The organism is Streptomyces sp. NRRL F-5727 (genome assembly GCF_000719555.1).
Classification (GTDB): Bacteria; Actinomycetota; Actinomycetes; order Streptomycetales; family Streptomycetaceae; genus Streptomyces.
Genome location: NZ_JOGX01000055.1, coordinates 1 through 43,660 on the forward strand (window position 1 = coordinate 1; position 43,660 = coordinate 43,660).

The following is a 43,660-nucleotide window of genomic DNA, read 5'->3' on the forward strand; positions in this document are numbered from 1 at the left end:
TACTGCAGGGGGGACCCTGTGGGAGAGTAGGACGCCGCCGAACAATCATTGTGGGAAAGCCCCGCACCTTCTGGTGCGGGGCTTTTCTGCGTTCCGGAGGACCCGGTGGCCGGAGCCGGCGGAGGCGGGAGGTAAGGTCAGGGGTCAATGTCAGTACGGTTCCGAGCAGGAGGCCCCCGGGTGGAGGTCCAGGAGACCGAGGTCCAGACGGACCGGGTCCTCACCATCCCCAACATTCTCAGCATGGCGCGACTTCTCGGCGTGCCGCTGTTCCTGTGGCTCATCCTCCGGCCGGAGTTCGGCGGGCCCAACAGTGATGTGTGGGCCCTGGTCGTGCTGATGCTCAGCGGTGTCAGCGACTACCTCGACGGCAAGCTCGCCCGGAAGTGGAACCAGATCAGCAGCCTCGGCCGGCTGCTCGACCCGGCCGCCGACCGGCTGTACATCCTCTCCACCCTGGTGGGGCTCACCTGGCGCGAGATCCTGCCACTGTGGCTCACCGTCGTGCTTCTGGCCCGGGAACTCATGCTGCTGGTCATGGTGGGAATCCTGCGCCGGCACGGCTACCCCCCGCCGCAGGTGAACTTCCTCGGGAAAGCTGCGACTTTCAACCTGATGTACGCGTTCCCGTTGCTGCTTCTCAGTGACGGAACCGGCTGGCTGGCGTCACTCGCTGAAGTTTTCGGATGGGCTTTCGCCGGATGGGGTACAACTCTGTATTGGTGGGCAGGGATCCTCTACGTGGTCCAGGTCCGCCGACTCGTGAAGGCGGATACCGAGGCCGATTGAGCCCGTCCGTCCCGTGCCGAGCAGCGTCGCCGGCACGAACGAGGACGTCCGAGGGCGAGTGAACGGACAGGGCTGGTCGGCAGGACCGTCGTCTCTTCAAGGAGGACGCTTCCGACATGAAGGCCGTCGTGATGGCCGGTGGCGAAGGAACCCGACTTCGCCCCATGACCTCGAGCATGCCCAAGCCTCTGCTGCCGGTGGTGAACCGGCCGATCATGGAGCACGTCTTGCGACTGCTCAAGAGGCACGGTCTCAACGAGACCGTCGTCACCGTCCAGTTCCTCGCGTCGCTCGTCCGGAACTACTTCGGCGACGGCGAGGAGCTCGGAATGGAGCTCACGTACGCCAACGAGGAGAAGCCTCTCGGCACAGCGGGCAGTGTGAAGAACGCCGAGGAAGCGTTGAAGGACGACGCCTTTCTCGTGATCTCGGGGGACGCCCTCACCGATTTCGACCTCACCGATCTGATCCGTTTCCACAAGGAGAAGGGCGCCCTCGTCACGGTCTGTCTGACCCGGGTGCCGAATCCGCTGGAATTCGGCATCACGATCGTCGACGAGGAAGGAAAGGTCGAGCGCTTTCTGGAGAAGCCGACCTGGGGACAGGTCTTCTCGGACACCGTGAACACCGGCATCTACGTCATGGAACCCGAGGTCTTCGACTACGTCGAGGCCGATGTTCCGGTCGACTGGTCCGGTGATGTCTTCCCGCGGCTGATGAAGGAGGGCAAGCCGATCTACGGCTATGTCGCCGAAGGCTACTGGGAGGACGTCGGCACCCACGAGAGCTACGTCAAGGCGCAGGCCGACGTGCTGGAGGGCAAGGTCCAGGTCGACATCGACGGCTTCGAGATCTCGCCCGGCGTCTGGGTCGCCGAAGGCGCCGAAGTCCACCCCGACGCGGTGCTGCGCGGCCCCCTGTACATCGGGGACTACGCCAAGGTGGAGGCCCGCGCCGAGATCCGCGAGCACACCGTCATCGGCTCCAACGTGGTCGTGAAGACCGGCGCCTTCCTGCACAAGGCGGTCGTCCACGACAACGTGTACATCGGGCAGCACAGCAACCTCCGCGGCTGTGTCATCGGCAAGAACACCGACGTCATGCGGGCGGCCCGGATCGAGGACGGGGCCGTCATCGGCGACGAGTGCATGATCGGCGAGGAGTCGATCGTGCAGGGCAACGTCCGGGTCTACCCGTTCAAGACCATCGAGGCAGGCGCCTTCGTCAACACCTCCGTGATCTGGGAGTCCCGCGGACAGGCCCACCTCTTCGGGGCGCGCGGGGTGTCCGGGATCCTCAACGTGGAGATCACGCCCGAGCTGGCCGTCCGGCTTGCGGGGGCGTACGCGACGACGCTGAAGAAGGGCGCCACGGTCACCACCGCCCGTGACCACTCGCGCGGCGCGCGCGCCCTCAAGCGGGCGGTGATCTCCGCGCTCCAGGCCAGCGCCATCGACGTGCGGGACCTGGAGAACGTGCCGCTGCCCGTGGCCCGGCAGCAGACCGCGCGGGGCAGCGCCGGCGGGATCATGGTGCGTACCTCTCCCGGGGTGCCGGACTCGGTCGACATCATGTTCTTCGACGAGCGGGGCGCCGACCTGTCGCAGGCCCGGCAGCGGAAGCTGGACCGGGTGTACGCCAGGCAGGAGTACCGGCGGGCCTTCCCCGGCGAGATCGGCGACCTGTCCTTCCCGGCCAGCGTCTTCGACTCGTACACCGGCTCCCTGCTGCGGAACGTCGACACCAGCGGGATCGCGGAAGCCGGACTCAAGGTGGTCGTGGACGCGTCCAACGGGAGCGCGGGGCTCGTGCTGCCGAGCCTGCTGGGGCGGCTCCAGGTGGACTCGCTGACCATCAATCCGGGACTCGACGAGTCGCGGCCGACCGAGTCCGTCGAGCGGCGGCGGGCCGGGCTCGTCCGGCTCGGGGAGATCGTGGCGTCGGCGCGGGCCGCCTTCGGAGTGCGGTTCGACCCGGTGGGCGAACGGCTGTCGCTCGTCGACGAGCGGGGCCGGATCATCGAGGACGACCGGGCGCTGCTGGTGATGCTCGACCTGGTGGCGGCCGAGCGCCGGTCCGGGCGGGTCGCGCTGCCGGTCACCACGACCCGGATCGCCGAGCAGGTGGCCGCGTACCACGGCACCCAGGTCGAGTGGACGACCACCTCGCCCGACGACCTCACCAGGGTCGGCCGGCAGGAGTCGACCATCTTCGGCGGGGACGGACGCGGCGGGTTCATCGTGCCCGAGTTCAGCAGTGTCTTCGACGGGGCCGCGGCCTTCGTGCGGCTCATCGGGCTGGTGGCGCGGACCCAGCTCACGCTGAGCCAGATCGACGCCCGGATCCCGCGGGCGCACGTCATCAAGCGGGACCTCGCGACGCCGTGGGCGGTGAAGGGACTCGTGATGCGGCGGGTGGTCGAGGCGGCCGGCGGCCGGTCGGTGGACACCACCGACGGCGTGCGGGTCGTGGAGGCCGACGGGCGGTGGGTGATGGTGCTGCCGGACCCCGCCGAGGCCGTCACCCATCTGTGGGCCGAGGGGCCCGACGACACCTCCGCGCAGGCGCTGCTCGACGAGTGGGCGCAGGTGGTCGAGAGCGCGGGTCGCTAGCCCGGGAGCGGGCGGAGGCCGGGCGGCGGCGGTAGCGAGCCGCCCGGCCTTCCCGGGGCCATTCGGCGGTACGGCGTACGACGTGCGACGATGTGCGGCATGTCGCAGCAGCCCCCCGTTCGGAGCACCGGTTCTCCGCCCCCGCGCCCGGACGCGTCGATGTCGCTGCTGAACAACGTCATCGACCACGCGCTGGACGACGGGTACGCGGAGGCGACCGCCCGGCGCCGGGCCGAGGGCGGCGCGCTGCCCAAGCCGCTGCGGGCCAAGCTCGGCCTCGCGGCCGGACTGGTGCTCGCCGCCGCCGTGGTGACCGTCGGCGCCGCCGAGGCCCGGGTCTCGGCCCCCGTCGTCGCCAAGGAGCGGCAGGAGCTCATCGACCGGATCGAGGGCGACACCCGGGCGGCCGACGACCTGGAGCGGGACGTCGAGCGGATCCGCGCGGAGGTCGGCGAACGGCAGCGGGCGGCGCTCGAACAGCACGGCGGCGACCAGGCGGAACTGGTCGCGCTGCTCTCCGGCGCCACCCCCGTGCGCGGGCCTGGCGTGAAGCTCGTTGTCGACGACGCCAAGGGCTCCGACAGCGGGGGCGGCGGGCCGCGGGAGAGCGCCGGCTTCTCCGACACCGGGCGGGTCCGCGACCGTGACATGCAGCGGGTGATCAACGGGCTGTGGGAGTCGGGCGCGGAGGCCGTGTCGATCAACGGCCAGCGGCTGACCTCGCTCTCGGCGATCCGGGCCGCCGGTGACGCCATACTCGTCGACAACCGGCCGCTGGTGCCGCCGTACACCGTCCTCGCCGTCGGGGACGGGCAGCGGCTGAGCACCGCCTTCCAGGACAGCGCGGACGGGCAGTACCTGCACGCGCTGGTGGAGAACTTCGGGATCCGCAGCAGCATCTCGACCGAGGGCGAGCTGAGCCTGCCGGCCGCGCCGAGCCTGATCGTACGTACAGCTGAGCCGAGGGGGGCCGGGGCGGCGAAGCCGTCCGGCGGCGCCACGGCCGACAAGGGGAAGGCAACATCGTGATCGCCGTACTGGGCCTGATCGTCGGAGTCGTGGCGGGACTGCTGGTCCGGCCCGAGATCCCGGCGGTCGTCGAGCCCTATCTCCCGATCGCCGTGGTCGCCGCCCTCGACGCGGTCTTCGGCGGCCTGCGGGCCATGCTCGACGGGATCTTCGTCGACAAGGTCTTCGTCGTCTCCTTCCTCTCCAACGTGGTCGTGGCCGCGCTGATCGTCTTCCTCGGCGACAAGCTCGGCGTCGGCGCGCAGCTCTCCACCGGTGTCGTCGTCGTGCTCGGCATCCGGATCTTCTCCAACGCGGCCGCGATCCGCCGCCATGTCTTCCGGGCGTGAGGCCGATGAGTGTGAACCCGAACGAGCAGCCGGAGCCGGGCGGCGAGGAGCCGAAGGCGGCGGAGACGCCGGAGACGCGGAAGGTGCCGGAGACGCGGAAGGTGCCGGAGGCGGGCGAGCCGCGTGCGGCGGCCGAGCCCGTGGCCGGTGCGGAGCCGGGGCCGGCGCGGCCCGCGGAGGGTGGTGAGAGCGCTCCCGAGGGGGTTCTGCCCTCCTCGGAGGCCGGGGCCGGAGCCGGAGGCGCCCAGGACGGGCGCCGACGCCTGGCGGACGCCCTGTGGCCGCCGCGCGTGACGCGGGCCCAGCTCGTGGTGGCCCTGCTGCTGGCCTGCCTGGGATTCGGTCTCGCGATCCAGGTCTCCTCGACCAGCGAGGGCAGTGCCCTGCGCGGCGCCCGGCAGGAGGACCTCGTACGGATCCTCGACGAGCTCGACGACCGGACCCAGCGGCTGGAGGACGAGAAGGCCCGGCTGGAGAAGCAGCGGTCGGAGCTGGTGACCAGCTCGGACCAGGCCGAGGAGGCCCGTCGGCAGACGCAGGAGAAGGAGCGGCAGCTCGGGATCCTGGCCGGGACGGTGGCCGCCGAGGGGCCGGGCATCACGCTGACGGTGACCGACCCGGTCGGCGCGGTCGAGTCGGACATGCTGCTCGACGCCATCCAGGAACTGCGGGCGGCCGGTGCCGAGGCGATCCAGGTCGACGGGGTGCGGGTCGTCGCGGACAGCTATTTCACCGGTGGCGGTGACGACATGCGGATCGATGGAACGCAGGTGACCGCTCCGTACGTCTTCAAGGTCATCGGCAAGCCCGAGGATCTCGAGCCCGCGCTCAACATCCCCGGTGGAGTCGTGCAGACCCTCGAGAAGGAGCAGGCCACAGCCACGGTGGAGCGGTCGGCGAAGATCGTCGTCGACGCCTTGCGACCCGCGAAGCGGCCTGACTACGCTCGGTCGTCCTCCCAGTGAGAGGGGGCGAGGGGTCCCGCGACATGGGCTGGAGCGTTGCGGGGGGTCGGCGCACCACAACGGTGGTGCGTGGTGGAAACTGTCCGGAGGATGCGGACGTTGTGAAGGTGTCCGGGTCGGCAGGTGTGATGGATCTCGGTTCGTCCTGCCCCACGGGCGGGTCTGTTTCGGTCAAGGGGAATCGCCCGTGAAGTTGTTTGCGAAGTTGTTCGGCAAGAGCGCACGCGAGGACGGCGGCAACGCCAGGCACCGCGCGCCGCGCCATGCCCAGAGCGAGGAGCAGGGCGGCGAGCGCCCGCTCTTCCGTGACGAGGTCGGTGGCGACATTCCGGGCGCGCCGGGCGCGTCGTCTGTTGACCCCGCCGGTGCCGCGCGCATAGGTTTCGGTGAACCATCAACCTCAAGTACGGGTGGAGGGTTTACCCCCGATCCGTACGCGACCCAGACCTCCGCGGGGCAGCCGCGGCAGGAGGACGCGTCCATGCCGGTGTGTACGAGGTGCGGTCACCGCAATACGGCGGACAGCCGGTTCTGCTCCCACTGCGGTACGCCGCTGCGGGGCGGGATCGCCGCCGAGCGTCCCTCCGAGACGACGTCGACGATCTCGATCTCGGGTCTTGAGGCGTACGACGCGGAGACCACCGGTCAGATCGCGATGCCGGCGCTGTCCCCCGAGGCCCTCGCGGCCGTCGAGGCGCTGCCGCCGGGCTCCGCGCTGCTGGTGGTGCGCCGCGGTCCGAACTCGGGCAGCCGCTTCCTCCTGGACGGCGAGCTGACGACGGCCGGCCGGCACCCGCAGAGCGACATCTTCCTGGACGACTTCACGGTCTCCCGGCGGCACGTGGAGTTCCGCCGGCGCCAGGACGGCAGCTTCACCGTCGCCGACGTGGGCAGCCTCAACGGCACCTACCTCAACCGCGAGCCGATCGACTCCGACGTGGTGCTCAACAACGGCGACGAGGTGCAGATCGGCAAGTACCGGCTGGTCTTCTACGCGAGCCAGCGAGGCGTCTGACACGCCTGGCGGAGATCCTTCAGGAAAGGTCCATGGTGCGAACACCGACGGGCGGTGCCGGCTCCGGCACCGCCACCGCGGGTGACCGGCTGGTGAGTATCGGCACCGTGCTGAACCAGCTGCGGGACGAGTTTCCCGAAGTGACGATCTCCAAGATCCGCTTCCTGGAGGCCGAGGGGCTCGTCGAGCCCCGGCGTACGGCCTCCGGATACCGGAAGTTCAGTCCGCAGGACGTGGAGCGGCTCGCCGCCGTCCTGCGGATGCAGCGGGACCACTACCTTCCGCTGAAGGTCATCCGGGAGCACCTCGACGCCCTCGCCCGCGGCGAGCAGGTGCGGCTCCCGGCGCCCGGACGGCGCCGTGACCTGCTGGACGGCCTGCTCGACGGCCCCTCGGTCGAGGAGGCCGGTGAGCGGCCGGCCGTGGTGCGGCTCGGCCGGGCCGAGCTGGTCGCGGCGGCCGGGGTCACCGAGGTCGAGCTGGCGGAGTGGGAGTCGTACGGCCTGATCGGCGAGAGCGACGGCGGCGGCTACGACGCGGAGAGCGTGAACGTGGCGCGGATCGTCGCCGATCTCGGGCGGTTCGGGCTCGAACCGCGGCATCTGCGGGCCGTGAAGGCGTCGGCGGACCGGGAGGCCGGGCTGATCGAGCAGGTCGTGGCGCCGCTGCGCCGCCACCGCAACCCGCAGACCAGGGCGCATGCCGAGGAGACCGCCGCCGAGCTGGCACAGCTGTCGGTGCGGCTGCACGCCGCGCTGGTGCAGACGGCGCTCGGCATCCGCCTCCAGTGACCTTCCCGGAGGGGTCCGTCGCCGGGGCGCGGGGGCGCTGAGCGGGGGCCCGACTATCCAAACCGGTCGGGCACGTCCTAGGGTTGCTGTGTGAACGAGCTCGACGTTGTGGGTGTCCGGGTGGAAATGCCCTCCAACCAGCCGATCGTGCTCCTGCGCGAAGTGGGAGGCGACCGGTACCTTCCCATCTGGATCGGACCCGGCGAGGCGACCGCGATCGCCTTCGCCCAGCAGGGCATGGCGCCGCCCAGGCCGCTGACGCACGACCTGTTCAAGGACGTGCTGGAGGCCGTGGGCCAGGAGCTCACCCAGGTCCGCATCACGGATCTGCGGGACGGGGTCTTCTACGCCGAGCTGGTCTTCGCCAGCGGTGTGGAGGTGAGCGCGCGGCCGTCCGACGCGATAGCCCTGGCCCTGCGGACCGGTTCGCCGATCTTCGGCAGCGACGGTGTCCTCGACGACGCCGGCATCGCGATCCCCGACGAGCAGGAGGACGAGGTGGAGAAGTTCCGCGAGTTCCTCGACCAGATCTCGCCCGAGGACTTCGGGAGTCAGTGACCCGGGGCCCCGAGGGCCGGTGGCGGGGAGGTTTCCCGGCGCCGGACCGGCCGGGGTGTGAAGGGGCGTTCGAGCGGCGCCGTCGGCGCATTCGAGTAGCCTTTCCCCGATGGGGGCGGGTGAAACCACTCTCCGGGTGATTATCACTCGGCGTGCCGAGTGTGGCGATCGTTGACGCACCCCTGGCGACTGCCTACCTTCGAGTGGGCAGGTCAAGGACGGAGGGTCGGCGTGATGAGCAGCGCGGACGGTACGGCAGGGAGCTCACTCGGACGTGTGTCCGAGGAGAGCGCTCCGTATCCGCTTCACGGCAGTGTGGGCGACTTCGGCACGGAGACCGGCGCCGGGGTGGCGGACGAGGCGATCGGCTACCGCGGTCCCACGGCCTGCGCGGCCGCCGGCATCACCTACCGCCAGCTGGACTACTGGGCGCGCACCGGGCTCGTCGAGCCGAGCGTGCGGCCCGCGTACGGTTCCGGCACGCAGCGGCTCTACAGCTTCCGGGACGTCGTCGTCCTGAAGATCGTCAAGCGGTTCCTCGACACGGGCGTCGCCCTCCAGAACATCCGGGCCGCCGTGCAGCACCTGCGCGCCCGCGGTTTCCGCGATCTGGAGCGGATGACACTGATGAGCGACGGCGCGACGGTCTACGAGTGCTCCTCGCCCGACGAGGTCGTCTCGCTGCTCCAGGGCGGTCAGGGCGTCTTCGGCATCGCCGTGGGGGTCGTCTGGCGGGACGTCGAGTCGGCGCTCTCGCAGCTGCACGGGGAGCGGGTCGACACCGGAGAGACGCTGGTCCGGCACAACCCCCAGGACGAGCTGGCGCGCCGCCGGCGCGACCGGGCCGTCTGAGGGTTCCTCCCGGCCGGGGCGGGCGGCCCGCCCGTTCCGGCGATTGTCAGTGGCGTGAGGCAGCATCGGAGACGTGAGAGCCGCCCCCACGATCCTGCATCTGGACATGGATGCCTTCTTCGCCGCCGCCGAGCAGGCGTCGAAGCCGAGCCTGCGCGGCAAGCCGGTCGTGGTGGGCGGGCTCGGGCCGCGGGGCGTGGTCGCCACCGCCTCGTACGAGGCGCGGCGCTTCGGGGTGCACTCGGCGATGCCGATGGGGCAGGCGCGGCGGCTGGCGCCCCACGCCGCGTACCTGGTGCCGCGGTTCGCCTTCTACCGGGCGATCAGCGGCCAGGTCATGGAGCTGCTGGGGCGGCTGTCGCCGCTGGTGGAGCCGCTCAGCCTGGACGAGGCGTTCGTGGACCTGGAGGCCGGCGGGCTCGCCGACGACAGCGCGAGCGCCCGGGCCGTGGGGGAGCGGCTGCGGGCCGAGATCCTGGCGACGACCGGGCTGACCGGTTCCGTGGGGCTCGCCGGGTCCAAGATGCTCGCCAAGATCGCCTCGGAGGAGGCGAAGCCGGACGGGCTGGTGCTCTTCGAGCCGGGCACGGAGCGGGCGCTCCTGGCGCCCCGGTCGGTGCGGATCATTCCCGGGGTGGGGCCGGCCACCGGGGACCATCTGCGGCGGGCGGGGATCACGACGGTCGCCGACGTGGTGGAGGCGGGCGAGGACGAGCTCGTACGGATCCTGGGGCGGTCGCACGGGGCCGGGCTGTACCGGATGGCGCTGGGGCACGACGACCGGCCGGTGGTGGCCGAGCGGGACGCCAAGTCGGTCTCCGTGGAGGACACCTTCGACGTCGACCTGCACGACCGGCTGCGGATCCGGCTGGAGGTGGAGCGGCTGGCGGAGCGGTGTGTGGCGCGGCTGCGGGGCTCGGGGCACTCGGGGCGGACGATCGTGCTCAAGGTGCGCCGGTACGACTTCTCGACACTGACCCGGTCCGAGACGCTGCGGGGGCCGACGGACGATCCGCTGGTGGTGCGGGAGGCCGCGGAGCGGCTGCTCGAGCTCGTGGACACGACGGGCGGGGTGCGGCTGCTCGGGGTCGGGGTGAGCGGGCTCGCCGACTACACGCAGGAGGACCTGTTCGCCCAGGCGGAAGCCTCGGAGGACGCCGCAGGAGACCGTGCGGCGGAGTCCGTGGAGGGGGCCGCGCCGCCCGAGGTGCCCGCCGCGCCGCCGACCGCCACCGAGACCGCGGTACGGCGGTGGGCGCCGGGTCACGACGTGCGGCACGCGGTCCTCGGGGCGGGCTGGGTGCAGGGGAGCGGGCTCGGGCGGGTCACCGTCCGCTTCGAGGAGCCCGGCGGCACGGCTCCGGGGCGGGTGCGCACCTTCCCGGTGGACGATCCCGACCTGGAGCCGGCCGATCCGCTGCCGCTGGTGCCCGGCGGGGTGACGGGGGCGGAGCGGGCCGCCCCGGTCGTCCGCCCGGGTGAGTGAGCCCGCCCGGACAGCTCCGGGCTAGGCGGCGTCGTCCTGGCCCGCGAGCCGGCCGAAGTCCGGGATCTGCGCGGGCGGGGGCGGGAGCGTCAGCTCGTAGTGGCGGTAGAGCTGCAGCTCCTGCTCGGGGGAGAGGTGACGGCCGACGCCGAAGTCCGGGGCGTCCTTGATGAGGGAGCGCTCGAAGGGGATGTGGAGGCCGTCGTCGGCCAGCTCGCTCGGCTCCAGCGGGACGAAGGCGTCCCGGCTGAACAGGCCGGTGCGGACGGCCGCCCACTCGGGGATGCCGGTCGCGTCGTCCAGGTACACCTCGTCCACGGTTCCGATCTTGTGTCCGTTCCGGTCGAACGCCTTGCGGCCGATCAGGCTGCGCGGATCGATGTCGGTCTGCACGGTCCCTCCAACTGGTCGCAGCTGCTCTACACCCCTACGAAAGTGCACAACTGGGATGTCGGCCACTTGAGCGATGGGAGCGACAACGGCGCTGGTAGGCTGGCTGTGGCTGTCGACACCGTGCGGGAGAGTCCTCCGGAGAAGGTTTCCGGGGGCGCCGAAGGAGCAAATCCTCCCCGGAATCTCTCAGGCACCCGGTACCGCGCGGGCGAGGTCACTCTGGAAAGCAGGGCGGGAGTCCGACGGCCCCCGCTCTCACCGACGGTGAAAGCCGGCGTGCCTCGGGCGTGCCGGTGAAGCTCTCAGGTTGAGATGACAGAGGGGGAGGCCGTCCGGGCACCCACGCCGTGGTGCCCCTCGCAGGTCGTGACGACCAGGAGGCCCCCGCATCATGACCGCCAACCGCACTCCGCTCTCCGAGCTCGAGCAGGGAATCCCCTTCGAGCAGCGGCACATCGGACCCGACGCCGAGGCGCGGGCCAAGATGCTCGCCCAGGTCGGGTACGGCTCGCTCGACGAGCTGACGGCCGCCGCGGTGCCGGACGTCATCAAGAACGCCGAGGCGCTGGACCTGCCCGGCGCCCGCACCGAGGCCGAGGTCCTCGCCGAGCTGCGCGCGCTCGCCGGCCGCAACCAGGTCCTCGCCCCGATGATCGGCCTCGGCTACTACGGCACCTTCACGCCGCCGGTCATCCTCCGCAACGTCATGGAGAACCCGGCCTGGTACACGGCGTACACGCCGTACCAGCCGGAGATCTCGCAGGGCCGCCTGGAGGCGCTGCTCAACTTCCAGACGATGGTCGCGGACCTCACCGGGCTGCCGACCTCCGGCGCCTCCCTCCTCGACGAGGGCACCGCCGCCGCCGAGGCCATGTCGCTCGCCCGTCGGGTCGGCAAGGTGAAGAACGGCGTCTTCCTCGTCGACGCCGACGCCCTCCCGCAGACGATCGCCGTCATCCAGACCCGCGCCGAACCGACCGGGGTCGAGGTCGTCGTCGCCGACCTCTCCGACGGCATCCCGGCCGAGATCGCCGAGCGCGGCGTCTTCGGCGTGCTCCTGCAGTACCCGGGCGCCTCCGGCGCGGTCCGCGACATCAAGCCGCTGATCGACGCCGCCCACGAGCTCGGCGCGATCGTCACCGTCGCCGCCGACCTGCTCGCGCTCACCCTGCTCGCGTCGCCCGGCTCGCTCGGCGCCGACATCGCCGTCGGCACCACCCAGCGCTTCGGCGTGCCGATGGGCTTCGGCGGCCCGCACGCCGGCTACATGGCGGTCCAGGACAAGCACGCCCGCTCGCTGCCCGGCCGCCTGGTCGGCGTCTCCGTCGACGCCGACGGCAACAAGGCGTACCGCCTCGCCCTGCAGACCCGCGAGCAGCACATCCGCCGCGAGAAGGCCACCAGCAACATCTGCACCGCCCAGGTGCTCCTCGCCGTCATGGCCGGCATGTACGCCGTCTACCACGGCCCCGACGGCCTGAAGCAGATCGCGCAGCGCACCCACCGGTACGCCGCGATCCTCGCCGCCGGTCTGACCGCCGGGGGCGTCGAGCTCACCCAGGGCGCCTTCTTCGACACGATCACCGCCCGGGTGCCCGGCCGTGCCGACGCCGTCGTCGCCGCCGCGCGCGAGGCCGGTGTCAACCTGTACCGGGTCGACGCCGACCACGTCTCCGTCTCCTGCGACGAGACCACCGGCCGCGAGCAGCTCACCGCCGTCTGGGGCGCCTTCGGGGTCACCGGTGACGTCGAGGCCCTCGACGCCGCCACCGAGGACGCCCTGCCGGCAGCGCAGCTGCGCTCCGACGCGTACCTCACCCACCCGGTCTTCCACGCGCACCGCTCCGAGACCGCCATGCTGCGCTACCTGCACCGCCTCGCGGACCGCGACTACGCGCTCGACCGCGGCATGATCCCGCTCGGCTCCTGCACCATGAAGCTGAACGCGACCACCGAGATGGAGCCGGTGACCTGGCCCGAGTTCGGCCAGATCCACCCCTTCGCGCCGATCGAGCAGGCCCAGGGCTACGTCACGCTCATCACCGAGCTGGAGGAGCGCCTGGCCGAGGTCACCGGCTACGACAAGGTCTCGATCCAGCCCAACGCCGGTTCGCAGGGCGAGCTGGCCGGTCTCCTCGCGGTCCGCGCCTACCACCGCGCCAACGGCGACGAGCAGCGCACCGTCTGCCTCATCCCGTCCTCCGCGCACGGCACCAACGCCGCCTCCGCCGTGATGGCCGGCATGAAGGTCGTCGTCGTGAAGACCGCCGAGGACGGCGAGGTCGACGTCGAGGACCTGCGCGCCAAGATCGCGCAGCACCGCGACGAGCTCTCCGTGCTCATGATCACCTACCCGTCGACGCACGGCGTCTTCGAGGAGCACGTCGCCGACATCTGCGCCGAGGTCCACGAGGCCGGCGGCCAGGTGTACGTCGACGGCGCCAACCTCAACGCGCTGGTCGGCCTCGCCAAGCCGGGCCACTTCGGCGGCGACGTCTCGCACCTCAACCTGCACAAGACCTTCTGCATCCCGCACGGCGGCGGCGGCCCCGGCGTCGGCCCGGTCGGCGTCCGCGCCCACCTCGCCCCGTACCTGCCGAACCACCCGCTCCAGCCCACCGCGGGCCCGGAGACCGGCGTCGGCCCGATCTCGGCCGCCCCCTGGGGCTCCGCCGGCATCCTGCCCATCTCCTGGACGTACGTCCGCCTGATGGGCGGCGAGGGCCTCAAGCGCGCCACCCAGGTCGCCGTCCTCGCGGCGAACTACATCGCCAAGCGCCTGGAGCCGCACTACCCGGTGCTCTACACCGGCCCCGCCGGCCTCGTCGCCCACGAGTGCATCGTCGACCTGCGTCCGCTGACCAAGGCGACCGGCGTCACCGTCGACGACATCGCCAAGCGTCTGATCGACTACGGCTTCCACGCGCCGACCATGTCCTTCCCGGTCGCCGGCACGCTGATGATCGAGCCGACCGAGTCCGAGGACCTGGCCGAGCTGGACCGCTTCTGCGACACGATGATCGCGATCCGCGCCGAGATCGAGAAGGTCGGCTCCGGCGAGTGGCCCGCCGAGGACAACCCGCTGCGCAACGCCCCGCACACCGCGGCCGCGCTCGGCGGCGAGTGGGCCCACGCCTACGACCGCGACGTGGCGGTCTTCCCCGCCGGCGTCTCGGCCGCCGACAAGTACTGGCCGCCGGTCCGCCGCATCGACGGCGCCTTCGGCGACCGGAACCTGGTCTGCTCCTGCCCGCCGCTGGACGAGTACGACCACTGACCGCGGGCATGACCGAGGGCCGGTCCGGAGTCTCCTCCGGGCCGGCCCTCGGTGCTGCGCCCGCGGTGTCTCAGGCCGCCGTCGTCACCCGGCCCGTCGTCAGCGGCCGGTGCGGAGCGATGATCTGCCCGTCCGGCAGCAGTTCGCCGGTGTCCTCGAAGAGCAGGACGCCGTTGCACAGCAGGCTCCACCCCTGCTCCGGATGGCAGGCCACCGGGCGGGCGGCCTCACGGTCGGCGGAGTCGGCGGTGGGACAGGCAGGCTGGTGCTGGCACATGGGTGGGTTCTTTCGCTGCGTCGTGGTGGATGTCCTGCGGCTCTTCGCGCTCATGGCCGCCCCCGTCGGTCGGTTCGGTTCCGGTCCCAGTCTTGCCGCACGGACGCCCTTCCGCAGGTATTTCGCGTCAGCTCGTCCGCTCCTGGGAAGACGCATCACCCGCAGGGGCGGTTCAGGTCAACACCCCCGCCTTTTCGGGTGGTTCGGGGTGGCCCGAGCGGGCTAGTCCGTACGGGAGGGGTGTTCGGAGAGGCCGTTCGGACGCGGGTTACGGACAGCAGTGCGCCCCGTGACCCGGGCGGGTCACGGGGCGGTGCGGGCGGAGCGGATCAGGCGGGCGCCGCGGAGCCGAGCAGCGGCGGCGGCGCGAGTCGCGTACTGAGCACGGGCAGCAGATCGGCCACCCGGTAGGGGCGGTTGGCGGCGATGCCGGGGGGTGCCGGGGCGAGCGGCACCAGGACGTCGTCGGCGGCCGCGTCCGGCTCCGTGCCGTCCGGGTCCGGCTCGGCGTGCAGCCACAGCGTCAGCATGTACAGCTCCGGCACCGAGAGCAGCCGCGGCTGGTACGTGCCTGGCAGTGCCTCGGCCTGGACCAGGGCCCGCTCCGTGGCGGCGACGTACGGCCCCTCGAAGAAGTGCGAGAAGGACCAGCCGTCCGGGGTGAGCATGGTGTCCGCGGCCGCGATCGCCCGGTCCCCGCTCCGGATCAGGAAACGCCAGCCGACGAGCCGGGTGCCGGGCGCCTGCCCCGGTCCCTCGGAGATCCTCAGCACGTGGACGGGCAGCGGGACTTCGGGACTCAGCGGTCCCGGCGCGGCCCGCAGGGCCGGGGTGCGGGCCTCGCGTACGGCCGTGGGCGAGCCGAGTGCCGCGAGGACACTGCGGAGGGCCGGCGCGGGAGCCGGGGAGGGTCGGAGCATCGTGTGGGTCGCCTCTCGCTCAGGAGACACGGGGATACGGGTTCGCGCTGCGGGGTCGGGTTCGACGGCGCTGTCGGCGGCGGGGGCGGAGCGGGGGGCCATGGGTCATGGCCGTCGCCGGCGCTCCGTCTCGTCCGCGGAGTTTATACGACGCGTGTTCACAGATTGTTTCCGCTAGACGCCGCCGATATTCCTGACAAGGCGTCATCAGGTCGTATGCGGCGGGCTGCGGTGCTGATTCGGAGCGAGGACAGGATCTCCGTCCTCGCATTCCCCGGCAAGCCGGACGTCTGAATTCCGAAAGTCCGGCCGAACGCTCCGGCGGACCGATATGACAGTGGTATATGTCGTCGGCCCTTCCGGAGTCGGAGAGGCGTGCGGCGACAGGTGCGTACCAGACTATCCACGGAGCGGCCTGAAAAGCAGGCGTTGTCGATCAGTGGCGTGGGCATCATCGTCCGTACGCGCGGCCCGCCCGGGGCCGCCCGCGCGGGAGGGACGCCTCGATGGGGGAGAAGGTCGCGACGGACGGGTTCGGCCCGGCCGACCGACAGCGCTACCGGCGCAAGCTCCAGCAGTGTCTGGCGGGGCTCGCCCGGCTCCTCGCGGAGCAGCGCTTCGACCGCCCGCGGAACCTCATGGGCGTCGAGATCGAACTCAATCTCGCCGGCTCCGACGGACTCCCGCGGATGCTCAACGACGCCGTCCTCGAAAAGATCGCGAGCACGGATTTCCAGACCGAACTCGGAATGTTCAACCTGGAAGTCAACATCGCCCCGCGCCGACTCGGCGGCCATGTTTTCGACCGGCTCGCGGAAGAGCTCAGAACCGGGCTGGGATATGCCGACCGCAAGGCGGCCGAAGTCGACGCCGGGGTCGTCATGATCGGCATTCTGCCGACCCTCTCCCAGCGTGAGCTCGTCTTCGAGAACCTTTCCTCCGCCGACCGCTACGCCCTGCTCAACGACCAGATCCTCACCGCCCGGGGGGAGCAGATCACCCTCGACATCCAGGGCGTCGAACGGCTCCGGCACACCTCGGAGTCGATCATCGCGGAGGCCGCCTGCACCTCGGTCCAGCTGCACCTCCAGGTCACCCCGGCCCGCTTCGCCTCCGTCTGGAACGCGGCCCAGGCCGTCGCCGGCGTGCAGATAGCGCTCGGCGCCAACTCGCCCTTCGTCTTCGGCCGGGAGGTGTGGCGCGAGTCCCGCCCGCCGCTCTTCACGCAGGCGACCGACACCCGTCCGCCCGAGCTCCAGTCCCAGGGGGTGCGGCCGCGCACCTGGTTCGGCGAGCGGTGGGTGGACTCGGCGTACGACCTCTTCGAGGAGAACGTGCGCTACTTCCCCTCGCTGCTGCCGCTCTGCGACGAGGAGGACCCGCTGCGCGTCCTCGACGAGGGCGGGGTGCCGCAGCTCAAGGAGCTGGTCCTGCACAACGGCACCGTCTACCGCTGGAACCGGCCGGTCTACGGCTGGGTCGACGGCGTCCCGCACCTGCGGGTGGAGAACCGGGTGCTGCCCGCCGGCCCCACGGTCACCGACGTCCTCGCCAACGCCGCCTTCTACTACGGGCTCGTCCGCTCCCTCGCCGACGACCCGCGCCCGCTGTGGAAGCGGATGGCCTTCGAGGACGCCGAGGCCAACTTCGACACCGCCTGCCGGTACGGCATCGAGGCGGAGCTGCGCTGGCCCCGGCCGGGCCGCGCGGGCGGGATCGCCACCCAGCCCGCCGTACGCCTCGTGCTCGACGAGCTGCTGCCGCTGGCCGCGGCGGGGCTGGACGCCTGGCACATCGACCCGGCGGACCGAGACTTCTACCTGGGCGTCATCGAGCAGCGCTGCCGGCGCCGGGTGAACGGCGCGTCCTGGCAGGCCGACACCTTCCACCGGGCCCTGGAGTCCGGTCTCGACCGGGAGGCGGCGCTGGCGGCGACCACCCGGCGGTACCGGGAGCTGATGCTGGAGGGCGAGCCGGTGCACACCTGGCCGGTGGGGGCCGAGGGGGCGTGAGGGGAGGCGGGGGCGGCCCTGGATGGCGCTTCCGGTGCGCCGTCGCGCATGATCGTCGTACGCGGGACCGAGGCGGGTCCCGGGGCGGTCGCGACGGGAACGGGAGACGGGTCTGGTGTCGGAACAACGGGTCGTGGACGCGGCCCCGCCCCCGGGCGGTCTCTCGCGGCGGATGCTGCGCTCCGAGACGCTCATCGTGCTCGCGCTCTCGCTCGGGGCGAGCGCGGTCTCCTCGCTGATCAGCTTCGTCGGCTCGCTGACCCGGCCCGGCTCGCTCAAGGAGCAGGCCGCGACGCTCAACGGGTCGTACGCCCCCGGGCGTCCCTGGCTCGACCTCACCTGGCAGCTCTTCGGGATCGCCACGGCCCTGGTGCCGGTGGTGCTCGTGGCGCACCTGCTCCTGCGGGAGGGGTCGGGGCTGCGGGACATCGGCTTCGACCGGACCCGGCCGTGGTCGGACCTCGGGCGCGGGACGCTGGTGGCGGCCGGCATCGGCAGCGCCGGCCTCGCCTTCTACCTGGCGGCGCGGGCCTCCGGCTTCAACCTGACGGTGGTGCCCGAGTCGCTGCCCGAGGTGTGGTGGAAGTACCCCGTCCTGATCCTGTCGGCGATCCAGAACTCCGTGCTGGAGGAGGTCATCGTCGTCGGCTATCTGCTGCGCCGGCTGGGGCAGTTGGGCTGGTCGCCGATGGCCGCGCTGGTGGCGAGCTCGGTGCTGCGGGGGTCGTACCACCTGTACCAGGGTGTCGGCGGCTTCATCGGCAACATGGTGATGGGCGTCGTCTTCGTGCTGCTGTACCGGCGGTGGGGGCGGGTGGGGCCGCTGGTGGTCGCGCACGCGCTGCTCGACATCGTGGCCTTCGTGGGCTACGGGCTCCTCGCGGGGAAGGTGGACTGGCTGCCGACCGTGTGAGCGGGGCGACCGGAGGGGGCGTACGGCATCGGTGCCGTACGCCCCCTCCGTCGTACCGGTCTGTCGGGTGCCGGGGCCTCAGGCGTGCAGGTCGCCGTCGATGACCGTCACCGCGTGGCCGGTCAGGAGGGTCCGGTCGCCGCGCAGTCGGGTGCGGACCAGGCCGGTGCGGGCGCCGCCCTGGAAGCCGGTGAGCTCGTCGCGGCCGAGGCGGGCGGACCAGTACGGGGCGAGCGCGGTGTGGGCGCTGCCGGTGACCGGGTCCTCGGCGATGCCGACGGCGGGGAAGAAGCCGCGGGAGACGAAGTGGTAGCCGTTCCCCGGGTCGGCGGCGAGCGCGGTGGCGATCACGCCGCGCGAGGAGTGCGCCACGAGGGCGGTGAGGTCGGGGGCGAGGGCGCGGACGGTGGCCTCGTCGCGCAGCTCGACCACGAGGTCGCCGATGTGGTCGGGGGTGTCGTGGACGGCGAGGATCTCGGCGCCCAGCGCCTCCGCCAGGCCCGCCGGGACCGGGGCCGGGGTGAGCGAGGCGGTCGGGAAGTCCATGGTGATCGAGCCGTCCGCCTCGGCGACGGCGCCGAGCACGCCCGAGCGGGTGGCGAAGCGGACGGGTCCGGCCGCCGCCCCGGTGCTGTGCAGGACGTGGGCGGTGGCCAGGGTGGCGTGGCCGCACATGTCGACCTCGGTGGTGGGGGTGAACCAGCGCAGCGCCCAGTCGGCCTCGCCGCCGGGCGGCAGCGGGTGCGCGAAGGCGGTCTCGGAGAGGTTGACCTCGGCGGCGACCTTCTGGAGCCAGGTGTCGTCCGGGAAGGAGTCGAGGAGGAGGACTCCGGCGGGGTTGCCGGAGAAGGGCCGGTCGGTGAAGGCGTCGACGATTCGGATGCGCATGACCGGGACCGTACCGGCGGCGGGAGAGGGCGGACCAAGGCCAATCCGGGATGTCTGGACCGGGAGCGCTCCGCCCCGGACAGTCGGTCGTTTGCTCGCCGAACACTTCCGATATATCGTTGAAGCATCGCGACAGTTCAACGATGGAATCTCACGGAAGGAGCGTTGCGATGCGTTCACATGGACACGACCACGGACACGAGTTCGGTCACGGTCCCGGCCACGGTGCCGGGCGCGGACAGTGCGGGCCCGGACCGCGGGGCGAATTCGAGGGACGGCGTGCCGCCTTCGGGCCCTTCGGCCCCGGTTTCGGCGGCGGGCCCGGTTTCGGCGGCCCCTTCGGGCGCGGCCGGGGCGGCGGCCGGGGAAGGGCGCGGCGCGGCGACGTGCGCGCCTCGATCCTGGCGCTGCTCAAGGACCGCCCGATGCACGGCTACGAGATGATCCAGGAGATCGGCGAGCGCAGCGGCGGGGCCTGGAAGCCCAGCCCCGGCTCGGTCTACCCGACCCTCCAGATGCTGGAGGACGAGGGGCTGATCGTCAGCGCGAGCGAGGGCGGCAAAAAGCTCTTCTCGCTCACCGACGCCGGGCGCGAGGAGGCCGAGGCCGGTGCCGAGGCCCCCTGGGAGGAGGCCGGCCGCGGGGTCGACTGGGAGGCGATGAACGAGGTCCGGCAGGCCGGTTTCGGTCTGATGGAGGCGTTCGGGCAGGTCTGGAAGACCGGCAGCGCCGAGCAGCGGCAGAAGGCCGTCGGGGTCATCAACGAGGCCCGGAAGAAGCTGTACCTCATCCTCGCCGACGAGCACTGAGCCTCGGCGGGACGACGGAGGGCCCCTCGGCGGCACGCGCCGCCGAGGGGCCCTTCCCGTCTCCGTGCGCTCAGGCGACCAGGCCGGAGAGCTTGCGCAGCGACTCGTTCAGCGCCGCCGTCGCCGAGTCCTTCAGCTTCCCGGCCATCAGCGAGACCGCCGCGCCGGTGAACTCGCCGTCGATGCGGACCGTCGTCGCCCCGCCCTCGTCGGCGAGCGAGTAGCGGGTGCCGACGATCACGCCCATCGGGCCCTTGCCGCGGATGGCGAGGGTCCGGCCGTCCTCCAGCTCCTCGACGGTCCACAGCACCTCGGCCGGGAAGCCCATGAGCTTCATGTTCTCGGTGAACGTGGATCCGGCCGCCAGGGTCTCGGGGCCGCCGTCCGGGAAGCTGGTGTGGGTGGCGTTCCACTCCCCGTACGAACCGAAGTCGGTGAGGCGTTCCCACACCTTCCCGGCCGGTGCCTCGATCCGTGCCTCCGCGCTGACTTCGGCCATGACGACCACCCCTTCACGCGTGCCCGCTGGGTTCTGGTGTCGCGGAACGTAGCCGGAGGGGCGTGAACATTCAATACTGATGAACCGTCAGTTCTGCGGCGGCCGGCCCCGTGCCGCCGATCCACCAGATCTCGGCCGCGTCGAAGGCGTCCGAGACGCGCGGGCCGCCGTCCTCCTCGTGCCGGTGGAACGCGGCCCAGAAGAGATCGCCCGGCAGCGCCTCCCGGGGTGCGTACACCCGGTACACGAACTGCCGGCCGTCACGTGCGGCCAGGCCCACCATCCAGAACACACAGGAAAGACGTCCGGCGGCGGCACATGGTTGCCTTCCGGGCGCGAGGCAAGGCGGCGCGCGCCCCGTACGGGAAATCGTCCGGATCTCCTCCCCGAGGAGGAGGAGTCGCGCGCATGTGCACGACTCCGGTGGGACGCGGACATGGTTCTCCCGTGTGATGACCGGCGCGGGCGCGGCTGGTGAGGTGGGAGGGTGCAGCCTCCCGTCCCGTCGCGCCCCACTCCGGCCCCGGCCCCCGCCGGGCCCGCGCCGCTCCTCGCCACCGTGCTGGGGGCCGCCCGCCGCCGCGCCCTGCGGGACGGCGACCGCCAGGTGGACACCGCCCACCTGCTGCACGCCCTCGTCGAGTCCGACCCCGAGACCCGCGCCGCCTTCGACGGCGAGCACCGGGTCGCGCGCGTCCTCGGCTACCTCGTCCAGCGTTCGATCGGATACGGGCTCCGCTGGCAGCGGTCCGGCGAGGGCGGCGGCGCCCCGCTGCCGCTGCCCGCCGTCCGGGCCGGGGAAGGGACGCTGCGCCGCACCGCCCGCTGGTCCCCGGCGGCCGCGGCCGCCCTGGAGGAGGCGCTGCGGCGCGCCGCCGCCCGCGGCGAGGAGCAGCCGAGCGGGCTCGACCTGCTGGCCGGACTCGCCGCCGACCCCGGCAGCCGGGCCGGCGAGGTGCTGCGGCACGCCGGGATCGACCCGCCCGCGCTCGGCGCCCGCGCCGTCGCGCTCGCCTCCCTCCACGGGCCGGACGACGCGGGCCTCCCCGACGCGGAGGGGCTGCCGCCCGGGTTCCTCCCGGAGGGCGCGGAGCGCTGAGTTCCGGCCCGCGGGCGGGCTTTCCGGACCCGTCGTCTCAACAGGTGCGACGGGGGTTACGCACCTGACCGGGTCCTGTCATGATGGCCCGATGCACGCGTCTCAGGGGAGAAGCGCCGGCCTGGGACTCGCCCTGGCCTCGGCCTTCGCATTCGGTGGTTCGGGAGTGGCGGCCAAGCCGCTGATCGAGGCGGGCCTCGATCCGCTCCACGTCGTCTGGCTCCGGGTCGCCGGCGCCGCGCTCGTCATGCTGCCCGTGGCCTGGCGCCACCGGGACCTGCTGCGCCGCAAGCCCGGCCTGCTCGTCGGCTTCGGCCTGCTCGCCGTCGCCGGCGTACAAGCCTTCTACTTCGCCTCGATCTCCCGGATCCCGGTCGGCGTCGCCCTCCTCGTCGAGTACCTCGCCCCGGCGCTGGTCCTCGGCTGGGTCCGCTTCGTCCAGCGGCGGCCGGTCACCCGCGCCGCCGCGCTGGGCGTGGTGCTCGCCGTCGGCGGTCTCGCCTGCGTCGTCCAGGTCTGGTCCGGCCTGAGCTTCGACCTCCTCGGGCTGCTCCTCGCGCTCGCCGCCGCCTGCTGCCAGGTCGGCTACTTCGTCCTCTCCGGCCAGGGCGCCGACGAGGCCGAACCGGCCGATCCGCTCGGTGTGATCGCGTACGGGCTGCTCGTCGGGGCGCTGGTGCTCACCGTGATCGCCCGCCCGTGGGGGATGGACACCGGGGTCCTGGCGGGGCGGGCCGATCTCGACGGGACCTCCGTCCCGGCCTGGCTGCTGCTCGCCTGGATCGTCCTGATCGCCACCGTCCTCGCGTACGTCACCGGAGTCGTCTCGGTGCGCCGGCTCTCGCCGCAGGTCGCCGGTGTCGTCGCCTGTCTGGAGGCGGTCGTCGCGACCGTCCTCGCCTGGGTGCTGCTCGGCGAGCACCTGGCGGCCCCGCAGCTCGCCGGCGGCGCGCTCGTCCTCGCCGGCGCCCTCATCGCCCAGTCCGCCGCGCCGAAGCCGGCGTCGGAGGGGCCCGTCGCCGGGTCCGACGGCCCGGACGGAGCCCAGGACGCCGGGCGCGAGGGCGAGTTGTCCGGCGGTCGGACCACCGCATAGGGTGCCGGTCATGCATTCGACCGTGCTTCCGCCGCCCGCCGCCTAGCGCGCGCGGCACCTTCTCCGAGGACGACGACCGGCTCGGGCGGGCGATCACGCCCCCGAGCGGTCCGTCGCCGCCCGCGCGCGGAGCGAGCGACCACCCTTCACCCGGTCCGTCCGCACGGACCGTCCTCACGGAGAAACCACGTGTCGAACACGCAGTCCTTCCCTGCCGCGGAGTCCTCCTCCGCGCACTCCGCCCGTCCCGTCGGGCGGAGCCTGCTCCACCTCGTCGTCGCCGGCATCGCCTGGGGCACCGCCGGTGCCGCCGGCTCCCTCGTCTTCCGGAACAGCGACATGGGGCCGCTGGCCCTCTCCTTCTGGCGCTGCGCCGGCGGCCTCCTGCTGCTGCTCGCCGTCCCGGCGCTGCGGTCGCTGCGGGGCGGGCGGGCCCGTGTCACGGCCGCCCCCGCCGTCGAGTCCCGCCGGATCCGGCTGATCCGGATCGTCGGCACCGGAATCGGGCTCGCGGTCTTCCAGACCGCCTACTTCGCCGCCGTCGAGGCCACCGGGCTCGCCGTCGGCACCGTCGTCACCCTCGGCGCGGGACCCGTCCTCATCGCGGTCGGCGCCCGCGTCACCATGGGCGAGCGGCTCGGCCTCGGCGGCCTCGCCGCCGTCACCGGCGCGCTCGCCGGGCTCGCCGTCCTCGTCCTGGGCGGCGGGGGAGCCGAGGTCCGGCTCGCGGGCGTCGGCCACGCGCTGCTCTCCGCGGCCGGGTTCGCCTCGCTCACCCTGCTCACCCGATGGCTCGGCCGCACCGGCGGCGGCGCGGCCGGCTCGCTCGCCAGCACCGCGTGGACCTTCGGCGTCTCGGCGGTCGTCGTGCTGCCCCTGGCGGTCGTCGAGGGGCTGCTGCCGCACACCGAGGACGCCGTCCGGCTGCTGCTCCTGCTGCTCTACGTGGCGGCGATCCCGACGGCCCTCGCCTACGCCCTGTACTTCGCCGGGGCCGCGGTCGTCCGGGCCGCCACCGTCTCCGTGATCATGCTGCTGGAGCCGGTCAGCGCCGCGCTCCTCGCCGTCACCCTGCTCGGCGAGGAGCTGACGGTGACGACCGTGCTCGGCACGGTCCTGCTGCTCGCGGCCGTCACCGGGCTCGCCCTCGCGGAGGCGCGGACGGCGGCCGGGCGGCGCGGGAGTGTGGAGCCGGCGTCCGTGTGAACCCGTGAAAGGGCCCCGGCGTCCGTGCGAGCCCGGACCTCCGTCACCTCCGGGCACGGCCCGTCGGCCGCACCCAGGGCGGGTCGCCGGGCAGGCCGTTGACGGCGAGCCGGCCGACGTCGTGGCGGGCGAGCCGGTCGCGCCCCTCGGTGTCGTCCGGGGCGGCGTCCCAGGGGTGGATGAGCCTGCCGGCCCCCTCAGAGCGCGGTCAGGTAGTCGGGCAGGGCGATCGCCGGGTCCAGGTCCGCCGACGGGACCGGGGTGCCGGTGCGCGGGGCGACCGGGACCACACCGGCCCAGTGCGGCAGCGCCAGGTCCTCGGCGTCGTCGTTCGGCCCCGCGGCACGGACCTTCGCCGACACCTCCTCCAGGTCGAGCCGGATGACGGCGGTGGCGGCGAGCTCCTTGGTGTTCGCGGGCCGTGAGTCGGCGGAGCGGCCGGGGACGACCTGGTCGACGAGGGCGTCGAGGGCGGTGCGCAGCTCCTCGGGGTCGGTGACCTGGTGGGCGACGCCGTGGACGACGACCGAGCGGTAGTTGAGCGAGTGGTGGAAGGCGGAGCGGGCCAGGACCAGGCCGTCGACGTGGGTGACGGTGAGACAGACCGGCAGGCCGGGGGCCCCGGCCGGGTCGCCGGAACCGGTACCGGCCGCGGCGGGGCGCGCGCCGGCCATGCGGAGCGGGCGGGAGCCGGTGGAGCCGTGGACGTACAGCCGCTCGCCGATCCGGCCGTAGAGGGTGGGGAGCACGACGGGCGCCCCGTCCCGTATGAAGCCGAGGTGGCACACGTACCCCTCGTCGAGGATCGCGTGGACGAGCGCCCGGTCGTAGGAGGCGCGCTGCCGGGAACGGGTGGGCACGGTCCGGTCGGTGGGGGTGTAGTCCGCGAGCCGTTCGGGGGTGGTGGTCGTGGCGCTCATGGCGGCCCCTTTGCGATCTCTATTGCACTAGTGCATAATCTGTTTTGTGCTAGGAGAGTATCGGATCGAAGGTCGTCGCGCATCGGAGATCGCCGCCAGCGTGGAGCGGGGGGTGGGGTCGGGCGCGCTGGAGCCCGGCCGGTCGCTGCCGCCGCTGCGGGAGCTCGCCGCCGAGCTGGGCGTCAACCCGAACACCGTCGCCGCCGCCTACCGGACCCTGCGCGAGCGCGGCGTGATCGAGACCGACGGGCGGCGCGGCAGCCGGGTGCGGCCGCGCCCCGCCACCACCGCGCGCGGCTCCCTGCGCGTCGAGGCGCCGCCCGGCGTCCGGGACCTCAGCGGCGGCAACCCCGACCCGGCCCTGCTGCCGCCGCTCGGCCCGGCCCTCGCCGCGGCGGCCCGGCGGTACGCCGAGCGGCCCGGCCTCTACGGGGAGGCGCCCGTCGACCCGGAGTTCGCCCGGCTCGCCCGCGCCGCCTTCGACGCCGACGGCGTCCCCGCCGGGCCGGTCGGGGTGGCCTCCGGCTCCCTCGACGCCATCGAGCGGGTGCTCGCCGTCCACCTCCGGCCCGGCGACGCCGTCGCCGTCGAGGACCCGGGTTGGGGCAGTCTCCTGGACCTCGTTCCCGCCCTCGGACTCCGCCCCGTCCCGGTCGCCGTCGACGACGACGGCCCGCTCGCCGCCGACGTCGAGCGGGCGATCGTGCGCGACGGGGTCCGCGCGGTGATCGTCACCGACCGCGCCCAGAACCCCACCGGCGCCTGCCTCGGCGCCGCCCGCGCCGCCGCGCTGCGCCGGCTCCTCGCCGCGCACCCCGGGGTGCTGCTCGTCGAGGACGACCACGGCCACGGCATCGTCAGCCGGCGGCTGCGCCCGCTCGCCGGGGTCACCGGCCACTGGGCGCTGGTCCGCTCGGTCGCCAAGGCGTACGGGCCGGACCTGCGGATCGCCGCCTTCACCGGCGACCACGAGACCGTCGACCGCGTCCTCGGCCGGCAGCGCCTCGGCCCCGGCTGGGTCAGCCGGCTCCTCCAGCAGACCGTCGTCCACCTGTGGAGCACCGGCGCGGTCGACCCGGAGGCGGTCGCCGACGCGTACGGGGAACGGCGCGACGCCCTGGTGCGGGAGCTCGCCCGGCGCGGTGTCCGGGCGCACGGGCGGAGCGGGATGAACGTCTGGGTGCCGGTCGCCGACGAGACCGGCGCCGTCGCGCGGCTGCTCGGCGCGGGCTGGGCGGTCGCCCCCGGCGCCCGCTTCCGCATCGCCACCGGGCCGGCCGTCCGCCTCACGGTCTCCCCGCTCTCCCCCGACGACGTCGACCCGCTGGCCGACGCCGTCGCGGCCGCCGCGGGCCCGGCCCCGGCCCGCAGCTACGGCTGAGGCCGGGGCCGGGCCCGGGCGGGGGAGAAGTGCCGCCGGTCAGGTGCGAGCCGCGGTTCCGGCCGGCGCCTCCGAGGGCTGGGGCGCCGGTGTCGTACGGGAGGGGGCCGGGGTCCGCGCCGAGGTGCGGGTCTGGGTGAGGGCCGCGCCGAGGAGGACCACGACGGCGCCCACCGGGGTGTTCCAGGCCAGCTGCTCGCCCAGGAAGGCCACGCCCGCCGCCGTCGCGATCACCGGGATGAAGTACGTGACCATCGAGGCCGTCGTCGGGCCGACCTCGGCGACCACGCCGTACTGGAGCAGCATCGCGTAGCCGGTGCCGAGGGCGCCCAGGGCGATCACCGAGAGCAGCGGAAGCAGCTCGAACGACTCCGGGAGGGTGGTGAAGAGCGGGGTGACGAGGGCCAGCTGCAGGGTGGCCAGGCCGACCTGCCCGGTCGCCAGGGAGAGGTGCGAGGCGCCGGTCCCGCTCAGGGTGCGGCGGACGTAGATCCAGCCGACCGCGTAGCTGAACGAGGCGAGGAGCGCCAGCGCGGTGCCCGTGACGTCCAGGCCGGAGAAGCCCTGCCAGGCGCCGAGGACCGTCAGGACGCCGATGAAGCCGATGCCGAGACCCGCCGCGCGCACCCGGGTGGGCCGGTCCTCGGAGAGCGCCACGAGCGAGAGGACCATGCCCCAGAGCGGGGTCGTCGCGTTGCAGATCCCGGCCAGCGTCGACGGGATCGTCAGCTCGGCGTACGCGAAGAGCGAGAACGGCAGCGCGTTGAGCAGGAAGGCCGCCACCGTCAGGTGCCCCCACGTCCTGGCCCCGCGCGGCAGCCGGTCCCGCTTCGCCACCAGCGCCACCGCGAGCACCGCCGTACCGAACAGCAGCCGGCCGAAGGTCACCTGGAAGGGGGCGAAGCCCTCCGTGCCCACCTTGATGAACAGGAAGCTGAAGCCCCAGATGAGGGCCAGCACGCCGAAGCGGACCCGCCAGTCGAGGAGGTGCGCCCGGAGGGGGCGGCGGACGGGGGAGGGGGACGGTCCGGGCGAGGGGGCGGAGGCGGCTGCGTTGCTCATGTACTCAGGGTGACGGCCCCGACGTCGTAGAACAAGCGAGATTACGTCGACCCGTTCGCTTAGTATTGCTTACATGTTGAACCTGGAGCGCCTGCGCACCCTCGACGCCGTCGCCCGGCACGGCTCCGTCAGCGGCGCCGCCGACGGACTGCACGTGACGACCTCCGCCGTCTCCCAGCAGCTGTCCAAGCTGGAGCGGGAGGTGGGCCAGCGGCTCCTCGCGAAGAACGGGCGCGGGGTGCGGCTCACCGACGCCGGCATGCTGCTCGCCGAGCACGCGGCCCGGATCCTCTCCCACGTCCAGCTCGCCCAGGCCGACATCGAGGCCCAGCGCGGCCAGGTCGTCGGCGAGGTCCGGCTGGTCGGCTTCCCGACCGCCGCGCGCGGCCTCTTCCCCGCCGCCCTCGCCTCGCTGCGCGCCCGCCACCCCGATCTGCGGGTCCGCACCGCCGAGCTGGAGCCCGAGCAGGGGGTACGGGCGGTGCTGCGCGGCGACGCCGACCTCGCCATCGTCCTGGACTGGAGCAACCGCCGGTCCCCGGTCCCCGGCGAGCTGGAGCGCGCCCATCTGCTCGACGACGCCGCGGACGTCGCCCTGCCGGCCGGGCACCGGCTCGCCGGCCGGGAGGCGGTGGACCTGGAGGACTTCGCCGACGAGGACTGGGTGTCCTGGCCGGAGGGCGAGTTCTGCCACGACTGGCTGATGTTCACCCTCCGCTCCCAGGGCATCGAGCCGCGGATCGCCCACTTCGCGGGCGAGCACCACACCCAGCTCGCGCTCGTCGCCGCCGGCCTCGGGGTGTGCGTCACGCCCCGGCTCGGCCGGCCGCACCCGGACGGCGTGGTCTGCGTGCCCGTACGGCAGCAGATGCGCCGGCACATCTACGCCACCTGGCGCACCGACGCCGGCCGCCGGCCATCCCTCCGCGCGGTCGTCGAGGCGCTCCGGGAGGCCGGGCGGCCGCACGCGGACTGACCTGGGCCCCGGTGGCTACGCCCCGCCGAGCTTGCGGAAGTCCCAGGTGGTGACGGTGTCCGGAGTCAGCCGGAGCCAGGCGTGCCGGCCGTCGTGCGGCATGGCGTCCAGACCGAAGTTCTTCGCCGCGAACAGCCGCTCCACCGCGTCGAGTCCGGGACACGGCTCGCCCGTGCGCGGCGCCTCGCCGACGAAGACGGCCGTCCCCGACAGCTCGGCTCCGCGCAGCTCCCCGTACTCCTCGCCGTCGTCCACCAGGACCGAGAGCCGGGGATCGGCGCGCAGTTCGGCCCAGCGGCGGCTGCGGGTCAGCGAGTAGAGCCAGAGCGAGGTGCCGTCCCACGCGAACCACAGCGCGCTGACGTGCGGGCGGCCGTCGGCGGAGACGGTCGCCACCCGGCAGGTGCGCTGTTCGGTCAGGAAGGAGTCGAGCTCCTCCGGGGTCATCATGATCCGGCGTCCACGGCGCTGTGCGACGGTCATCGTCCGCACCCTTCTGGATTTCTGATGGGATGTCAGAAATCATGGGTGCGCGTCCGCGCCGGTGCAAGGGGCAGCGGCGGGACGCGGAGGCGAGGGGGAGCGATGGGGCGCAGGGAAGAGCTCGACGAGCGGCTCCGTCCGGACGGCGTCGTGCTGCTCACCGTCGAATGCCAGGAGGGGGTCGTCGGCGCGCTGAGCGCCCTGCCCGAACTCGCCGCCGTCGCCCGGAGGTCGGGCGCCCTGGCCAATGTGGCCCGGCTCGTCGACGCCGCCCACGGCGCCGGAGTCCAGGTCGTCCACGCCGTCGCCGAACGGCGCCCCGACGGACGCGGCTCCAGCAGCAACGCGCGCCTCTTCCGGGCCGCCGCACGGCTTCCTGTGCAACAGCACAGCGGCTCGACGGCGGTCCGCGTCGCGGAGCCGATCCAGGTGGCGGACGAGGACCTGGTGGTGCGGCGGCTGCACGGCCTGTCCCCACTGGCCGGGACGGGGGTGGACGCGCTGCTGCGCAACCTCGGCTGCCGGACCCTCGTCGTCACCGGGGTCTCCGCCAATGTGGCCGTGCCCAACGCCGTCTTCGACGCGGTGAACCTCGGCTACACGGTCGTCGTCCCCCAGGACGCGATCGCGGGGGTGCCGGCCGACTACACCCCCGCGATGATCCGCAACACCCTCGCCCTGGTCGCCACCATCGCGACCACCGACGACCTCCTCGCCGCCTGGAAGGCGCCGAGGCGCGGCGCGTAGCGGAGCGGCCGCCGTTCCGTCCTCAGCCGAAGGAGATCTCCTCGCCCGTCACCTCGATCGGCTCCGGAGGCAGGGGAGCCGTCGCCGGGCCCGACGTCACGCTGCCGTCCGACATGTCGAACCTGCTCTGGTGGCACGGGCAGATGATCACGCCGTCCTTCACCTCGCTGACGGCGCAGCCCGCGTGCGTGCACTTCGACGAGAACGCCTTGTACTCGCCCGCCTTCGGCTGGGTGATGACGACGCCCTTGTCCGCCAGGACCTTGCCGCCGCCCACCGGGATGTCGACGGTCTTCGCGAGCGGTGCCCGCGGCGCGCCGTCCGTGCCACCCGTGACGGTGCCGCCCTCCGCGTCCGAGCTGCCGCACCCGGCCAGCGCCGCCGAGGCGAGTCCCGCCCCGCCGGCCGCCACCACGGTCCGCCGTGCCACTCCGCTCATGCCTGCCCCTCTCCCGCGCGGGCGCCGTGCGCCGCGTCCGTACCGTCCCCGCGCACGAGCGTCACCGGTGCGCTCCCTGAACGGCGTCTGGCTTCCGGGAGTGACGGTAGACGCAGTTCCCGTGACGTACGACCTGTTCGCGGAGGTTTCCCCGCGCCGTGCGCGGTCCCGGCGCCCGACCCGTCCGGGATGCTCGTCCCCGCGGAAGCACGGCGAACCTCCCCTGCCCGGCCGGGGCTGCCTCCGGTCACGCTGCCCACCAGGTGCCACGACACCGTGCTCGTGTCCTCAGACCGCGCCCGCCCGCAGATCGGCCAGGACGGCGCGCGCCGCCCGGGCACCCGACGCCAGCGCGCCCTGGACGGACGCCGTCGCCCGGTGGTCCCCGCACACGTAGCGGCCGGGAGACCACCGCACGTCCCGGACCAGCGGTGCCGGTCCCGGCATCGCCGGAAGGGCGTCGGCGAGGGTGACCCGGTGGACGGGCTCCCAGTCGCCCGTCTCCGTGCCGTACACCTCGCCCAGAGCCCTGACCACGGCCTCCGTCTCCGCCGGGCCGGGGTCGCCGAGCACGGACGTCGACACCAACGCCCGGCCGTCGGCGGAGAACCGGGGCTGGACGGCGGTGAGGACACAGGTGTTGAGGAACCTGCGCCGAGCGTCGACGACCAGCACCGGCTCGTCCAGCGGAGGACGGACGGCCGCGTGGTACAGCGTGGTGACGGTCCGTCCGTCGGGCACGCGCAGCCCCGGCAGCAGCTCACCGGCGATCCGCTGCCCGGTGGCGACGACGACGGTCCGGGCGAGCACCTCGCGCCCGTCCGTGAGGGCGACGCCCCCGGCCGTCAGCTCCGAGACGGCGGTCCCGGTCCGCAGCACCTCCCGCGGCAGCCGGGCCGCGAGCTGCGCGGGCACCGCGCCGATCCCGTCCGCCGGCAGGCACAACGTGCCGCGCAGCATGCTCCGCCACACCAGATGGAAGAAGCGCGCCGAGGTCTCCAGGTCGTCCTCCAGGAACACCCCGGAGAGGAACGGCCGGAAGAACGTCTCCACCAGCCGCGGCGACACCCCCGCCGCGGCCAGGGCGTCGAGCGTCGTGCCGTCGGCGCCGCGCCGCAGCACGGACGCCGGCGCCAGCGCGTCCCGCGCCGACAGCGCGGCGAGCGCCGCCAGATCACGGGCCGACGCGAGCCGCCCCGGCAGCAGATCCCGGCTGTCCCGCGGCCGGCGCGTCGGGTCCGTGAACCGGCGAGGCCCCCGGTCGGTGTGCACGAGCACCCCCGGCGTGAACGGCCGCAGCCGCAGCCCCTTCAGGTCCACGCGCCGCTTCACCTGCGGATACGAGGTGTTGAACACCTGGAAGCCGCGGTCCGCGGTGAAGCCGGCCACCCGGTCGGTGCGCATCCTGCCGCCCACCGTGTCGCCCGCCTCCAGGAGCAGCACCCGCAGGCCCGCCCCGCACAGGTCGCCCGCGCAGGCGAGACCCGCGGCTCCCGCTCCGACGACCACCGTGTCGTACCGCGTTCGGTCCTTCGTCCTCTCCATGCCGTCCTCGTTCTCGTGGGTGCGTCGTGCGCGGAGCCGAGTGCCGCCGGGCGTTTCTCCCCCCGGCCGCGAAGGCTTCGCTTTCGTCGTCCACCGGGTTCTTCCGCTCCGGGACGCGCGGCGGATGCGCAACGGTCCTGAGCCTTCGATGCGGAAACGATGCGAGTTGTGCCGACGGGCGAGCCGGACGGACCGTGAGGGGGCACGGGGCCGGTGAGGCCCCGGCGCCGCCGCCCCGGCGACGGCACACCCGGTGGACGCCCGCTCCACCATCCGGAGGAGGAAGCGCCATGACCCCGCACCGGACGACCGCAGTCCCCGCCCCCACCGAGGCCGACGCACTCCTGGTCGACGCCTTCGCCGACCCCGCCGCGCTCACCGACGAGGAGATCGCCCGCGGTCTGGTCGACGGCGACGAGCACTGCCTGGCCGTCGCCTACCAGCGCTGGGGCCGCCTGGTCCACACGCTGGCGGCCCGCGCCCTCGGCGACTCCCGGGAGGCGGAGGACGTCACCCAGCAGATCTTCGTCGCAGCCTGGCGCGGCAGGGCGAACTTCCGCCCCGACCGCGGCACTCTGCCCGCCTGGCTCACCGGCATCACCCGGCGCAAGATCGCCGACGCCCTCACGGCCCGTACCCGCCGCACCGAGCTCGCGGTGACCCTCGGCCGCTCCCTGGAGCACGAGAGCCGGACCGACGAAGGACCCGAGCGGATCCTCGACCGGATGGTCGTCACCGAGGAGCTGTCCAGGCTTCCCCGCGCCCAGCGCGACGTCCTGGAACTCGCCTACTTCGCCGACCTGACCCAGACCCAGATCGCCGACCGCACGGGCATGCCGCTCGGCACGGTCAAGAGCCACGCCCGCCGCGGCCTCCTGAGCATGCGGCACAGCCTCGAACTCGCCGGCGCCGGCCGCTGACCGGCCACGGTCCGGCCGCCGCCGGCCGGGCACGCTCTGACCCCGCCACGACCCGGCCGCGGCGAGCGAGGACCCGCCCCGGCCCCTCCGGACGGCCGAGGGACGGACCGCTCTGCGCTGCCACCCAGGACGCCCCCCGCCCGGCGCCCCCTGCCTGGCGCCCTTGCCCGGCTCCCCTGCCCGGCGCCGCGGACGGTCTGCGTCCTCGACGGAGCATGGGGCTCAGTCCCCGCCGCGCTCCGCCGCCTCCGCCTCCTCGGGCCGCTCCCCGTACAGCCGGGAGACGACGCCGAGCGCCTCGCGCAGGCCGCCGGGGCGCACCATGCCCGGGTCCAGCGTCCGGCCGAGCCAGCCGGGGCCCGCGAGGAGGACCAGGGCTGCGGTGCGCGCGCCCCGCACCCCGAACGCCGTCCCGGCGACGTGCCGGGCCAGCGCGTGGTTCGCGGTGGAGCGGGATTGGGACCACAGGACGACGGCGGCCGGGCCGGAGCGCCGCACCGCCGCGTCCAGGGCCTCGAAGGGAACGGCCGCGCCGAACATCCGGGTCGGCAGAGACCGTTCGGCCAGCCCGGCGGCGAGCGCCTCCAGCGGCAGTGTGTGCTGCTCCGAGGGAACGCACGCCAGCAGGACCGGCGGGGCCGGGGACACGGGCGCCGGCCCGGTGACGGCGGCCCGCCGCAGGGCGGTGGAGATGTGCCAGGAGAGGAGGTGCTCGACCTCGACGTACCGGTCGCCGGACGACTCCCACTTGCGGCCCACGGCGTGCAGTGTCGGGGCCATGATCTCCTCCCAGGCGGTCACGAGCCCGTACTCCGCGAGTGCCGCCCGCAGCACCGCCTCCATGGCCGGCGTGTCGAGGCGCACGGCGGCACGGGCGAGCCCGCGGCACTCCTGCCGCACGTCGCCCAGCGGCAGACCGCCCCCTCCCGCCGGACCCCGCGCCGTCACCGGCTCCGCCGGACCCCGCGCCGTCACCGGCTCCGCCTCGTGCCGCACCGCCGGCGTCTCCGGCTCGGGCGCGACGGGTGCCACCGCCCCGTCGCGCTCCATCGCTGCCCGCACCTCGCGGGCGGCCCGCGCCGCCTCGGCGGGCGGGACGCCCGACGCCGTCAGACGGCACATCTCCTCAAGCATCGCGACGTCAGCGGGGCTCCAGCGCCGGTGCCGCCCGTCCCCGCGGACGGCGGGTCCGATCCCGTACCGCCGGTCCCAGGACCGCACGGTGGTGGGGGAGACCCCCAGGCGTCGGGCCACCGCCCCCGTGGTGATCCCGTGAACGGTGTCGCGCATGGTCACCACCGTGCGATGCGGAAACGATGCGAGCCCTGCGGCGCGTTCACGGGCGCCACGCCTCGGCGGCCGCCGGCAGGCGGGTGACCACGCCGTCGGCCAGCCCCTCGAACTCCCCGCGCAAGAAGGGCGCGGCCAGCCGGGCGAAGCCCTTGAACGACAGGGACGCCGCATAGGTCAGCCGCGTCGACGTCCCCTCTTCGGCGAACCGGAGGTCGTCCCGCGCGGTCACCGTCCGGTTCTCCCCGACGAACACCAGCCGCGCGGGCTCCCGTACGACGAGCTCGTACCGCAGCTCGGTCGTACGGCCCCGGAAGCGCGACGTGTTCAGCCACCGCGCGCCCGGCCGCACCGGCCCGTCGTCGAGCCGCACGCAGCGGACGGTGCCGGGATCCCACTCCTCGGTCCTGGCGAAGTCCTCCAGATAGGCCACGACCTCGGCCAACGGACGCCGCACCACCATCACCCGCTCCACGCTCACCACCGCAACGGCCCTCCTCCCGCTGTCCGCCGGGCCGCGTGACGGCCCCGGTCGTCAGGGTTTCCGGCCGTCGGGGCCGACCGGATGCACCGACGGCGTGCGGAGCGGCCACACCGCCACCGGCCGGCCGGGGCGCGGATCACCGGCGGGGGTCGGGATCGTGCGGACGGCCGGGTCAGGGGGAGTGGACGGGCACACGGGCACCGAAGCGCACATGCAGGCCGGAGGAGTACAGAACGCTCACGGGCCGCGAGGACACGGCGAGCGGCAGGCCGGTGGCGGCCGCGACCAGTTCGTCGTCGAGCGAGAGCAGCTCGGCCTCGCGCAGACGCCAGGGGGCGTGCCACAGGGGCCAGTAGTAGGTGCCGTCCCTGGTCGCCGCGTGCAGCCCCCACCGAGCCGTCAGGAAGTCGTCCAGCGCGTCCGGGCTCCTCCCTTCCCCGGCCAGGTCGGCCCAGACGCGCGACCGCGGTCCTCCCGGACACCGGCGGCGCACGGTGTACAGCACGCGGTCGTCGAAGCGGCGCCTCCGTGCCGAGGCCCAGTGGTAGGGGAGGCGGTACGCGGCCCGCGCGGCGAGCACGGGGAGCAGCCGCGGGCAATCGAGGCTGAGGAACACCACCCCGCGGCGCCCGTGGCCGTCGACGCTGTAGAGCCGCACGTTGATCTCGGGGAACCGCCCGAGGACCGGGAGCGCGGGCCCTCGGGCGAAGGCGAGGTCGCGCATCTCGAAGAAGACCAGTCCGACGAAGGTGCGCCCCTCGGACGTGTCGGGGCGCGTGCCCTGCGGGAAGAAGCCCGCCACGGCATCGGGGGTGACCGCCCAGTGGACGAAGAGCAGGTCCTTCCAGTCCTGCCGGAAGGAGAGGTCGGGAAGGGAGCGGGGTGCCGTCCGAGACACCGGTTCCGGGTCCTCCGCCGACGGCGGCCGGCGCTCCCCGGGACCGTTCCCGGGCGCACGGTCCGGGAGCGGGAACATCAGCGCCTCCCCGGGGGGTCGGCCGCCGCGGACGTACCCACAGGGCAGCGTGAGGGATGTCGGGCGATCCGGACGATGCGCATGGAACCTCCTCGCTCGCGGTCCCGTCCTCGACCACCGTCCGGCAACGGCCGAGTGGTCGACAAGTCGCATCGATCGTGCATCGCCGCCCACGCCGTGAAGGGAGGCGCCCCGGGGGACGGGGCCGACGGCGTCTGCGGGGGTTCCCCACCCTGCGCCCACGGAAGAACCGCCTGTCTCGGGCGGATGCCCTCGGCCCGCGCCTCGAACTCCTCGTCGGCGAAGGGCGGCTGCGGGCGCGTCGGCGAACGGTGCGGTGCGGCATGACGGCGAGTCCCGTATCGATGCACCATCGATACGGCTGGCGGTCGCGTGCCTGCCGGGGGGACGGTGGAGACCCGGCGGCGTCCGGCCGCCGCACCTCCAGGGAGCGACCATGAGCGTGCCGTTCGTACCTCCTGAGGAAACCCCGCCCGCCGAGGGCTCCACCTCCTCGGCGCACCTCGAACGCGCCGACGGCGGGATCTGGGAGCACCCGATGATCTGGGTCTCCCTCCTTCTCTTCGGCGCCCTTCTCGGCGGACTCTTCTTCCTGTTCCGGTTCTTCGGCCTCTGATCCCGCCGCCGGTCACGTTCCGGCGGACGGGTGACTCCTCACGCGTCCGCCGGTCACGTTCCGGCGGACGCGTGACTCCTCACGCGCGGACCGGGGCCACCGAGGCCATGCTCCGGGCCAACCGCCGCGCCATCCAGTCCGGACCCCGGCGCCGCACCTCGGAGGTCCATCCCGGCAGACCGGGCGGCACCTCCGCCAGCAGCTCCCGCAGCGCCTCTCCCGCCGCGCGCGGAGTCAGCCGGGACGGGTCGAGGCAGAGCGCGAGGCCGGCCCTCTCCGCATCGTGAGCGATGCAGAACTGGTCGCTGGAGAACGGCAGGACCAGCGCCGGAGTACCAGAGACCAGGCACTCCGTGAAGGAGTTGTTCCCGCCGTGGTGGACCATGGTGTCGGCCTTCGCCAGCAGCCAGCGCTGCGGCACGACGTCCGCGACGTGCACGTCCGGCCCCGCCAGCGGGGAGAGGGCACCCGCCCGGTCGCCCGCGGCGACCACCACGGCGGCGTCGGGGACGTGGGACCGGATCCCGCGCACGACGACGGCCAGCACGTCGTCGCGGGCGGAGAGGAAGGTGCCCAGGGCGACGAGCACCAGCCGGCGGCGGGCCGCCCGGAGTCGGCGCACCACCCCCTCCCACGCCCCGCCGGGGCTCGGCTCCGCGGGCGGCGAGCAGTGCCCTCCGTAGAAGAACTCCGGGTTCTCCCGAGGCCGTTCAGGCAGCCAGGGGAAGGGCGGGTAGGCGAACGCCACCGCGTGGGACGACGCCAGCGCGAAGGCGCGCCCGGGCGCCGGGGCGGCCGGCGCGTGAGCACGCGCGACCTCGGCGAACCGGGCGGTGAACGCCTCCTCGGCGGTCTCCGCCGCGCGCCGCAGCTCAGCCAGATCCTCCTCGCCGGGGCGGACCGCACGGGGCCAGGCGTGGGGGACGCCGAACAGGGCCTCGGGCGCGTGCGGCACATAGGTCGGGTGCCCGGGGCAGTACGTGGCGTACGGAAGGCCGAGACAGTGCAGCGCCAGCGTCACCGGGTAGCTCAGCTGGTCGACCACGTACCAGTCGGGCGACAGACGGGCGTGCAGTTCCCGCAGCCGCGCCAGAACGGCCGACGGGTCGCCCAGCAGGTCCTCGCCGCGGTGCCGTGCCTGGGTGAGCAGCGCCGCGACGGCCCCGCTCCGGGTGGAGGCGAGGAACTCGTCCAGCCGCTCCGTCTCCCGGGCCCCCTGCCGGGTGCTCCGCGCGACGCCGGTGTTCGCGTTCCGCGTGACGGTCAGTGGCACGAACCGCGCCCCCGCTGCCTCTGCGAGCGGGGCGAAGGGCGGTGCGGTCGCCAGGTGGACCTCGCAGCCCGCCCGGGCGAGTGCCCCCGCCAGCACGGAAAGGGGCTGGGCGTGCGAGAGGAACGGAGGGCTGACCACCACGACACGTGGCCGGCGGATTCCGGTGGCACCGGGACGCGAGTGCTTCATGCCGGGGCTTCCTCCGCCCGCCGTCCGACGGATGCGGGCGTGCACGGCACCGCAGCCTCCGCCGGGCGCGGGCAGGCCCACCGGCACCGCCTGCCGGGCGCGGGTCCGCCGCGCAGACCGCCTGCGGCGTGGCCGGGCCGCGGGTACCGCTGCCGCGCGCGGAGCGGCGGGGGTGCCGGCCGACCGCCGACCGCCGACCGCAGGGACCGTCTGCCGGGCGCGGAGCGGCGGGGTGCCGGTTCGACCGCCGGCCGCAGGGACCGTCCGCCGGGGGCGGGGCCTGCCGGGGGCGGGCGGCCGTCGGGCCCGTCTGCCGGGCGCGGGGACCGCGGGCACCGGTCATGGGCTCGAATCGGCCACAGTCCGTCTGCCGGGGAGGCTCGCTGTGACCTTCTGCCGGGGAGGCCCGACCGTCTGCCGGGCGCGGGCAGTCCGCTGGTGCCGCCTGCCGGGCGCGGGTCCGCCGCGCAGACCGCCTTCCGGGCGCGGGGCGGTCGCCGGGTCCGTCCGCCGGGGGCGCGCGGCCGTCGCCCGGTGCCTGCGCTTCCCGCCGTCGAAGGCGCGTGCATCCACGCCCCCGGCCCCCGGCGAACAACTCCCCGCCGACCGTCGTCGAGGAGTTCCGATGAAACGCCCCGCTCCCGCCGTGCCCGTCGACCCCGCCCTCCGGGGCCGCCCTCCCGGGAGGCCCGATCCGTTCGCTGCGGCCAGGGCCGCCTACTGGAAGCACGCACCCCCTCCCTCCCCCGGGCGCCGTGCGGCCGCGCCGAACCTCTTCGCCGAACTCGTCCGGGCCGAGTACGGCCCCGATGGCGCACCGGCGGGCCGACCCGCCGCCGCGACCGCCGGGGATCTCGTCCTGGCCGGGCTGCGCCGCCGCGTACGGGCGGGCCGGACACCGCCTCCCGAGACGTGCGTGCGCCTCCTCGACGACGGCGACCACACCCGCGCGGCCGTCTTCGACGCGTGGCCGGAGGTCGTCCGGCGCCACGGGGCGGAGCGTGCCGCAGCCGCCGTGCGGCGCGGCCTCCTCGGCACCCGCTCCCCGCACCTCGTCGCGACCCTGCTCGACCTCGCCGCGGCGGAGTCCCTCGCCCCCCTCGCGCGGCCCGAACTGGTCCGGCTGACCCACGCGCCCGAACGGACGGTACGCCACGCGGCCTGGCGCCTTCTCGCCGCGTACGACGGCTCTCTCCTGCCGCCCCACGCCGGCGTCACGCCCGGAGCCCGTCCCGCGGACGCCTACGAGCGTCTGCTCCGGGAGGCCCTGCGGGCCCCTGCTCCGCCCGCCGTCCCGCAGAGCGCGGAGCTCCGCCCCGGGACGCTCGTCGCCCAGTCCATGCTCCTGGGGCACCTGGACCGGCCCGGTGAGGGGCTCAGTGGCGGCCTCGGCGTCCTGCTGGGAGCCCTCGGCGACGCGCTCGCACGGACCGACGGCGTCGCGGGCGTCCTCACCCTCGTCACGGCCTGCGTTCCCGAACTGGAGGCCGACCCCGTCCTCCTGCGCCGCCGGGGACCGCGGCACTGGGTGCTCAGGCTCCCCGTCGACAGCCCACGGCAGGTCCGGCCCGAGGAGCTGGGGCGGCACCGCGAGGCGCTGGCCTGGTGGGCGACCCGACTCCTCGGCTCACTCGGCAGGCCCGTCGACGTGCTCCACGTCCGCTACGCCGACGACGGCTCGCTCGCCCTCGCGGAAGCGGCCCGCCGGTCGGGCGCGGCCCTCGTCTTCACCGCCGCGCCCGACCCGCACCGCCAGATGACGGAGCGGCATGCCGCGCCCGGCACCGACGCGAACGCCCTCCGGCACGACCTGCACCGGGTGTTCGTCGCGGACCGGCTGGTCGACCGGGCCGACCGCGTCGTGGGCATCGCGGGCGCCGGGGGTGGAGCGGACGAGCTGCTCCACCACTTCCCTCAACTGGCCGGCCGGGCGGGAGGGGTTCCCGACGCGCCACCGGAGGGCATCCCGCCGTACCGGCCTCCGGCGGACGCCGGCCGGCGGATCGACTCCCTGCTCGCGGCCGTCGGCACCCGCCTCGGCGCCGCGGCCGGACCGGGCAGGCCGCGCCCGCCCGCGGTGCTGCTCACCGTCGGGCGCCTGCACCCCGTCAAACAACAGGACGTCCTCGTCCGCGCCTGGGCCGAGTCGGGGGCCTTCCGGGAGTCGGTCCTCGTCTGCGTGGGCGGCAGCCCGTCGGACGCCGATCCCGCCGAGCGCGCGATGCGCGCACGCGTCGAACGGGCCGTCGCCGCCTTCCCCGAGGCGGCGGAACGCCTGCTCCTCCTGCCGGCTCTCGCCAACGCCGAGGTACGCACCCTGGAGCGTCGGCTGGCCGATCCCGCGAACGGTCTCCGCGCCCGGTACGTGTGCCCGAGCGCCAAGGAGGAGTTCGGGCTGGCCGTGCTCGAGGCCATGGAGGCCGGACTCCTCGTCGCCGCTCCCGTACGCGGCGGCGTCCCGCACTACCTGGTCGACGGCCGCAACGGCCTGCTGATCGACACCTCCTGTGCCCGGACGATCGGCGAGGGGCTGCTCAGGCTCCTGCGGGTCGACGACGGCGCGGCGGCCGCGATGGCGCGCAGCGCGCGGGACCTCGTCCGCTCCACCTACTCCTCGAACGCCATGGCGCGGGCCCTGGCCCGCCACTACACGGCCGTGGCGCCCGGTACCCCTACGGGCCGGAAGGCCGCAGCGCCGCCGCGTGAAGGGCCCCTCCGCCGACCGGTCGCGCCGGAGGGCAGGACCCGCACCGGAGGGAAGGACACGAGCCTGAGAGCCCTTCGGCCGTGAGGGGCCCCGGCGCGGGAGCATGCCGTCCCGGCCCGGGGTGGTCCCGTGGACGGCGGCGCGAGGCCGGTCAGGCGGGAGGCTCCGGCTCCAGGTGACGGGAGGTTTCGGCGGGCCCCGCCGAACGCCACGCGTCGGCGCCGCAGTTCGGCGGGAACGCCGGGAAGAGGTGCCCGGCGACGTCGATGCGCCACGTGTGCGCGGCGGCGCAGTCGCAGACGTACTCGCCGGCCTCGGGCGTGTACGTGCCGGGAAGGTACCGGGCGGGTGTGGTCATGGACTTCTCCTCGGTCGGTCGACGTGACTCCGCGACGACCTTCGTTCGCCCGCCCGGCGGCGGATGCGGGGGCGAGGCCGTTCACCCGGACGGCCCCGCCGTCCTGGCGAGGGGGTGGGCGGCCCTTCGCGTCACGGCGGCGCGTCCCCCCGGAGGCGCTCCCGCTCCCGCTCCTGCTCCAGCAGTTCGGGCAGGTCCCGCAGCCGGTCCAGACCCCGCACCGACCGGATCATGCGGGCGTTGCGGCCGAAGCGGTCCCGGTGCCGGTGGAGGAAGGCCCAGTACCCGGCGGTGAACGGGCAGGCGTCCTCGCCGACCCGCCGGTCCGGACGGTAGCGGCACGGGCCGCACAGATCGCTCATGCGGTCGATGTAGGAACCGCCGGAGGTGTACGGCTTCGTCGTCATCCTGCCGCCGTCGGCGTACTGGGACATGCCGACCACGTTGGGCAGCATCACCCAGTCGTACCCGTCGACGAAGCAGCGGTGGAACCAGTCCGTCACGGCCGCGGGATCCCAGCCGCGCTGGAGGGCGTGACCGCCGAGGACCATGAGGCGTGGGATGTGATGGGTCCACCCCGTGTCCCGGACCTGGCGCAGCGCCGTCGCCAGGCACCGGGCCGAGACGGCGTCCGCGTCGAGCTCGTCCCACCAGCGGGGCAGGGCGCCGGTGTGGCCGAGCACGTTCGAGCTCCTGTACTCCTCGCCGAAGTACCAGTAGAGGTGCCAGACGTACTCGCGCCAGCCGGCGATCTGGCGGACGAACCCCTCGACCGAGTTGAGCGGCGCCCCGCCCGCCCGCCAGACGGCCTCCGCGCCTTCCACGCACTCGACCGGATCCAGCAGCCCGAGGTTCAGGGACGAGGACAGCAGGCTGTGGCTCATGGTGCCGTCCCCGGCGAGCATGGCGTCCTCGTGCGCGCCGAACCCCGCGAGCCGGTGGCTCAGGAAGCGCCGCAGCGCGGCCAGGGCCTCCCGGCGGTCGGCCGGGAACGCCCGCGGACCGTCGCGGCCGACGAAGGAGACGTCCCCGTCCCGCTCCCAGCGGTCCAGGTCGCGCCTCACCTCGTCGTCGACGGAGTCCTCCCGCGGGCGGTACGGCGCGGGCGCACCGAGCGTCGGGACCCCCCGCGGTGGCGGCCGGCGGTTCTCGTGGTCGAGGTTCCAGGCCCCGCCCGCCGGCTCCCCGCCGTCCATGAGGAGGTCGTGGTCGCGGCGGACGTGCCGGTAGAAGGCCTCCATGCGGAGCGTGCGCTGTCCGCCCGCCCAGTCGGCGAACGACTCGGGGTCCACCAGGAACCCGCGCGGCGGCAGCACGGCGACGTTGTCGAGCGAACGCACGAGACGCAGGGCCGCCCGTGAGGTCGGGTGATGGACCGTCACCCGCCCGCCGCCGACGGCGCGCCGGAGCCCTTCCCGGTAGGTGTCCGCCCGCACGTACGTCACCCGGTCGCCGAGCTCGGCGGCGCGGTGCCGCATCGCCGAGAGGATCAGGTGGGCCTTGGCCCGGTGGAAACGGCGGCGCCGGAAGACGGCCCGGGATTCGATCATGACGACGGGCGCGTCACGGGCGGGGCCGCCGTCCCCCGCCCTGAGGAAGGCGGGCCCGAGCTGATCGCCGAAGAGCCAGTGCGTGTCCGTCATGCCGCATCCGTTCCCGTGCGCGGTGCTCCGCGGCACCGTCCGTACACGTCCGTACCTGTTCGCCTCGCGGACGCCCGTCGGATGCGGAGGCCGGCGGCGCGGACGGCGCGGTCCGCCCGGCGGGGGAGAAGGACATCCGCAGCGCATCCAGAACGGGACGAGTCGCGAAAAACGTGCTGAAGCACCATGAAAGGTGCCCCAGGAGACGTCGGTCCGCCCGCGATCCGCCGCCAGGGCGGGAACCGGGGGACACCGGAAGCAAGGGGAACGCTGTGCGACTCAAGGACGAACTGCCCGTGGACCACCATCTGGCCACGGTGTACCGCTGGGGCGCGGCCCTCTGCGGATGCATCCTGCTCGTGTTCGGCTGCCTCGGCTTCGCCGACGCGCTCAGCCCGTTCGACACCTCCGGTGACCGCATCGCGGGGATGACGACCAACACCGCCCTGAGCGCGATCTCCGTCGTGGTGGGGCTCGTCCTGCTGGTGGGCGCCGCCGTGGGAGGGAACGCCGCCTCGACACTGAACCTGACCGTCGGGGGCCTGTTCCTGGTCAGCGGGTTCTACCACCTGTTCGTGCTGGACCGGCCGGCCAACTTCCTCGACTTCGGCATGACCAACGTGATGTTCAGTTTCGTCATGGGGCTGCTGATCCTCACGTTCGGGATGTACGGACGGGTCTCCAGCAAGCTTCCCCACGACAACCCGTACTGGCGCCGGCGCCACCCGCGCGAGGCCGCCGCGGAGTCGCTCGCACGGCGCCGGGCCTCCGGCGTCCTGGCGCGGGACGGGCAGGCCGCGCCGCCGTCGCTCCCCGGCACGTCCTCGCCGGCGGTTCCGGAAGGTCCGCCGCGGTGAGCGGCGGTGGGGGGGAGGGGCCCCGACTCCCCGACGACGGCGGGGGGATCGCCGGAGCGCGGGTGCTCGTCGTGGGGGCGACGGGGGAGATCGGGGGCCTCGCGGCGCGGTCACTGCGCCGGCGGGGAGCGGCGGTGGCCCTGGTCGGCCGGGACGCGGGGCGACTCGCCGAGCGGTCGGGCGCGTGCCCGCGTCGCGTCTTCGACGCCTACGACCTCGACGGCTGCGAGGGGCTGGCGGCGTGGACGGTCCGTTCCCTCGGAGGGCTGGACCATGTCGTCGTGGCCGTCGGCGTGGCCGGCTTCGGGCGCGCCGAACACGTCGGGGAGGCCGCCGCCGAGCACCTGATGACCGTGAACGCCCTCGCGCCCATGGCCGTCGTCCGCGGCGCCCTTCCCCTGCTCGAAGCCGGCGGGGCGGTCGCGGTCGTGACCGGCGCGGTGGTCGACGCGCCGCCGCGGGGCATGGCCGACTACGCGGCCGCCAAGGCGGCGCTCGCCACCTGGCTGGCGGTGGTGGGCCGGGAGCAGCGGGCCCGCGGCGTCCGTGTCCTCGACGTACGGATGCCCCATCTGGAGGGCGGATTCGCCGCCCGGGCCGTGACCGGGAGCCCGCCGGTGCTGCCTCCCGGCGCCGACCCGGTGGCGTCCGTCGAGCACCTCCTGGTCGCTCCCCTCGCCGGCGCTGCGGGCCGGGAGCCGTGAACGCTCCCGGCGGAGGCGTGGAGCGTCAGCCGGCGGTCGCCCAGGGGCTGTCGGCGCCGGCGGCGGCGGGGTGCTCGGCGCGGGCCGGGCAGCAGCCGATCGGGCACAGGTCGTGGGAGGGGCCGAGGGCGCCCAGGGCGCACCGCTGGGCGCGTGTGCCGCGCTCGGCGGCGGCCCGCTCCAGGACGAGCTCGCGGACGGCGGCGGCGAACCGCGGGTCGGCGCCGACGGTGGCGGAGCGGCGGACCGGGAGG

General features: G+C 74.1%; 42 protein-coding genes, 1 pseudogene and 1 riboswitch. Of the genes and pseudogenes, 25 read left to right on the plus strand and 18 right to left on the minus strand.

Annotation, left to right across the window (positions count from 1 at the left end; all coding sequences use genetic code 11):
- The first annotated feature begins 180 nt into the window (after positions 1 to 180).
- The 10 genes from IF73_RS0128810 to IF73_RS0128855 all read left to right on the plus strand — a co-directional run bounded on the left by IF73_RS0128810 (position 181) and on the right by IF73_RS0128855 (position 10,426).
- Complete coding sequence (locus IF73_RS0128810) at positions 181 to 789, plus strand: CDP-alcohol phosphatidyltransferase family protein (protein ID WP_031013236.1); 609 nt, start codon at positions 181 to 183, stop codon at positions 787 to 789.
- A 116-nt stretch (positions 790 to 905) separates the two neighbouring features.
- Entirely contained in the window at positions 906 to 3,401 is a 2,496-nt protein-coding gene (locus tag IF73_RS0128815; RefSeq protein WP_031013238.1) for a mannose-1-phosphate guanyltransferase, read from the plus strand.
- Positions 3,402 to 3,500: 99 nt separating this feature from the next.
- Positions 3,501 to 4,430 carry a DUF881 domain-containing protein gene (locus tag IF73_RS0128820; RefSeq protein ID WP_037880807.1) on the plus strand — a complete coding sequence of 310 codons (930 nt, stop codon included), beginning with the start codon at positions 3,501 to 3,503 and terminating at the stop codon, positions 4,428 to 4,430.
- Positions 4,427 to 4,759, plus strand: coding sequence for a small basic family protein (locus IF73_RS0128825; protein ID WP_030492461.1), 333 nt, complete (start codon positions 4,427 to 4,429; stop codon positions 4,757 to 4,759). The genes IF73_RS0128820 and IF73_RS0128825 overlap by 4 nt, the downstream gene beginning before the upstream one ends.
- A 5-nt stretch (positions 4,760 to 4,764) precedes the next feature.
- Positions 4,765 to 5,724: a DUF881 domain-containing protein gene (locus IF73_RS0128830; RefSeq protein ID WP_234338369.1), complete on the plus strand. Its 960-nt coding sequence runs from the start codon at positions 4,765 to 4,767 to the stop codon at positions 5,722 to 5,724.
- Positions 5,725 to 5,803: 79 nt separating this feature from the next.
- Positions 5,804 to 6,739: an FHA domain-containing protein gene (locus IF73_RS39150; RefSeq protein ID WP_078868306.1), complete on the plus strand. Its 936-nt coding sequence runs from the start codon at positions 5,804 to 5,806 to the stop codon at positions 6,737 to 6,739.
- A gap of 32 nt (positions 6,740 to 6,771) precedes the next feature.
- Entirely contained in the window at positions 6,772 to 7,530 is a 759-nt protein-coding gene (locus IF73_RS0128840) for a MerR family transcriptional regulator (RefSeq protein WP_031013246.1), read from the plus strand.
- Positions 7,531 to 7,620: 90 nt separating this feature from the next.
- Positions 7,621 to 8,088, plus strand: coding sequence for a bifunctional nuclease family protein (locus IF73_RS0128845; protein ID WP_030492457.1), 468 nt, complete (start codon positions 7,621 to 7,623; stop codon positions 8,086 to 8,088).
- Positions 8,089 to 8,322: 234 nt separating this feature from the next.
- Positions 8,323 to 8,940 carry a MerR family transcriptional regulator gene (locus IF73_RS0128850; protein ID WP_199806737.1) on the plus strand — a complete coding sequence of 206 codons (618 nt, stop codon included), beginning with the start codon at positions 8,323 to 8,325 and terminating at the stop codon, positions 8,938 to 8,940.
- Positions 8,941 to 9,013: 73 nt separating this feature from the next.
- Positions 9,014 to 10,426: a DNA polymerase IV gene (locus IF73_RS0128855; protein ID WP_078868303.1), complete on the plus strand. Its 1,413-nt coding sequence runs from the start codon at positions 9,014 to 9,016 to the stop codon at positions 10,424 to 10,426.
- A 21-nt stretch (positions 10,427 to 10,447) separates the two neighbouring features.
- Here the strand turns inward: IF73_RS0128855 and IF73_RS0128860 are convergent, their stop codons facing one another.
- Positions 10,448 to 10,819 carry a PRC-barrel domain-containing protein gene (locus IF73_RS0128860; protein ID WP_031013252.1) on the minus strand — a complete coding sequence of 124 codons (372 nt, stop codon included), beginning with the start codon at positions 10,817 to 10,819 and terminating at the stop codon, positions 10,448 to 10,450.
- 113 nt (positions 10,820 to 10,932) lie between these two features.
- Positions 10,933 to 11,032: riboswitch (glycine riboswitch) on the plus strand.
- 178 nt (positions 11,033 to 11,210) lie between these two features.
- Between IF73_RS0128860 and gcvP the strand changes: the two genes are divergently transcribed.
- Complete coding sequence (gcvP, locus tag IF73_RS0128865; RefSeq protein WP_031013255.1) at positions 11,211 to 14,096, plus strand: aminomethyl-transferring glycine dehydrogenase; 2,886 nt, start codon at positions 11,211 to 11,213, stop codon at positions 14,094 to 14,096.
- A 70-nt stretch (positions 14,097 to 14,166) separates the two neighbouring features.
- On the opposite strand, the gene IF73_RS0128870 is transcribed toward gcvP, so the two are convergent.
- Positions 14,167 to 14,373, minus strand: a complete 207-nt coding sequence (locus IF73_RS0128870) for a DUF5999 family protein (RefSeq protein ID WP_030492452.1) — start codon at positions 14,371 to 14,373, stop codon at positions 14,167 to 14,169.
- Positions 14,374 to 14,702: 329 nt separating this feature from the next.
- Complete coding sequence (locus IF73_RS0128875) at positions 14,703 to 15,293, minus strand: hypothetical protein (RefSeq protein WP_031013256.1); 591 nt, start codon at positions 15,291 to 15,293, stop codon at positions 14,703 to 14,705.
- Positions 15,294 to 15,799: 506 nt separating this feature from the next.
- On the opposite strand from IF73_RS0128875, the gene IF73_RS0128880 reads away from it, so the two are divergent.
- Together IF73_RS0128880 and IF73_RS0128885 are read left to right on the plus strand one after the other, a co-directional pair.
- Positions 15,800 to 17,305: a glutamate-cysteine ligase family protein gene (locus IF73_RS0128880; protein ID WP_031013258.1), complete on the plus strand. Its 1,506-nt coding sequence runs from the start codon at positions 15,800 to 15,802 to the stop codon at positions 17,303 to 17,305.
- Between the two features lie 172 nt (positions 17,306 to 17,477).
- Positions 17,478 to 18,218 (plus strand): CPBP family intramembrane glutamic endopeptidase, encoded by a 741-nt coding sequence (locus tag IF73_RS0128885; protein ID WP_107049354.1) that lies wholly within the window; start codon positions 17,478 to 17,480, stop codon positions 18,216 to 18,218.
- 78 nt (positions 18,219 to 18,296) lie between these two features.
- Here IF73_RS0128885 and IF73_RS0128890 read toward each other — a convergent pair whose 3' ends face one another.
- Positions 18,297 to 19,106, minus strand: a complete 810-nt coding sequence (locus IF73_RS0128890; protein WP_031013261.1) for a PhzF family phenazine biosynthesis protein — start codon at positions 19,104 to 19,106, stop codon at positions 18,297 to 18,299.
- Between the two features lie 170 nt (positions 19,107 to 19,276).
- Between IF73_RS0128890 and IF73_RS0128895 the strand changes: the two genes are divergently transcribed.
- A complete protein-coding gene (locus IF73_RS0128895; RefSeq protein ID WP_031013262.1) occupies positions 19,277 to 19,915 on the plus strand; it encodes a PadR family transcriptional regulator in 639 nt (212 codons plus the stop codon).
- A 70-nt stretch (positions 19,916 to 19,985) separates the two neighbouring features.
- On the opposite strand, the gene IF73_RS0128900 is transcribed toward IF73_RS0128895, so the two are convergent.
- Together IF73_RS0128900 and IF73_RS0128905 are read right to left on the minus strand one after the other, a co-directional pair.
- Entirely contained in the window at positions 19,986 to 20,414 is a 429-nt protein-coding gene (locus tag IF73_RS0128900) for an SRPBCC family protein (RefSeq protein ID WP_031013264.1), read from the minus strand.
- Between the two features lie 70 nt (positions 20,415 to 20,484).
- Positions 20,485 to 20,706 carry a hypothetical protein gene (locus IF73_RS0128905; RefSeq protein ID WP_030492445.1) on the minus strand — a complete coding sequence of 74 codons (222 nt, stop codon included), beginning with the start codon at positions 20,704 to 20,706 and terminating at the stop codon, positions 20,485 to 20,487.
- Positions 20,707 to 20,901: 195 nt separating this feature from the next.
- On the opposite strand from IF73_RS0128905, the gene IF73_RS0128910 reads away from it, so the two are divergent.
- The 3 genes from IF73_RS0128910 to IF73_RS0128920 all read left to right on the plus strand — a co-directional run bounded on the left by IF73_RS0128910 (position 20,902) and on the right by IF73_RS0128920 (position 23,815).
- Complete coding sequence (locus IF73_RS0128910) at positions 20,902 to 21,513, plus strand: Clp protease N-terminal domain-containing protein (protein ID WP_063833491.1); 612 nt, start codon at positions 20,902 to 20,904, stop codon at positions 21,511 to 21,513.
- Positions 21,514 to 21,604: 91 nt separating this feature from the next.
- Positions 21,605 to 22,609: an EamA family transporter gene (locus IF73_RS0128915; protein ID WP_031013267.1), complete on the plus strand. Its 1,005-nt coding sequence runs from the start codon at positions 21,605 to 21,607 to the stop codon at positions 22,607 to 22,609.
- 189 nt (positions 22,610 to 22,798) lie between these two features.
- Positions 22,799 to 23,815 carry a DMT family transporter gene (locus IF73_RS0128920; RefSeq protein ID WP_031013268.1) on the plus strand — a complete coding sequence of 339 codons (1,017 nt, stop codon included), beginning with the start codon at positions 22,799 to 22,801 and terminating at the stop codon, positions 23,813 to 23,815.
- A 197-nt stretch (positions 23,816 to 24,012) separates the two neighbouring features.
- Here the strand turns inward: IF73_RS0128920 and IF73_RS0128925 are convergent, their stop codons facing one another.
- Entirely contained in the window at positions 24,013 to 24,735 is a 723-nt protein-coding gene (locus IF73_RS0128925) for a pyridoxamine 5'-phosphate oxidase family protein (RefSeq protein WP_031013269.1), read from the minus strand.
- 46 nt (positions 24,736 to 24,781) lie between these two features.
- Here IF73_RS0128925 and IF73_RS0128930 point away from each other — a divergent pair, with 46 nt between their 5' ends.
- Positions 24,782 to 26,116 (plus strand): aminotransferase class I/II-fold pyridoxal phosphate-dependent enzyme, encoded by a 1,335-nt coding sequence (locus IF73_RS0128930; protein ID WP_031013270.1) that lies wholly within the window; start codon positions 24,782 to 24,784, stop codon positions 26,114 to 26,116.
- 39 nt (positions 26,117 to 26,155) lie between these two features.
- Here IF73_RS0128930 and IF73_RS0128935 read toward each other — a convergent pair whose 3' ends face one another.
- A complete protein-coding gene (locus tag IF73_RS0128935; protein ID WP_031013271.1) occupies positions 26,156 to 27,178 on the minus strand; it encodes a DMT family transporter in 1,023 nt (340 codons plus the stop codon).
- Between the two features lie 73 nt (positions 27,179 to 27,251).
- On the opposite strand from IF73_RS0128935, the gene IF73_RS0128940 reads away from it, so the two are divergent.
- Positions 27,252 to 28,154: a LysR family transcriptional regulator gene (locus IF73_RS0128940; RefSeq protein ID WP_031013272.1), complete on the plus strand. Its 903-nt coding sequence runs from the start codon at positions 27,252 to 27,254 to the stop codon at positions 28,152 to 28,154.
- Positions 28,155 to 28,169: 15 nt separating this feature from the next.
- Here IF73_RS0128940 and IF73_RS0128945 read toward each other — a convergent pair whose 3' ends face one another.
- Entirely contained in the window at positions 28,170 to 28,637 is a 468-nt protein-coding gene (locus IF73_RS0128945; RefSeq protein WP_031013273.1) for a pyridoxamine 5'-phosphate oxidase family protein, read from the minus strand.
- A gap of 102 nt (positions 28,638 to 28,739) precedes the next feature.
- Between IF73_RS0128945 and IF73_RS0128950 the strand changes: the two genes are divergently transcribed.
- Entirely contained in the window at positions 28,740 to 29,384 is a 645-nt protein-coding gene (locus tag IF73_RS0128950; RefSeq protein ID WP_031013274.1) for a cysteine hydrolase, read from the plus strand.
- Between the two features lie 22 nt (positions 29,385 to 29,406).
- On the opposite strand, the gene IF73_RS0128955 is transcribed toward IF73_RS0128950, so the two are convergent.
- Together IF73_RS0128955 and IF73_RS0128960 are read right to left on the minus strand one after the other, a co-directional pair.
- Entirely contained in the window at positions 29,407 to 29,823 is a 417-nt protein-coding gene (locus tag IF73_RS0128955) for a Rieske (2Fe-2S) protein (RefSeq protein ID WP_031013276.1), read from the minus strand.
- 288 nt (positions 29,824 to 30,111) lie between these two features.
- Positions 30,112 to 31,368 carry an NAD(P)/FAD-dependent oxidoreductase gene (locus IF73_RS0128960; protein ID WP_031013278.1) on the minus strand — a complete coding sequence of 419 codons (1,257 nt, stop codon included), beginning with the start codon at positions 31,366 to 31,368 and terminating at the stop codon, positions 30,112 to 30,114.
- A gap of 290 nt (positions 31,369 to 31,658) precedes the next feature.
- Here IF73_RS0128960 and IF73_RS0128965 point away from each other — a divergent pair, with 290 nt between their 5' ends.
- The gene (locus IF73_RS0128965; RefSeq protein ID WP_031013279.1) at positions 31,659 to 32,288 is read left to right on the plus strand and encodes a sigma-70 family RNA polymerase sigma factor; all 630 of its coding nucleotides are present in this window, start codon (positions 31,659 to 31,661) and stop codon (positions 32,286 to 32,288) included.
- Between the two features lie 222 nt (positions 32,289 to 32,510).
- On the opposite strand, the gene IF73_RS0128970 is transcribed toward IF73_RS0128965, so the two are convergent.
- The 3 genes from IF73_RS0128970 to IF73_RS0128980 all read right to left on the minus strand — a co-directional run bounded on the left by IF73_RS0128970 (position 32,511) and on the right by IF73_RS0128980 (position 34,960).
- Positions 32,511 to 33,578 (minus strand): MerR family transcriptional regulator, encoded by a 1,068-nt coding sequence (locus IF73_RS0128970; protein ID WP_051717407.1) that lies wholly within the window; start codon positions 33,576 to 33,578, stop codon positions 32,511 to 32,513.
- A 46-nt stretch (positions 33,579 to 33,624) separates the two neighbouring features.
- Positions 33,625 to 34,062 carry an SRPBCC family protein gene (locus tag IF73_RS0128975; protein ID WP_031013282.1) on the minus strand — a complete coding sequence of 146 codons (438 nt, stop codon included), beginning with the start codon at positions 34,060 to 34,062 and terminating at the stop codon, positions 33,625 to 33,627.
- 172 nt (positions 34,063 to 34,234) lie between these two features.
- Positions 34,235 to 34,960, minus strand: coding sequence for a DUF2071 domain-containing protein (locus IF73_RS0128980; RefSeq protein WP_031013283.1), 726 nt, complete (start codon positions 34,958 to 34,960; stop codon positions 34,235 to 34,237).
- Positions 34,961 to 35,495: 535 nt separating this feature from the next.
- On the opposite strand from IF73_RS0128980, the gene IF73_RS0128985 reads away from it, so the two are divergent.
- Positions 35,496 to 35,675: a hypothetical protein gene (locus IF73_RS0128985; protein ID WP_031013284.1), complete on the plus strand. Its 180-nt coding sequence runs from the start codon at positions 35,496 to 35,498 to the stop codon at positions 35,673 to 35,675.
- Between the two features lie 79 nt (positions 35,676 to 35,754).
- Here the strand turns inward: IF73_RS0128985 and IF73_RS0128990 are convergent, their stop codons facing one another.
- Positions 35,755 to 37,137 carry a glycosyltransferase gene (locus IF73_RS0128990; protein ID WP_031013286.1) on the minus strand — a complete coding sequence of 461 codons (1,383 nt, stop codon included), beginning with the start codon at positions 37,135 to 37,137 and terminating at the stop codon, positions 35,755 to 35,757.
- A gap of 625 nt (positions 37,138 to 37,762) precedes the next feature.
- On the opposite strand from IF73_RS0128990, the gene IF73_RS0128995 reads away from it, so the two are divergent.
- On the plus strand, positions 37,763 to 39,928 hold the full coding sequence (locus IF73_RS0128995; RefSeq protein WP_051717409.1) for a glycosyltransferase: 2,166 nt from the start codon (positions 37,763 to 37,765) through the stop codon (positions 39,926 to 39,928).
- A 67-nt stretch (positions 39,929 to 39,995) separates the two neighbouring features.
- Here IF73_RS0128995 and IF73_RS38085 read toward each other — a convergent pair whose 3' ends face one another.
- Together IF73_RS38085 and IF73_RS0129005 are read right to left on the minus strand one after the other, a co-directional pair.
- On the minus strand, positions 39,996 to 40,202 hold the full coding sequence (locus IF73_RS38085; protein ID WP_037880814.1) for a hypothetical protein: 207 nt from the start codon (positions 40,200 to 40,202) through the stop codon (positions 39,996 to 39,998).
- A 131-nt stretch (positions 40,203 to 40,333) separates the two neighbouring features.
- Positions 40,334 to 41,845: a cryptochrome/photolyase family protein gene (locus tag IF73_RS0129005; RefSeq protein WP_031013289.1), complete on the minus strand. Its 1,512-nt coding sequence runs from the start codon at positions 41,843 to 41,845 to the stop codon at positions 40,334 to 40,336.
- Between the two features lie 272 nt (positions 41,846 to 42,117).
- On the opposite strand from IF73_RS0129005, the gene IF73_RS0129010 reads away from it, so the two are divergent.
- Both IF73_RS0129010 and IF73_RS0129015 read left to right on the plus strand, forming a co-directional pair.
- Positions 42,118 to 42,702 carry a DUF4383 domain-containing protein gene (locus IF73_RS0129010; protein ID WP_031013290.1) on the plus strand — a complete coding sequence of 195 codons (585 nt, stop codon included), beginning with the start codon at positions 42,118 to 42,120 and terminating at the stop codon, positions 42,700 to 42,702.
- A gap of 71 nt (positions 42,703 to 42,773) precedes the next feature.
- Positions 42,774 to 43,406, plus strand: a complete 633-nt coding sequence (locus IF73_RS0129015; RefSeq protein ID WP_234338372.1) for an SDR family NAD(P)-dependent oxidoreductase — start codon at positions 42,774 to 42,776, stop codon at positions 43,404 to 43,406.
- 25 nt (positions 43,407 to 43,431) lie between these two features.
- On the opposite strand, the pseudogene IF73_RS0129020 reads toward IF73_RS0129015, so the two are convergent.
- A pseudogene (locus IF73_RS0129020) lies at positions 43,432 to 43,660 on the minus strand (ferrochelatase); the annotation flags it as partial.

Bases quoted from the DNA above. Each gene is read 5' to 3' on its own strand.
- IF73_RS0128815 (WP_031013238.1), top strand. From the start codon at position 906: ATGAAGGCCGTCGTGATGGCCGGTGGCGAAGGAACCCGACTTCGCCCC.
- IF73_RS0128820 (WP_037880807.1), top strand. From the start codon at position 3,501: ATGTCGCAGCAGCCCCCCGTTCGGAGCACCGGTTCTCCGCCCCCGCGC.
- IF73_RS0128830 (WP_234338369.1), top strand. From the start codon at position 4,765: ATGAGTGTGAACCCGAACGAGCAGCCGGAGCCGGGCGGCGAGGAGCCG.
- IF73_RS0128840 (WP_031013246.1), top strand. From the start codon at position 6,772: ATGGTGCGAACACCGACGGGCGGTGCCGGCTCCGGCACCGCCACCGCG.
- IF73_RS0128850 (WP_199806737.1), top strand. From the start codon at position 8,323: ATGAGCAGCGCGGACGGTACGGCAGGGAGCTCACTCGGACGTGTGTCC.
- gcvP (WP_031013255.1), top strand. From the start codon at position 11,211: ATGACCGCCAACCGCACTCCGCTCTCCGAGCTCGAGCAGGGAATCCCC.
- IF73_RS0128870 (WP_030492452.1), bottom strand. From the start codon at position 14,373: ATGTGCCAGCACCAGCCTGCCTGTCCCACCGCCGACTCCGCCGACCGT.
- IF73_RS0128875 (WP_031013256.1), bottom strand. From the start codon at position 15,293: ATGCTCCGACCCTCCCCGGCTCCCGCGCCGGCCCTCCGCAGTGTCCTC.
- IF73_RS0128880 (WP_031013258.1), top strand. From the start codon at position 15,800: ATGGGGGAGAAGGTCGCGACGGACGGGTTCGGCCCGGCCGACCGACAG.
- IF73_RS0128885 (WP_107049354.1), top strand. From the start codon at position 17,478: ATGCTGCGCTCCGAGACGCTCATCGTGCTCGCGCTCTCGCTCGGGGCG.
- IF73_RS0128890 (WP_031013261.1), bottom strand. From the start codon at position 19,106: ATGCGCATCCGAATCGTCGACGCCTTCACCGACCGGCCCTTCTCCGGC.
- IF73_RS0128895 (WP_031013262.1), top strand. From the start codon at position 19,277: ATGCGTTCACATGGACACGACCACGGACACGAGTTCGGTCACGGTCCC.
- IF73_RS0128900 (WP_031013264.1), bottom strand. From the start codon at position 20,414: ATGGCCGAAGTCAGCGCGGAGGCACGGATCGAGGCACCGGCCGGGAAG.
- IF73_RS0128915 (WP_031013267.1), top strand. From the start codon at position 21,605: ATGCACGCGTCTCAGGGGAGAAGCGCCGGCCTGGGACTCGCCCTGGCC.
- IF73_RS0128925 (WP_031013269.1), bottom strand. From the start codon at position 24,735: ATGAGCGCCACGACCACCACCCCCGAACGGCTCGCGGACTACACCCCC.
- IF73_RS0128935 (WP_031013271.1), bottom strand. From the start codon at position 27,178: ATGAGCAACGCAGCCGCCTCCGCCCCCTCGCCCGGACCGTCCCCCTCC.
- IF73_RS0128940 (WP_031013272.1), top strand. From the start codon at position 27,252: ATGTTGAACCTGGAGCGCCTGCGCACCCTCGACGCCGTCGCCCGGCAC.
- IF73_RS0128945 (WP_031013273.1), bottom strand. From the start codon at position 28,637: ATGACCGTCGCACAGCGCCGTGGACGCCGGATCATGATGACCCCGGAG.
- IF73_RS0128950 (WP_031013274.1), top strand. From the start codon at position 28,740: ATGGGGCGCAGGGAAGAGCTCGACGAGCGGCTCCGTCCGGACGGCGTC.
- IF73_RS0128955 (WP_031013276.1), bottom strand. From the start codon at position 29,823: ATGAGCGGAGTGGCACGGCGGACCGTGGTGGCGGCCGGCGGGGCGGGA.
- IF73_RS0128960 (WP_031013278.1), bottom strand. From the start codon at position 31,368: ATGGAGAGGACGAAGGACCGAACGCGGTACGACACGGTGGTCGTCGGA.
- IF73_RS0128965 (WP_031013279.1), top strand. From the start codon at position 31,659: ATGACCCCGCACCGGACGACCGCAGTCCCCGCCCCCACCGAGGCCGAC.
- IF73_RS0128970 (WP_051717407.1), bottom strand. From the start codon at position 33,578: ATGCGCGACACCGTTCACGGGATCACCACGGGGGCGGTGGCCCGACGC.
- IF73_RS0128985 (WP_031013284.1), top strand. From the start codon at position 35,496: ATGAGCGTGCCGTTCGTACCTCCTGAGGAAACCCCGCCCGCCGAGGGC.
- IF73_RS0128990 (WP_031013286.1), bottom strand. From the start codon at position 37,137: ATGAAGCACTCGCGTCCCGGTGCCACCGGAATCCGCCGGCCACGTGTC.
- IF73_RS0128995 (WP_051717409.1), top strand. From the start codon at position 37,763: ATGAAACGCCCCGCTCCCGCCGTGCCCGTCGACCCCGCCCTCCGGGGC.
- IF73_RS38085 (WP_037880814.1), bottom strand. From the start codon at position 40,202: ATGACCACACCCGCCCGGTACCTTCCCGGCACGTACACGCCCGAGGCC.
- IF73_RS0129005 (WP_031013289.1), bottom strand. From the start codon at position 41,845: ATGACGGACACGCACTGGCTCTTCGGCGATCAGCTCGGGCCCGCCTTC.